54 protein-coding genes (2 of these 54 running past the window's edge) are annotated in these 57671 nt (G+C 44.6%); 49 read left to right on the top strand and 5 right to left on the bottom strand.

Features of this window, described 5'->3' with window-relative positions; all coding sequences use genetic code 11:
- From speE to N8M93_RS08975, 8 genes are all read left to right on the top strand, one after another.
- Positions 1–279 carry the end of a polyamine aminopropyltransferase gene (gene speE, locus N8M93_RS09010; protein ID WP_261131144.1) on the top strand. The gene continues 549 nt to the left of window position 1, outside the view, so the window shows 279 of its 828 coding nt (coding positions 550–828); its start codon lies beyond the left edge, outside the window; its stop codon occupies positions 277–279.
- A gap of 9 nt (positions 280–288) precedes the next feature.
- Complete coding sequence (gene speB / locus N8M93_RS09005) at positions 289–1161, top strand: agmatinase (RefSeq protein ID WP_261131142.1); 873 nt, start codon at positions 289–291, stop codon at positions 1159–1161.
- A gap of 496 nt (positions 1162–1657) precedes the next feature.
- Entirely contained in the window at positions 1658–3826 is a 2169-nt protein-coding gene (locus tag N8M93_RS09000; RefSeq protein WP_261131140.1) for a PAS domain S-box protein, read from the top strand.
- A 215-nt stretch (positions 3827–4041) separates the two neighbouring features.
- Positions 4042–4476 (top strand): DUF1934 domain-containing protein, encoded by a 435-nt coding sequence (locus tag N8M93_RS08995; protein WP_261131138.1) that lies wholly within the window; start codon positions 4042–4044, stop codon positions 4474–4476.
- Complete coding sequence (gene argS / locus N8M93_RS08990) at positions 4473–6143, top strand: arginine--tRNA ligase (protein WP_261131137.1); 1671 nt, start codon at positions 4473–4475, stop codon at positions 6141–6143. The genes N8M93_RS08995 and argS overlap by 4 nt, the downstream gene beginning before the upstream one ends.
- Positions 6144–6461: 318 nt before the next feature.
- Positions 6462–6635 carry a XapX domain-containing protein gene (locus N8M93_RS08985; protein ID WP_261131135.1) on the top strand — a complete coding sequence of 58 codons (174 nt, stop codon included), beginning with the start codon at positions 6462–6464 and terminating at the stop codon, positions 6633–6635.
- A gap of 82 nt (positions 6636–6717) precedes the next feature.
- Positions 6718–7482 (top strand): alpha/beta fold hydrolase, encoded by a 765-nt coding sequence (locus N8M93_RS08980; protein ID WP_261131134.1) that lies wholly within the window; start codon positions 6718–6720, stop codon positions 7480–7482.
- A gap of 65 nt (positions 7483–7547) precedes the next feature.
- On the top strand, positions 7548–8018 hold the full coding sequence (locus tag N8M93_RS08975) for an RDD family protein (protein ID WP_261131132.1): 471 nt from the start codon (positions 7548–7550) through the stop codon (positions 8016–8018).
- Here N8M93_RS08975 and N8M93_RS08970 read toward each other — a convergent pair whose 3' ends face one another.
- Together N8M93_RS08970 and cls are read right to left on the bottom strand one after the other, a co-directional pair.
- Positions 8019–8747, bottom strand: a complete 729-nt coding sequence (locus N8M93_RS08970; RefSeq protein ID WP_261131130.1) for a ZIP family metal transporter — start codon at positions 8745–8747, stop codon at positions 8019–8021.
- A gap of 213 nt (positions 8748–8960) precedes the next feature.
- Positions 8961–10151, bottom strand: a complete 1191-nt coding sequence (gene cls / locus N8M93_RS08965; protein ID WP_261131128.1) for a cardiolipin synthase — start codon at positions 10149–10151, stop codon at positions 8961–8963.
- 254 nt (positions 10152–10405) lie between these two features.
- Here cls and N8M93_RS08960 point away from each other — a divergent pair, with 254 nt between their 5' ends.
- The 10 genes from N8M93_RS08960 (at position 10406) to N8M93_RS08915 (ending at position 25311) form a co-directional block, all read left to right on the top strand.
- The gene (locus N8M93_RS08960) at positions 10406–12544 is read left to right on the top strand and encodes a (Fe-S)-binding protein (RefSeq protein ID WP_261131127.1); all 2139 of its coding nucleotides are present in this window, start codon (positions 10406–10408) and stop codon (positions 12542–12544) included.
- A gap of 219 nt (positions 12545–12763) precedes the next feature.
- A complete protein-coding gene (locus N8M93_RS08955) occupies positions 12764–13951 on the top strand; it encodes an acetyl-CoA C-acetyltransferase (protein WP_261131126.1) in 1188 nt (395 codons plus the stop codon).
- A 15-nt stretch (positions 13952–13966) separates the two neighbouring features.
- A complete protein-coding gene (locus tag N8M93_RS08950) occupies positions 13967–14818 on the top strand; it encodes a 3-hydroxybutyryl-CoA dehydrogenase (RefSeq protein ID WP_261131124.1) in 852 nt (283 codons plus the stop codon).
- A 27-nt stretch (positions 14819–14845) separates the two neighbouring features.
- Positions 14846–15988, top strand: a complete 1143-nt coding sequence (locus tag N8M93_RS08945) for an acyl-CoA dehydrogenase (protein ID WP_261131122.1) — start codon at positions 14846–14848, stop codon at positions 15986–15988.
- A gap of 154 nt (positions 15989–16142) precedes the next feature.
- On the top strand, positions 16143–17285 hold the full coding sequence (locus tag N8M93_RS08940; RefSeq protein WP_261131120.1) for an acyl-CoA dehydrogenase: 1143 nt from the start codon (positions 16143–16145) through the stop codon (positions 17283–17285).
- Between the two features lie 30 nt (positions 17286–17315).
- The gene (meaB, locus tag N8M93_RS08935) at positions 17316–18260 is read left to right on the top strand and encodes a methylmalonyl Co-A mutase-associated GTPase MeaB (RefSeq protein WP_261131118.1); all 945 of its coding nucleotides are present in this window, start codon (positions 17316–17318) and stop codon (positions 18258–18260) included.
- A 72-nt stretch (positions 18261–18332) separates the two neighbouring features.
- A complete protein-coding gene (locus N8M93_RS08930; protein ID WP_261131116.1) occupies positions 18333–18974 on the top strand; it encodes a TetR/AcrR family transcriptional regulator in 642 nt (213 codons plus the stop codon).
- Between the two features lie 44 nt (positions 18975–19018).
- On the top strand, positions 19019–22279 hold the full coding sequence (gene icmF, locus N8M93_RS08925) for a fused isobutyryl-CoA mutase/GTPase IcmF (RefSeq protein WP_261131114.1): 3261 nt from the start codon (positions 19019–19021) through the stop codon (positions 22277–22279).
- Positions 22280–22807: 528 nt separating this feature from the next.
- Positions 22808–23338 carry a DNA-directed RNA polymerase subunit delta gene (gene rpoE / locus N8M93_RS08920; protein ID WP_261131112.1) on the top strand — a complete coding sequence of 177 codons (531 nt, stop codon included), beginning with the start codon at positions 22808–22810 and terminating at the stop codon, positions 23336–23338.
- A gap of 368 nt (positions 23339–23706) precedes the next feature.
- Positions 23707–25311: a CTP synthase gene (locus N8M93_RS08915; protein WP_261131110.1), complete on the top strand. Its 1605-nt coding sequence runs from the start codon at positions 23707–23709 to the stop codon at positions 25309–25311.
- A 403-nt stretch (positions 25312–25714) separates the two neighbouring features.
- Here N8M93_RS08915 and N8M93_RS08910 read toward each other — a convergent pair whose 3' ends face one another.
- Positions 25715–26236 carry a DUF2529 domain-containing protein gene (locus tag N8M93_RS08910; protein ID WP_261131108.1) on the bottom strand — a complete coding sequence of 174 codons (522 nt, stop codon included), beginning with the start codon at positions 26234–26236 and terminating at the stop codon, positions 25715–25717.
- A gap of 373 nt (positions 26237–26609) precedes the next feature.
- Here N8M93_RS08910 and N8M93_RS08905 point away from each other — a divergent pair, with 373 nt between their 5' ends.
- The 10 genes from N8M93_RS08905 (at position 26610) to N8M93_RS08860 (ending at position 35220) form a co-directional block, all read left to right on the top strand.
- Positions 26610–26978 carry a response regulator gene (locus N8M93_RS08905; RefSeq protein WP_261131107.1) on the top strand — a complete coding sequence of 123 codons (369 nt, stop codon included), beginning with the start codon at positions 26610–26612 and terminating at the stop codon, positions 26976–26978.
- A 314-nt stretch (positions 26979–27292) separates the two neighbouring features.
- Entirely contained in the window at positions 27293–28156 is an 864-nt protein-coding gene (gene fba, locus N8M93_RS08900) for a class II fructose-1,6-bisphosphate aldolase (protein ID WP_261131104.1), read from the top strand.
- Positions 28157–28456: 300 nt separating this feature from the next.
- Positions 28457–29107, top strand: a complete 651-nt coding sequence (gene fsa, locus N8M93_RS08895) for a fructose-6-phosphate aldolase (protein WP_261131102.1) — start codon at positions 28457–28459, stop codon at positions 29105–29107.
- Positions 29108–29235: 128 nt separating this feature from the next.
- Positions 29236–30522, top strand: a complete 1287-nt coding sequence (locus N8M93_RS08890; protein ID WP_261131099.1) for a UDP-N-acetylglucosamine 1-carboxyvinyltransferase — start codon at positions 29236–29238, stop codon at positions 30520–30522.
- A 203-nt stretch (positions 30523–30725) separates the two neighbouring features.
- Positions 30726–31694 (top strand): class II fructose-bisphosphatase, encoded by a 969-nt coding sequence (gene glpX / locus N8M93_RS08885; RefSeq protein WP_261131097.1) that lies wholly within the window; start codon positions 30726–30728, stop codon positions 31692–31694.
- Between the two features lie 252 nt (positions 31695–31946).
- On the top strand, positions 31947–33227 hold the full coding sequence (rho, locus tag N8M93_RS08880) for a transcription termination factor Rho (RefSeq protein WP_261131095.1): 1281 nt from the start codon (positions 31947–31949) through the stop codon (positions 33225–33227).
- 93 nt (positions 33228–33320) lie between these two features.
- Positions 33321–33521 (top strand): 50S ribosomal protein L31, encoded by a 201-nt coding sequence (gene rpmE / locus N8M93_RS08875; protein WP_261131093.1) that lies wholly within the window; start codon positions 33321–33323, stop codon positions 33519–33521.
- Positions 33487–33714: a hypothetical protein gene (locus tag N8M93_RS08870; protein WP_261131092.1), complete on the top strand. Its 228-nt coding sequence runs from the start codon at positions 33487–33489 to the stop codon at positions 33712–33714. The genes rpmE and N8M93_RS08870 overlap by 35 nt, the downstream gene beginning before the upstream one ends.
- A gap of 50 nt (positions 33715–33764) precedes the next feature.
- Complete coding sequence (locus tag N8M93_RS08865; protein WP_261131090.1) at positions 33765–34385, top strand: thymidine kinase; 621 nt, start codon at positions 33765–33767, stop codon at positions 34383–34385.
- A gap of 178 nt (positions 34386–34563) precedes the next feature.
- Positions 34564–35220, top strand: a complete 657-nt coding sequence (locus tag N8M93_RS08860; RefSeq protein WP_261131088.1) for a hypothetical protein — start codon at positions 34564–34566, stop codon at positions 35218–35220.
- 442 nt (positions 35221–35662) lie between these two features.
- Here N8M93_RS08860 and N8M93_RS08855 read toward each other — a convergent pair whose 3' ends face one another.
- On the bottom strand, positions 35663–36994 hold the full coding sequence (locus N8M93_RS08855) for a CoA-disulfide reductase (RefSeq protein ID WP_261131086.1): 1332 nt from the start codon (positions 36992–36994) through the stop codon (positions 35663–35665).
- Between the two features lie 126 nt (positions 36995–37120).
- Here N8M93_RS08855 and N8M93_RS08850 point away from each other — a divergent pair, with 126 nt between their 5' ends.
- The 6 genes from N8M93_RS08850 (at position 37121) to N8M93_RS08825 (ending at position 42840) form a co-directional block, all read left to right on the top strand.
- Positions 37121–37450, top strand: a complete 330-nt coding sequence (locus N8M93_RS08850; RefSeq protein ID WP_261131085.1) for a hypothetical protein — start codon at positions 37121–37123, stop codon at positions 37448–37450.
- A 266-nt stretch (positions 37451–37716) separates the two neighbouring features.
- On the top strand, positions 37717–38787 hold the full coding sequence (gene prfA / locus N8M93_RS08845; protein WP_261131082.1) for a peptide chain release factor 1: 1071 nt from the start codon (positions 37717–37719) through the stop codon (positions 38785–38787).
- A gap of 8 nt (positions 38788–38795) precedes the next feature.
- On the top strand, positions 38796–39653 hold the full coding sequence (gene prmC / locus N8M93_RS08840; protein ID WP_261131456.1) for a peptide chain release factor N(5)-glutamine methyltransferase: 858 nt from the start codon (positions 38796–38798) through the stop codon (positions 39651–39653).
- 741 nt (positions 39654–40394) lie between these two features.
- A complete protein-coding gene (gene spoIIR, locus N8M93_RS08835; protein ID WP_261131079.1) occupies positions 40395–41039 on the top strand; it encodes a stage II sporulation protein R in 645 nt (214 codons plus the stop codon).
- Positions 41040–41242: 203 nt separating this feature from the next.
- A complete protein-coding gene (locus N8M93_RS08830; RefSeq protein WP_261131077.1) occupies positions 41243–41686 on the top strand; it encodes a GNAT family N-acetyltransferase in 444 nt (147 codons plus the stop codon).
- Positions 41687–41787: 101 nt separating this feature from the next.
- On the top strand, positions 41788–42840 hold the full coding sequence (locus tag N8M93_RS08825; RefSeq protein ID WP_261131454.1) for an L-threonylcarbamoyladenylate synthase: 1053 nt from the start codon (positions 41788–41790) through the stop codon (positions 42838–42840).
- A gap of 113 nt (positions 42841–42953) precedes the next feature.
- On the opposite strand, the gene N8M93_RS08820 is transcribed toward N8M93_RS08825, so the two are convergent.
- Positions 42954–45164 (bottom strand): PAS domain-containing sensor histidine kinase, encoded by a 2211-nt coding sequence (locus N8M93_RS08820; protein WP_261131075.1) that lies wholly within the window; start codon positions 45162–45164, stop codon positions 42954–42956.
- A gap of 190 nt (positions 45165–45354) precedes the next feature.
- Between N8M93_RS08820 and N8M93_RS08815 the strand changes: the two genes are divergently transcribed.
- From N8M93_RS08815 to atpD, 15 genes are all read left to right on the top strand, one after another.
- Complete coding sequence (locus tag N8M93_RS08815) at positions 45355–45945, top strand: manganese efflux pump MntP family protein (protein ID WP_261131073.1); 591 nt, start codon at positions 45355–45357, stop codon at positions 45943–45945.
- 379 nt (positions 45946–46324) lie between these two features.
- Positions 46325–46915 (top strand): low molecular weight protein arginine phosphatase, encoded by a 591-nt coding sequence (locus tag N8M93_RS08810; RefSeq protein ID WP_261131071.1) that lies wholly within the window; start codon positions 46325–46327, stop codon positions 46913–46915.
- Positions 46916–47029: 114 nt separating this feature from the next.
- Entirely contained in the window at positions 47030–47473 is a 444-nt protein-coding gene (gene rpiB / locus N8M93_RS08805; RefSeq protein ID WP_261131069.1) for a ribose 5-phosphate isomerase B, read from the top strand.
- Between the two features lie 49 nt (positions 47474–47522).
- On the top strand, positions 47523–48095 hold the full coding sequence (locus N8M93_RS08800; RefSeq protein WP_261131067.1) for a TIGR01440 family protein: 573 nt from the start codon (positions 47523–47525) through the stop codon (positions 48093–48095).
- Between the two features lie 526 nt (positions 48096–48621).
- A complete protein-coding gene (gene glyA, locus N8M93_RS08795) occupies positions 48622–49857 on the top strand; it encodes a serine hydroxymethyltransferase (RefSeq protein WP_261131065.1) in 1236 nt (411 codons plus the stop codon).
- Positions 49858–50282: 425 nt separating this feature from the next.
- Positions 50283–50912 carry a uracil phosphoribosyltransferase gene (gene upp, locus N8M93_RS08790; protein ID WP_261131063.1) on the top strand — a complete coding sequence of 210 codons (630 nt, stop codon included), beginning with the start codon at positions 50283–50285 and terminating at the stop codon, positions 50910–50912.
- 259 nt (positions 50913–51171) lie between these two features.
- A complete protein-coding gene (locus tag N8M93_RS08785; protein ID WP_221567304.1) occupies positions 51172–51399 on the top strand; it encodes an AtpZ/AtpI family protein in 228 nt (75 codons plus the stop codon).
- On the top strand, positions 51396–51770 hold the full coding sequence (locus tag N8M93_RS08780) for an ATP synthase subunit I (protein WP_221567303.1): 375 nt from the start codon (positions 51396–51398) through the stop codon (positions 51768–51770). The genes N8M93_RS08785 and N8M93_RS08780 overlap by 4 nt, the downstream gene beginning before the upstream one ends.
- A 25-nt stretch (positions 51771–51795) precedes the next feature.
- Complete coding sequence (gene atpB / locus N8M93_RS08775) at positions 51796–52506, top strand: F0F1 ATP synthase subunit A (protein ID WP_261131059.1); 711 nt, start codon at positions 51796–51798, stop codon at positions 52504–52506.
- 311 nt (positions 52507–52817) lie between these two features.
- On the top strand, positions 52818–53030 hold the full coding sequence (gene atpE, locus N8M93_RS08770; RefSeq protein ID WP_226547468.1) for a F0F1 ATP synthase subunit C: 213 nt from the start codon (positions 52818–52820) through the stop codon (positions 53028–53030).
- 112 nt (positions 53031–53142) lie between these two features.
- Entirely contained in the window at positions 53143–53658 is a 516-nt protein-coding gene (atpF, locus tag N8M93_RS08765; RefSeq protein WP_261131452.1) for a F0F1 ATP synthase subunit B, read from the top strand.
- Positions 53655–54203: a F0F1 ATP synthase subunit delta gene (locus tag N8M93_RS08760; RefSeq protein WP_261131054.1), complete on the top strand. Its 549-nt coding sequence runs from the start codon at positions 53655–53657 to the stop codon at positions 54201–54203. Before atpF ends, N8M93_RS08760 begins: the two co-directional genes overlap by 4 nt.
- A gap of 25 nt (positions 54204–54228) precedes the next feature.
- Entirely contained in the window at positions 54229–55737 is a 1509-nt protein-coding gene (gene atpA / locus N8M93_RS08755) for a F0F1 ATP synthase subunit alpha (protein WP_261131052.1), read from the top strand.
- An 81-nt stretch (positions 55738–55818) separates the two neighbouring features.
- On the top strand, positions 55819–56679 hold the full coding sequence (locus N8M93_RS08750; RefSeq protein WP_225064840.1) for a F0F1 ATP synthase subunit gamma: 861 nt from the start codon (positions 55819–55821) through the stop codon (positions 56677–56679).
- A 62-nt stretch (positions 56680–56741) separates the two neighbouring features.
- On the top strand, positions 56742–57671 hold the 5' portion of the coding sequence (gene atpD, locus N8M93_RS08745) for a F0F1 ATP synthase subunit beta (protein ID WP_261131048.1). Its footprint extends 474 nt past the window's final position; 930 of the gene's 1404 nt are visible here — the first part of the coding sequence; its start codon is at positions 56742–56744; its stop codon lies beyond the right edge, outside the window.

Genomic DNA, 57671 nt, shown 5'->3' with positions numbered 1-57671 from the left:
GTATTCGTTGCGCAGACCGACAACCCTTGGTTTAAAGCGGATCTCATTTCTCAAGTGCACCGTGATGTGAAAGAGATTTTCCCTGTAACGCGGCTTTATACAGCGAACATCCCGACTTATCCAAGTGGTTTATGGACGTTCACGATCGGATCGAAAAAACAGGATCCTTTGAAAGTGGAGGAAGAACGTTTTCATGAAATCGACACGAAGTACTATACAAAAGAACTGCATACTGCATCATTCGCACTCCCTAAATTCGTCCGGGATTTAGTCGAGTAGGAGGAAGCCATGAGATTTGAAGAAGCTTATTCAGGAAATGTGTTCATAAAGAGTCATCCTAGTTTCGAGGATAGTGAAGCGGTCATCTACGGGATGCCGATGGACTGGACGGTCAGTTTCCGCCCTGGTTCAAGATTTGGCCCTGCTAAAATCCGTGAAGTCTCACTCGGCCTCGAAGAATATAGCCCGTACATGGATCGTGAGCTAGAGGATGTCCGGTTTTATGATGCAGGGGACATTCCGCTGCCGTTTGGAAATCCGCAGCGTAGTATCGATATGATCGAGGAATATGTAGGGAAAATTTTAGACGCGGGGAAGTTTCCGCTTGGAATCGGCGGAGAGCACCTTGTTTCATGGCCGGTCTTTAAAGCGCTTCATAAAAAGTACGACGATTTTGCAATCATCCATATCGATGCCCATACCGATCTGCGTGAAGACTATGAAGGGGAGCCTTTATCCCATTCGACACCGATCCGAAAAGCGTGTGAGCTCATCGGACCGGAGAATGTCTATTCGTTTGGAATCCGATCTGGGATGAAAGAGGAATTCCAGTATGCGAAAGAGTCAGGCATGCATCTGTCGAAGTTCGAGGTTGCGGAACCGTTGAAGACCGTACTACCGGAGCTTGCCGGCCGCAATGTTTATGTGACGATCGATATCGATGTGCTTGACCCTGCCCATGCTCCAGGAACAGGAACAGCAGAAGCAGGCGGCATCACTTCGAAAGAACTTCTGGAAGCGATCGTGCTGATTGCGAAGTCAGATGTGACCGTTATCGGTGCAGACATTGTCGAAGTCGCACCTGTTTATGACCATTCCGAACAAACACCAATTGCCGCAAGCAAATTCATTAGAGAAATGCTGCTCGGCTGGGTGAAATAAGTGAGCTTGAAATTAAAACCCTTTTAGAAAGATGAACGCTTTCTGAAAGGGTTTTTACTCGTTTGAAAATCCTAAACAAGTAGGGTAGCCGAAAAAATAGAGGACACGCGAGACCTTATTTACCTCAAAAGCTTCTGGTTTGGAAAAATAGAGGACACCAGAGACCTTATTCGGCTGAAATCATCAGAAAATGGTCGGTAATTTCACGAATAGCGGAACAGTTGTCCTCTAATTTTTGGAATCCCCTCTATTTGCCACGAATAGCGGAACAGTTGTCTTCTAATTATTTTTTATGACAAAGGCAAACAAGTGCCAGATACCGTGGATATTGCTATAAAAATTATCGCTTGATGACAAATGGGAAGCGGGAGAAGGAGATTACTTGCAAAAGTCTAATTAGTTAGGTAGGAAAAATAATCGGTGGCTTGTACTATGCCACGATTATATTTACATAAGTTTGTATACATGACTTAAGTGAGATAAAGGAGCAAGTACCGTGCAAAGGACACCTTCCGCATTAATGGAGCTCAACCAAACAATCATCGATCAACTGTCGGACGGCTTTTTACAGATCAATCCAGATGGTTCAATTCAATATGCCAACCAAACGATCATAAGCTGGATAGGCATAGAAAACGAAGGACTTATCGGGAGAAATATCCTTCAATTCTTTCCGAGCCTGGAATTCAGCAGTCGTTATGAAGATGGCTGGTTCGAGACGGAGGCAGTGGGGCTCGATCGACAAGGATGCTCTGCTGAAATCTACATTTCAAAAAATATGAACGGTTGTATCGATCTGCTTGTGCGAAAAATAGAGCCCCTGACGGCGGAGCCGGAAGATGAACGCCCGCCTCCTCATCATGAAAGCGGATTGCGATCGTTGAATCAAGAAACATATGAGTCCCTTTTTCATCAGAACATTGTGCCGATCTTTTCAATAGATTTGGAGGGGCGGATCACTAATGCTAATCCTGCTGTCCAAAATGTCCTTGGATTCAAAAAAGAGGAGCTTGTCGGAAAGGATGTCTTTAACGCACTCATCACCAGCTATGATGTGGATATGGACACATGTCTTAAAAATGTCCTGAAAGGAAAACGTATTACAACGGACTTATCGCTTAAAACAAGCAATGGGGAGGTAGTCGATTTCCAATTCTCCCATCTGCCTATATATACTGAACATAAGGTTTCTGGCGCTTTTTGCTTTGCGATGAATAATTCGGCACTGCATCAAGCGCAACAAGCATTGCTTGAATCTGAACATCGTTACAGACAACTTGTCGAACACTCCCCTGATCCGGTGTGTCTTCATGATTCGGAAAGAGTTTTGTATGTAAATGATGTGGCTGTCGAGATGCTCGGAATCGAGGACAAATCCGAGATCATCGGGAAACTCCCTTCCCAATTCATTCATCCGGATTATCGGGAAGAGTCACAAGAGCGCGTTCGAAACGTGATGCAAGGAAAACGATATACGCAATTATTTCCGATCAAATTCGTACGGCCGGATGGACAGATTCTAGAAGCTGAAGGGAAATCAATCCCGATTAAAGAGAATGGGAACACTTATGTTCTCGCTGTGTTCAGGGACGTCACCGAAAAAAATTCAGCTAAAAAATCGCTTCTCCATAGTGAAAGACGTTACCGATCCCTCTTTCAACATAATCCAGACGGCATCTATTCTATCAATCTCAACGGTGAATTGACATCCGTCAACCCAGCGATCGTTACTATCACAGGATTTACGGAAGAAGAACAGATTGGAAGGCAATATACCGATTTCCTGCTGGTGGATGAAAAAGAGAAAGTCGTCGCTAATTACGAAAAGATCTTTCAAGGCGAAACAGTGAAGTTCGAGAAACATATGACGCGTAAGGATGGTGAAACGATCACTGTACGGGTTGTCGGATTCCCGATGATCGTCGACGATGAAATCATCGGTATGTATGGGATTCTACGGGATATTTCTGATGAGAAAAAGTCACAGGAGTTGCTCCGGCGATCAGAAAAACTGACCGTCGTGGGGGAGCTGGCAGCAGCAATCGCCCATGAAATCAGAAATCCGTTGACTTCAATCAAAGGGTTTGTCCAGATGATGGAGAACGGGCTTGAGGAGGAGGAGCTTTATTATCAGATCGTCCTGTCCGAGCTGGACCGGATCGAACAGATCATCAGTGAACTGCTTTTGCTGGCGAAACCACAAAGCATCTGCTTCGAGAAAAAGAGGGCAGGCAACCTTATTCGTCATGTTTTGAAGCTATTAGAAGGACAGGCAAACCTTTATAATATCCAATTCATCACTGATCTGGAGGCGGATGCTGCAAAGATAGATTGCGAAGAGAATCAATTAAAGCAAGTTTTCATCAATTTGATCAAAAATGCGATCGAAGTCATGCCGGATGGAGGAAAGATTTTCATCTCGTCAAGAATGAGAAAGGATGGGAAACTTCTTGTCAGAATCAAAGACCAGGGTCCTGGCATTCCAAAGGACCGCATGTCGAGACTAGGGGAACCTTTTTACACGACAAAAGAAAAGGGCACAGGTTTGGGATTGATGGTCAGCTTCAAGATCATCAAAGATCATAAAGGAACGATCCATTTTTCCAGCAGTGAAGAGGAAGGTACCACAGTCGAGGTAGTTCTGCCGCTATCCGTTGATGGTTAACGGATATCCTGTGTATCGCTGCCCGATACGAGGCCGATACAGAGACGATTTCACGCGTATCGCTACCCGATACGGAGCAAGAATCACCCAATAAGAAGAATCGAACTTCATTTATAGTAAAATTTTCCGATGAAACGTCTTAGCGCTGAACCTTGAAAGAGGAGGAGCTTTTTTATTATAATGGGTAAGTTAATGAAGAGAAGGGTGTGGACAGTATGAATATGACGATCCCTATCGAAGTCGAGCTACATACGAAAATCACTGAGTCAGGTACAACAGAAGATTCTTCATTATCTTCGAGTGGAACGTTATACAGGAAAAATGATGCTGTCTACCTTCGCTATGAAGAAGTAATCAATGAAGCGGACAAAGTGAATACGACGATAAAAATTCAAAACGATGAGATCACCATCATCCGCCAGGGAGCAGTTTCTATGCGACAGCGTTTTATTCCTGGAGCCGAAAAGGAAGGGACCTATGGCAGTCCTTATGGTCCGATCCAGATCGCGACCCGGACGGAAAAGGTGGATTTCGATTGGAACGAAGCAGAACTGAAGGGTCATTTATCAATGGAATATCAGGTGCTCTTCCAGGGTGAAGAGGCTGGCTACCACCAAATGCTTATCAAGCTGAGAGGGGAAGAAAGATGACGATTGTAGAACAGGTGAAGGAACAACTGAAAAACGAAATTGCCGATTCGGTCGTAAAAGCTGGTTTGGCAACAGAAGATCAGCTCCCAGAAGTTGTTCTTGAGCTTCCGAAGAACAAAGACCATGGAGATTTCGCGACGAACATGGCGATGCAGCTCGCGCGTATTGCAAAAAAAGCACCTCGTCAAATTGCTGAAGAAATGGTTGCGAACTTCGATCAAACGAAAGCCTCGATTGAAAAAATCGAAATCGCAGGACCTGGTTTCATTAATTTTTATCTGGACAACCATTACTTGACCAACCTGATCCCTGCGATCATCGAAGCAGGCGATAAATACGGGGATACTGAAACAGGACAGAAAAAGAAGGTCCAGATCGAATTCGTTTCCGCCAACCCGACAGGAAGCCTGCATCTTGGCCATGCTCGCGGAGCAGCCGTAGGAGATACACTTTGTAACATTCTCGATAAAGCAGGTTATGATGTTTCTCGGGAATATTATATCAATGATGCCGGGAATCAAATTCACAACCTGGCGTTATCTCTTGAAACCCGTTATCTACAGACTCTAGGCCATGAAGCTGAAATGCCGGAAGACGGGTATTACGGCAAAGATATCATCAAGTTCGCGGAAGAGGTAGCAGAAAAGGATGGCGACAAATATGTCACCTTGAACCAGGAAGAACGCTTACGATTTTTCAGGGAATTTGGCCTTGAAAAACAACTGGATAAAATCAAGGAAGATCTGGCAGCATTCCGTGTCCTCTTTGATGAATGGTATTCCGAAACATCTCTTTATACATCCGGCAAAATAGATGAAACACTTGAATTACTGAAAGAAAAAGGCGTCACCTATGAGAAAGATGGTGCGACATGGTTCAGGACTACCGATTATGGAGACGACAAAGATCGGGTACTGATCAAGAATGACGGAACTTATACCTATTTGACACCTGACATGGCGTATCACTTCGATAAGTTCAAGCGAGGCTTTGAAACAGTCATCAACATCTGGGGTGCAGACCATCACGGTTATATCCCGCGTATGAAGGCTGCAGTTGAGGCTCTTGGCTATGAGCGTGATCAGCTCGAAGTCCAGATCATCCAGCTCGTCAGTCTTTTCCAGAACGGTGAAAAAGTGAAGATGAGTAAACGGACTGGTAAGGCTGTTACATTGCGGGAACTGATGGATGAAGTCGGCATCGATGCCATGCGGTATTTCTTCGCAATGCGCAGCTCCGATTCCCATCTCGATTTCGATATGGATCTTGCTGTATCCCGTTCCAACGAAAATCCGGTCTATTACATTCAATACGCGCATGCCCGCGTCTGCAGCATGCTTCGTCAAGGAAAAGAAAAAGGCTATTCATTCGAGGAACAAGTGGACTTTTCCACGATTCGTTCAGAAAAAGAATATGATCTGTTGAAAAAGCTAGGGGAGTTCCCTGAAGCGGTAGAAGAGGCTGCATTGTCCTTGTCGACGCAACGGATGACGAACTACTTGTTTGAGCTTGCCTCGACACTCCACAGCTTCTATAACGCAGAACGAGTTCTTGATGATGAAAACCCTGAACAAAGTAAAGCAAGATATGCGTTGATGAAAGCCGTTCAGCAAACAATCAAGAACGGAACAGAATTGATTGGGGTTTCTGCACCAGAAAAAATGTAAGGACATATTTCACAATGCTCTCTGTCATACTATATAGCAGAGAGCATTATCTTTTTAAAAGAAGGTTGTTTTTCAAATGACAGGTTTTTAGAATTCGGGAATATCTTCGTTTTCCGCGGGCAATCTGCAAGCCTTCAGCTCAGGACTGGTGGTATTTAGTCGAAGATCCTTAATTCGTTTGCGGGGTCTGGCTTAGCTTTTCCTGTAGGAGTCTCGTACATTTCCACTCCAATAGGTTTTCATCTCATTTTATCAGTACACAATTCGAGTAAACGACTTTCTTTAGACGGCAAGGAAATACACTGGAGGATTTTTCATATGAAAATTGCATTATTATCAATATTGTGCGGCTTCATCGTTGGGGTCGTATTCGCTGCCTTCAAGCTACCGATCCCTGCTCCGCCAGCACTTGCAGGCATCCTTGGGATTGTTGGAATCTATCTCGGCTATAAGTTCGTCATCACGGTAATGCCTCTGCTATTAAATGGATAGCCACTGTCATCAACGTCGCGGTTTTTAATTGATATTCAACCAAAACGTTGTGGCAGAGCCAGATGAAAAGGGGATTACCTAGATGTCTGTTCAATTGGTATTAGGCCGTAAAATAAGTATAGAGGGTAAGGGAGAAGGGATTCCGATCGTTTTCCTTCATCCTCCTGGGCTTGGGAAAAGTGTATTCATGCATCAGTTACATTTATCCTCCTCTTATCGGATCATCACTTATGATATGTGTGGGCACGGATTCAGTGACGCGACAAATGGAAAAGTCACCATCGAAAGTCTGACTGAGGAATTGCTTTTATTGCTGGATCAATTAAATGTGGAAAAAGCGATCATTTGCGGATATTCTGCAGGTGGGTCGGTCGCGCAGCATTTTGCAATCACCCATCCTGACCGGGTTCTCGGTCTCATTTTAAGCGGGGGTTTTCCTTATGTGAGATCATTCTTGAAAGCTGAATTCCTTGCGGGGATGAAGCTATTGGAATTTTCACCTGTTCTTCTTTCGAAAATTCTAGTGATAAGTCATGGGAAAAAGAAGGAAGAACAAGAGCTCCTGTGGAAAACAGTGAGTAAGACAAATCAGAAAAATTGGTACGACTTCTATCAAGCCTCATACACCTATTCCTGCCTGAATCAATTATCGCACATTTCAGTTCCGGTACTCGTGATTTATGGAGATCGTGTTGTGCATATCAAAATCTTCGAAGAAGTGTACAGACACCATTTGCAGCAGCCGCACATCGCTATTGTCAAGAATGCATTCCACGAAGTACCGATCCGTAAGTGGAACATCTTCAACCATCTAGTCCATGAATTCATCAGTTCAGAAATAAGATGACGATATATTATCCAGTCAATCGCATACAGTAGTTAAACAAGCTGTACTTCGAGGAGGAGAAGCGGATGGACGAAGTGAAGAGACATCGGCGTCCAAGTGTCCAAGTATATGCATCTTTAACGCAGCGGGCATTGGCTATGATTGTAGATCTGGTTATCGTAACGGCTCCTTTGAGTGTTATCAGTTTTCTCGTTTTTGGAACTTGGAGAGGGGATTGGATCACGGTTGCTGTAGAAATCTTTTATTGGTTGATCATTCCGGTTTTGACCGGTGGATACACGATTGGAAAATGGATGGCTGGGATCCGTATCGAAATGCGAAAAGGAACCGATCCCGGAATTTTATGTATGATCCTCCGATATGGAGTAGTTCCACTCTTTTACGTGATTTCATTTGGGTTGCTGCTTCTCGTCAGTATAGGAATGATGATGATACGACCTGATCGGAAATCATTACATGACGTCATTGCGAATACAGTCGTGGTGAAGGACTCTGTTCCGAAATATGCACAACAGCACTCGAAGGTATCCGCATGATCATTGGAGCTGAATGAGAACAAGCGAGATCAGAAGACCAAGTGAAGTGATGAAACCGACGAGCGGGCCGCCTTTCTTGAATGCCTCAGGCACCATCGTATCAACGACCATCGCAGTGATTCCGCCAGCTGCAAAGGCATTGATGACTGAAATCGTTTCAGGCATCGCATTCTTTAGAAATAAATAGCCGGCAAGAGCACTTAATCCTGTCAACACAAAGACGGTGGCCCACATACTGAGTATCTTCGTGTGTGAGTAACCGTTCTTTTTTAATCCGACGGTACTGGAAAGGCCTTCAGGAAAATTGCTGATGAAAACAGCAATGAAAAACAACCAGCCGATTTTACCCTGTTGTAAAATATTGACCCCGATGATGATTGATTCCGGTATTGCATCCAACAACGTTCCGAAAAAGATCGCCAACCCTGAATGGTCCTGTGGGTTACGATCAGAGCTTTTCCGCTTGTGTCCACCTTTTTTGTATAAATAGAGGTTGAAGCTTGTGAACACGATACTTCCGCATAAAAATCCAATTGTCGTAGCTATGATTCCCCCTCTTTCAACAGATTCGGCCAGAAGCTCAAAGGCGGCAGCACCAAGTAAGATTCCTGCACCGAAAGCCATGATCATCGCAATATATTTTTCGCGGAATTTGACATTGAGGCCGGTCAATGCACCAAGGAAAACTGACGAACCAGCAATCGCTCCCACAATTAAGGCGAGCCACATCACACTTCATCCTTTTTGTTTAAATTTCATGGTTATTTCTTTGTGGACCATTTAATTTTTGTAAGCTTTTGTTGATGAACGAATTTACGATATTCCTGTGGAAAAAGCGATCCCAGAAGAGAACCCGCAGTATACGTGCAAGTGAGCATGTCGGCCCCGGGCTTGCTCTCGGAAGTGAATTTCGCAAAGTCGACATCATGATTTAAGCCTTATCTAAAGAAAGCGGGAAATCGAAAGCGCCAGGAACCCTTTGCCTTTTTCCAAAATTGAGCGTTTACGGAGATCCGGCAGCGTCAATCGTTCGGATTGCTGCAGATCAAACTCAAGTACCTTTTCGATCTTTTGGATGAGTGAAGTTGACGTGAAGAGACAGTTCACTTCATTGTTCAAATAAAAACTCCGTTTATCGAAATTCGCTGTTCCGAGATCACAGAACTTCCGATCGATCAAGAAGACTTTGGAATGGTAGAAGCCAGGGTAATAGCGGTACACTTCAACGCCAGCTGCAAGAAGCGGAAGCAGATAGGGAATCGCTGCTTCTTTCACGAAAGCGTGATCGGATCGCATTGGAATCAAAATCGTCACTCTGACCCCCTTTTTACTTGCTTTTTTCAATGCCTGAACAAGTCTCTTTCCAGGTATAAAATAAGGTGAACCGATGAAAATCGATTTTTCGGCTTCCTCGATTTTGTTCAAAAAGAACTGTTCCATATGTTCACCGTTGGTCGCAAGCAATGCGAACGCTTCATCGCCAGTATTCTCACTGGTGAGAGGTGTTATTTCGAGAGATTCCCCCGTCGATTCCTTCCAATCCCATTGAATCAATTTGACGAATTGCTCGACAACCTTTCCGGTCAATCTCAAATGATAGTCCCGCCAATGGCCAAGCTTTGGATTTTTTCCGATGTATTCTTCGCCGATGTTATACCCACCAATATAAGCAATCGTTCCATCGACCACGGTGATTTTCCGATGGTTCCGCCGGTTGAAGGTGTAAAAAAGAAAAGGGAAACGAGGAGGTTCAGTCTGCAATATCCTGATCCCGCAGGTTTTGAGATTCTCAAGTGTTTTTTTAGGCAACTGATAACTTCCGATTGCATCAAACACTAAATAAACAGCCACACCATCAGAAGCTTTCTTTTTCAAGATTTGGAACAATTCTTGCCCGAGCGGATCATTTCGGATGATATAAAACTGAACATAAATGAAAGACTCTGCTTCCTTCAAGTCAGAAAATAATTTGGAAAAGAAAGGGACACCTTCAGAAATCAGCTCGGCTTTTCCTCTTTCAGGTGGGAGGTAGAGCTGATTCGTTTCTTTTGAGTGTTTTTTCCATCCTAGATAAAAGTCGATCGAACCCCAAAGAATGAGCAATGCGATAATAACGACGATAGTCATGAACATTTTCTCAGCACACCTCGAATGACAGACGATTTGTGCTCTTACTATTCCCAATCCAGGCCTTATCTATCAAAAAATGAGGGTGAAGGGATCCCAAAGAAAATTGAAATTTTTCGGAAAAATTTCGTCGACTGAATGCTCATTCATTAAAATTTGTGCTATAATAATGTCAGAAAATTAGTTTCATTCTGAATTGAAGTCCTAATATTCTTTGCTATTGTAACCACATGAGAAACTGAAGGGGGCTAATCGAAGTCATGGATACATTATTGATCATCAACTGGCTTGCATTCCTTTTTGTAACCGCTTACGGAATTTATTTGTTCACTTATGTTGTGAAAACGCGGTACGAGTATATCAAACTAGGAAAGAAAGCTGAATTCGACCACACGATGAAAGAACGTTTTCAATCGATTTTAGTGAACGTATTCGGTCAAAAAAAGCTATTGAAGGATAAGAAAAGCGGCATCATCCATGTCATGATGTTCTACGGGTTCATCATGGTACAGTTCGGTGCTATTGATATGATCTGGAAGGGTCTGAAGCCGGAGTCACACCTGCCATTCGGTCCGATATATCCAGCGTTCACGTTGTTCCAGGAGTTTGTGACGCTGATGATCCTTGTGGCAGTTATTTGGGCATTTTACCGCCGTTATATTGAAAAGCTCGTTCGTTTGAAGCGGGGATTTAAAGCTGGACTAGTCCTGTTGTTCATCGGAGGGTTGATGCTTTCCGTCCTATTCGGAAACGGTATGGAGATCATCTGGCATGACCTTGAACTCTCTTGGACAGCCCCAGTGGCGAGTGTGATCGCCTTTTTATTCGGATGGGTTGGAAAGACCGGTGCAGTCGTCTTGTTCTATGTGTCCTGGTGGGTCCATCTGTTGATTTTGCTCACCTTCTTAGTTTACGTACCGCAATCGAAGCATGCTCATTTGATTGCTGGACCGATCAACGTATTCCTCGGTCGTACACATAAGGTGGGAAGACTGGCGGCAATTGACTTTGAAGATGAATCACAAGAAACATTCGGTGTCGGTAAGGTTGAGGAATTCAACCAGAAACAGCTCGTGGACTTGTATGCATGTGTCGAATGTGGACGCTGTACGAATGTCTGTCCTGCGACAGGTACCGGAAAAATGCTTTCACCGATGGATCTCATCATCAAGATCCGTGACCATCTAACAGAAAAGGGTGCAGCGGTCACTTCACGTACACCGTGGGTTCCAGCTGTCGCATTCAGTAATACGACTGGTAACCAGCTCGCGATCGCCGCACAAGGGAAAGGAAGTCAAGAAACAGCTGCAACCGTAGAGGAAGGCAGCCGTGGGTTTGAATATACGATCGACTTGATCGGCGATGTCATCACAGAAGAAGAAATCTGGGCTTGTACGACTTGCCGTAACTGTGAAGACCAGTGCCCTGTCATGAATGAACACGTCGACAAGATCATCGACATGAGACGTTACCTCGTATTGACAGAAGGGAAGATGGATGCGGATGGGCAGCGTGCAATCCAGAACATCGAGCGTCAAGGGAACCCTTGGGGACTCAGCCGTAAGGAACGTGAAGATTGGCGTGACGGACATGAAGATGTCCATATCCCGACAGTAAAAGAAGTTGAAAAAGCAGGAGAAGAGTTCGAGTACCTCTTCTGGGTCAGCTCAATGGGCTCTTATGACAACCGCAGTCAAAAAATAGCGCTGTCACTTGCTCGCATGATGAACTCGGCCGGCATCAAGTTCGCGATCCTCGGTAACAAAGAGAAGAACTCTGGTGACACACCACGCCGTATCGGAAACGAGTTCTTGTTCCAGGAAATCGCGACGAAAAATATCGAGCTATTCAAAAAGCATGATGTGAAGAAGATCATCACGATCGATCCGCATGCCTATAACACGTTTAAAAATGAATACCCTGACTTCGGTCTTGAAGACGTCGAAGTTTATCACCATACAGAGTTGTTGGCAGATTGGATTCGAGAAGGTCGCTTGAAGCCAACTCATGAAGTCGATGAAACGATCACGTATCACGATTCTTGCTACCTCGGACGTTACAACGAGGTTTATGAACCACCACGTGACATTTTGAAAGCGATTCCGGGTGTCAAAGTCGTCGAGATGAACCGCAGCCGCCAAAACGGAATGTGCTGTGGTGCTGGTGGCGGTATGATGTGGATGGAAGAGGACGCTGGCCACCGTGTCAATGTGGCACGTACAGAGCAAGCGCTTGAAGTCAATCCGACCATGATCGGAAGCGGCTGTCCTTACTGCTTGACGATGTTGAGTGATGGAACGAAAGCGAAAGAAGTCGAAGATAACGTCCAGACGCTAGACGTCGTGGAAATTTTAGAGAAATCCGTACTAGGTAGCGAAAAACAGCGTATCGCGCAATGACTGGATTAGGAAAAGGATCAGAGACGGTGTGAATCGTCTCCTGATCTCTTTCTATGACAGAGGTCCGATTGAGCGTTCGCTCGAAGGGAAAGGTCGCAGTTTTTTCTGACTTTTTCGTGATTTTATCCGTTTTTGTCGCGATAATTCTGATTCTTGTTGTGATAATTTGTTGTCGTGATTCGATATTATGCAGTTCACTTTTACAGAGGAGGAATGAAAATGGGGAAGACAGTAATCGTTAGTGGCGTTAGGACACCATTCGGCAAATTCGGCGGCGCACTCAGTTCACTCACCGCTTCACAACTTGGAGGAGTTGCAATCAAGGAAGCACTCGTACGCGCTGGCATTTCACCAAAGGATGTCGATGAGGTGATCATGGGGTCCGTCCTGCAGGCCGGACAGGGGCAGATCCCATCTCGTCAAGCGGCGAACTACGCGGATATCCCATGGGAAGTCAAAACCGAAACGATCAACAAAGTGTGCGCTTCTGGTATACGCAGCGTGACGCTTGCAGACCAGATCATTCGTGCCGGTGATGAAGAAGTGATCGTTGCAGGCGGTATGGAGTCGATGAGTAATGCTCCGTATATGATGCCGAAAGCACGTTGGGGATTACGGATGGGCGATGCGAAAGTCGTCGATTCCATGGTATCTGATGGCCTGACTTGTGCTTTTAAAGGTGTGCACATGGGGAATTACGGCAACTCGACTGCCAACGAATTCGGCCTGACGAGAGAAAAGCAGGATGAGTGGGCTTACCGCAGCCATCAACGTGCTGTAACAGCAATTGAGGAAGGAAAGCTCTCGGAGGAGATCGTTTCAGTGGAAGTGCCGCAGCGTAAAGGTGATCCGCTTGTTGTTGAGCAAGATGAAGCACCGCGAAAAGACACGACAGTCGAACGACTTGGGAGCCTGAAGCCGGTTTTTGATCCACAGGGCTCGATCACAGCAGGTAATGCACCTGGCGTCAACGATGGTGCAGGAGCGCTCGTCCTCATGTCTGAAGAACGTGCGAAGAAAGAAGACAAACAAGCAATGGGGACGATTCTGGGTCATACAGCGATCGCGCTGGAACCTGAAAACTTCCCGCAAACACCTGGGGTCGTAATCAACGAACTTTTAAAAAAGACTGGAAAATCATTAGATGACATCGATTTGTTCGAAGTGAACGAAGCATTTGCCGCAGTAGCCCTGGTCAGCTCGCAAATCGCAGAGCTTGATGCGGAAAAAGTGAACGTCAACGGCGGTGCAGTCGCACTCGGACACCCGATTGGGGCAAGCGGAGCAAGAATCATCATCACGTTGATCCACGAATTGAAGCGTCGCGGTGGTGGAATCGGAATCGCAGCCATTTGCAGCGGCGGTGGTCAAGGCGATGCTGTCATGGTCGAAGTAGAGAAGCAATAAACGAGGAGGATCCAAATGCAAATCAAAAAAGTAATGGTAGTCGGAGCAGGACAGATGGGAGCAGGGATCGCACAGGTTTTTGCTCAAGCTGGTTTCAACGTGGTTTTACATGACTTGAAAGATGATATTGTACAAAAAGGAATGGCTTATATCACGAAGAACATGAACCGCCAAGTGGAAAAAGAGCGGATGACGAGAGAAGCGGCGGATGCGGTTCTAAGTCGTTTGAACCTTTCAACTGATCTGAATAACGCGTCAGACGTCGACCTTGTTGTCGAAGCGGTTGTCGAAAACATTGATATCAAAAACAAGCTTTTCACGCACCTTGATGAAATCGCTCCCGAACATGCAATACTGGCAACGAATACATCATCTTTACCGATTACAGAAATCGCAGCGGCGACAAATCGTCCTGAAAAAGTGATTGGAATGCACTTCATGAACCCGGTACCGGTCATGAAGCTTGTTGAAATCATCCGCGGGCTCGCTACAACGGATGAAACATATAAAATGATTGAAGATACGACGAAAGCACTCAATAAAGTACCCGTTGAGGTGAATGACTTCCCTGGATTCGTCTCAAACCGTGTCCTGATGCCGATGATCAACGAAGCGATCTATACAGTGTATGAAGGTGTGGCTGAGCCTGAAGCGATTGATGAAGTGATGAAACTCGGTATGAATCACCCGATGGGACCATTGACACTCGCTGATTTCATCGGTCTGGATACATGTCTGTATATTATGGAAACGCTTCACGAAGGATTTGGTGACGATAAATATCGCCCATGTCCATTGTTGCGTAAATATGTGAAAGCAGGCTGGCTAGGTAAGAAAACCGGCAAAGGATTTTATGAGTACAACTAACCGTTGTGCATCGAAAGGGGGAGGACGATGAATCTTCGTTTTACAGAAGAACAAGAAATGATGCGTAAGATGGTCCGCGATTTTGCTGAATCGGAAATCCGCCCGATTTTAGAGGATATGGATGAAAAGGATGAATTCCCCAGAGCGGTCATTGATAAAATGGGCGAGCTCGGGTTGATGGGTATTCCTGTTCCTGAAGAATTCGGTGGAGCCGGGATGGATTTCACCTCCTATATCATTGCGATCAACGAACTTTCAAGGGTCAGTGCAACAGTCGGCGTCATTTTATCGGTGCATACATCTGTAGGGACGAATCCAATCTATTACTTCGGAACTGAAGAACAGAAGAAAAAATATGTACCGAAACTCGCGAGCGGTCAATATCTCGGGGCATTCGGACTGACAGAACCGAGCGCTGGGTCCGATGCAGGCGGATTGAAGACAAGGGCTGTCCGTAAAGGGGATCATTACATTCTGAACGGATCGAAAGTTTTCATCACGAACGCTGGAGAAGCAGATGTCTATATCGTTTTCGCTTCTACGGATCCAGGTGAAGGAAGCCGTGGCATTACAGCTTTTATCGTTGAAAAGGATACACCAGGCTTTGTAGTCGGTAAAAAAGAGAAAAAGATGGGGTTGAACGGTTCGAACACAAGCCAGCTTATTTTCGAAGATTGCCGGGTACCGGTGGAAAACCGACTCGGTGAAGAAGGAATGGGCTTTAAAATTGCAATGGCAAACTTAGATGTCGGTCGGATCGGAATCGCGGCCCAGGCCCTGGGGATCGCTGAAGCGGCTCTTGAGTATTCCACCTCCTATGCGAAAGAACGTCAGCAGTTTGGAAAGCCGATCGGCTTGCAACAGGGTGTCGGATTCAAACTTGCTGACATGGCAACACAGGTTGAAGGTGCGAAGTTACTTACCTATAAAGCTGCGAATCTGAAATCACTCGGAAAACCTTGTGGAAAGGATGCTTCGATGGCGAAGCTCTTCGCTTCGACCATAGCGACCAAAGCGGCGATTGAAGCAGTCCAGGTACACGGCGGTTATGGCTATACGAAGGAATATCCTGTCGAACGGCTTTTCCGAGATGCTAAAGTCTGTGAAATCTATGAAGGTACGAGCGAGATACAGCGGTTGGTGATCAGCAAGCATTTGATGAACAGCTGACTCAGCGAATGATAAACGGCGAAGATGATCTCCGAGATGAGAACTGAACAGATTATCTGGAGAAGTGAACAGATTATCTCGGGAACTGAACAGTATAACCCAGAAAGTGATCAAATAAATCGAGAAAAACTTAGTGGATAAGGGAGAGGGAAGCATGCAATTTCAACTTTCAGAAGAACATGAAATGCTTAGGAAGATGGTCCGTGATTTTGCGAAGAACGAGGTGGAACCGACAGCTGCAGAACGTGATGAGGAAGAACGCTTCGATCGCAGCTTGTTCGATCAAATGGCAGAGCTGGGTCTCACCGGTATTCCTTGGCCGGAAGAGTACGGCGGAATCGGTTCAGATTACTTGAGCTACGTCATTGCGGTGGAAGAATTGTCACGTGTCTGTGCGTCAACAGGGGTGACCCTATCTGCACATACGTCGCTTGCAGGCTGGCCGGTCTATAAATTCGGTACGGAAGAGCAGAAGCAGAAGTTCCTTCGCCCAATGGCTGAAGGGAAGAAGCTTGGTGCATATGGTCTGACTGAACCAGGTTCCGGATCAGACGCAGCAAAAATGAAAACGACAGCCCGCCTTGACGGCGATGAGTACGTGTTGAACGGATCGAAAATTTTCATCACGAATGGTGGAGACGCTGAAATCTATGTCGTGTTCGCAGTAACCGACGCTGAGAAGAAGCATAAAGGAATCTCTGCATTCATTGTAGAAAAAGGAACGCCTGGATTCTCATTCGGTAAGAAGGAAAAGAAACTCGGCATCCGTTCCTCCCCGACACTCGAAATCATTTTTGAAGATTGCCGTGTTCCAGTTGAAAACCGCCTGGGTGAAGAAGGCGAAGGTTTTAAAATCGCGATGCAGACACTGGACGGCGGTCGTAACGGGATCGCAGCACAAGCAGTCGGAATCGCACAAGGTGCACTGGATGCGTCAACCAGCTACGCGAAAGAGCGCCAGCAATTCGGTAAGCCGATTGGTCTGCAGCAGGGAATCGGTTTTAAACTAGCGGACATGGCGACGAAGGTTGAAGCTGCAAGACTTCTAACCTATCAAGCGGCTTGGAGAGAGAGCGAAGGCATGCCATATGGTAAAGAGTCCGCGATGTCGAAGCTGTTCGCCGGTGATATCGCAATGGAAGTGACGACAGAAGCGGTACAAGTATATGGCGGTTACGGCTATACGAAGGACTATCCGGTAGAACGCTACATGCGTGATGCTAAAATCACTCAAATCTACGAAGGAACGAACGAAATCCAGCGACTTGTCATTTCGAGGATGCTTTTAACAGATTGATAGCAGATTGACGAACGAGGAGGACCACCCATGCATGACCTCGCCAAGAAAATAGTTGAAAAAGACGTGAGAGCGTTAGCGAGAGGAATCAGCTTCCTTGAGAACGATCATCCAGATAAGCTTACGATTTTAAAAGAACTGCATGACCAGGGCAAAGGCGCTCATATCATCGGAATCACAGGCTCTCCGGGCGCTGGGAAAAGCTCGCTCGTCAATCGCTTCATCCAGTTCTTACGATCGAAGAAACTGACTGTTGGAATCGTCGCGGTTGACCCGACAAGCCCCTTCAGCGGAGGAGCATTGCTCGGGGACAGGGTACGAATGGCAGAGCATTTTACAGATCCAGGGGTATATATCCGTAGTATGGGGACCCGTGGAAGCCTTGGCGGACTTGCGCGGACCACGAAAGAAACGGTCCGGGTGATGGATGCCTATGGCTTTGACGTCATCCTCGTGGAAACGGTCGGAGTCGGTCAATCGGAGCTGGATATCATGAAAGTGGCTGACACGACAGCAGTGGTCCTGAACCCTGGAAGTGGAGATGTGGTGCAGGTTTTCAAGGCTGGAATCATGGAAATTGCGGACCTGTTCATCATTAATAAAGCTGACCTCCCGGGGGTATCGAAATTGATGACGGAAATCGAAGGGTTGCTCGATCTCGTCAAGCATGACGCGGATTACCGTCCTCCGATCACCAAAACGGTTTCAACACAGAACAAAGGTCTCCAGGTTGTCTGGGACCTGGTCCGAAAGCATTTGCAGTACCTTGAGGAAAGTGGAGAAGGCGAACGTAAAAAGACGCGGATTTTACAAGATGAAGTGCTGGAAGTCGTTCATTATGAACTCATGAAAAAGATTGAGCAGGATCAACAGGATGGAGACTGGAGAGGACAGATCGAACGGAGAGAAATCGATCCTTACACCGCTGCAGCGAACATATTGGAGGAGCTTGACTTAGATAAGAAAGAACGCTAGACGATCCACCAGATGTGAGATTACAATTCGTATGCAGTTATAAACGATATCGACTAAGAGAGAGGGATGACGTTGGGGAAAAAGAAAGTACCTTCACTAGTCAAAGACGAGAAACTCATACAAAAGCGTCGTGAAGAAATGGTGAAAGCAGCCGTAACGCTTTTCAAGGATAAGGGATTCCATCGGACGACCACAAGAGAAATCGCAAAAGCAGCTGGGTTCAGCATCGGCACCCTTTACGAGTACATCCGCTCGAAGGAAGATGTACTGTATCTGGTCTGTGATTCCATCTATGATGAGGTACGGACTCGCCTGCAAAGTGAGATCGTCATGGATCAACCTGGGATAAACAGGCTCAAGGAAGCGATCGCTGCGTATTTTAAAGTAATGGATGAAATGCAGGATGAGGTCCTTGTCATGTATCAGGAAGCGAAATCCTTATCTGATGAGGCCCTGCCGTACGTCTTACGGAAAGAAATCGAGATGACAGCAATATTCGAAAGGCTGATACAACGCTCGGTCGATGCAGGTAACCTCTTTTTATCGGAACAGGAAGTGAGCCTGCTGGCACATACCATCCTGATTCAGGGACAAATGTGGACGTTCAGACGATGGGCGCTGCAGAAGAACTATGATTTGGAAGCGTACACACAATTCCAAATCCAGCTTTTGTTGAACGGAATCGAAATGGGCAGGCCGGCAAGTAAGGTTTAGAGCTGGCAAGCGATGAACCAACTGAAGAAAGGAGCAAGCCTAAAATGGAAAAAGAAGTATACAAACCGAAGAACCATGTTCGTTTTGTTACAGCCGCGAGTCTTTTCGATGGCCATGACGCTTCGATCAACATCATGCGTCGAATCATACAGGCTAGTGGAGCGGAAGTCATTCATCTAGGACATAACCGTTCCGTCGATGAAGTCGTGCAGGCTGCCATCCAGGAGGATGTCCAGGGCATCGCCGTCTCCTCCTACCAGGGCGGACATGTTGAATATTTCAAATATATGATCGATCTTCTAAAGGAAAATGGAGCTTCCCATATTCGTGTATACGGAGGTGGCGGAGGCGTCATCATCCCGAAGGAAATCAAGGAACTGCATGAGTACGGCGTTGCCCGTATCTTCTCACCTGAAGACGGCCGGACGCTCGGTCTGCAGGGTATGATCAACCAGATGGTCAAGGATTGTGATTTCCCAACTTTCTCCGATCTGACCGATGAAATGGAGCTTCTCCAGGCGAAGGATCCGAGAGCAGTTGCGCGATTGATCACGGTTGCCGAGAACTTTGGAAAAACACAGAAAGAAATGGCTGCGACCGCAGAAAAGGCAATCACGCAAATGAAAGAAATGGGGCATGAAGTCCCTATCCTCGGGATCACAGGAACAGGTGGAGCGGGTAAAAGTTCTTTGACAGATGAACTTGTCCGCCGTTATTTGAATGAATTCGAGGATAAGACAGTTGCGATCCTGTCCGTTGATCCGACGAAACAAAAAACAGGAGGAGCCCTGCTTGGAGACCGGATCCGCATGAATGCGATCCATTCACCTCGCGTTTATATGAGAAGCCTTGCGACGCGTGGTTCGAAAACGGAGCTGTCTGAAGCGATCACCGACGCACTTTCGGTCGTAAAAGCTGCAGGCTATGACCTGATCATCGTTGAAACGAGCGGAATCGGGCAAGGGAATGCTGAAATCGTTGAAATCTCGGACGTATCCATGTACGTGATGACAAGCGAATTCGGAGCCCCTTCCCAGCTTGAAAAAATCGATATGATCGACTATGCAGACTTGATCGCGATCAACAAATTCGATCGCAAAGGATCAGAGGATGCATTACGCGACGTGAAAAAGCAATACCAGCGGAGCCGTATGCTTTTCGATAAAGATCTGGATGACATGCCAGTGTTCGGAACGATCGCGAGCCAATTCAATGACCTTGGCACGAACATCCTTTTCAGCGCACTTGTAAATGTTTTGAATGAAAAGTTCAATCTCGGGTGGGAAACGTCTTTCGATACAAAAGGAAAAGTCGAAAAACAGAACATGATCATCCCGCCGGACCGTGTCGGCTATATGAATGAAATCGTGCAAACCGTTCGCGGCTATCATGAATATGTGCAGGAACAATCCGAAACAGCTCGTAAAATGTTCCAGATTGAAGGAACGCTTGAAGCGATCGAAGAAACGAATGCGGACGGCGAAGTGACGATCCGTACGTTGACAGATGTGAAAAAAGATTACGAGAAGAAGCTCCATCCTGAAGCGAAGGAAATTCTAGATGGTTGGGATACGCTGAAAGAACAATACAGCAAAGATGAGTTCGTGACGAAGATCCGTGATAAGGAAATCGTGACAGAGCTTAGGACACGAAGCCTTTCGGGACTTGATATTCCTAAAGTCGCCCTTCCGAAATACAAGGACTGGGGCGAAATCATCCGCTGGTCAATGCTGGAAAACCTTCCCGGACGCTATCCATTCACAGCTGGCGTATTTCCTTTTAAACGAAAAGGGGAAGATCCAAAGCGCCAATTTGCCGGTGAGGGGACTCCTGAGCGCACGAACCGCAGATTCCACTATCTATCGAAGGATGACGAAGCGAAGCGTCTAAGTACGGCTTTCGACTCCGTCACATTGTATGGTGAGGATCCTGATTACCGTCCGGATATTTACGGAAAAGTCGGAGAAAGCGGCGTCAGCATTTGTACACTCGAAGACATGAAAAAGCTTTATGCAGGTTTCGATCTGACTGCACCGTCAACGTCTGTTTCTATGACGATCAATGGACCAGCGCCGATCATCCTGGCGATGTATATGAATACAGCGGTCGATCAACAGCTTGCTCGTTTTGAAGAGGAAAATGGCCGGAAGCCAACGGGTGAAGAATCTGAAGAAATCAAAGCGAAGACATTGTCGGTTGTGCGTGGGACCGTCCAGGCGGATATCCTGAAGGAAGACCAGGGACAGAACACATGTATCTTCTCGACGGAATTCGCGCTCCGCTTGATGGGGGACATCCAGGAATATTTCATCGACAACAAAGTACGTAACTACTATTCCGTTTCGATCTCTGGATACCATATCGCTGAAGCAGGGGCGAATCCGATCACGCAGCTTGCGCTTACGCTCGCAAATGGATTCACGTATGTGGAGTACTATTTGAGCCGTGGGATGGATATCGATACATTTGCACCGAACCTGTCCTTCTTCTTCAGCAACGGACTCGATCCGGAATATACGGTCATCGGCCGCGTAGCGAGAAGAATCTGGGCGACGGTCATGAAAAATAAATATAAAGGCAATGAACGAAGCCAGAAGCTGAAGTACCACATCCAAACATCAGGACGTTCTCTTCACGCTCAGGAAATCGACTTCAATGATATCCGTACGACATTGCAAGCATTGATGGCGATCTATGATAACTGTAATTCGCTTCATACGAATTCCTATGATGAAGCGATCACGACACCGACCGAAGAATCGGTACGACGCGCAATGGCGATCCAAATGATCATCACAAAGGAACTTGGCCTGGCGAAAAATGAAAACTCACTGCAAGGATCATTCATCATCGAAGAGTTGACGGATCTCGTCGAGGAAGCAGTGCTTCAGGAATTCGAACGCATCAATTCCCGAGGCGGCGTACTCGGTGCAATGGAGACGCAATACCAGCGCGGTAAGATTCAGGAAGAGTCTATGTATTATGAGATGAAGAAGCACGATGGATCATTGCCGATCATCGGAGTGAATACGTACCTGAATCCGAACCCACCATCGGAGGACGATTTCAACCTTCAATTGGCACGGGCTACGAAAGAGGAAAAGGAACAGCAAATCGCTAGTTTACGTTCCTTCCAGGAAAGGCATGCGGATAAAACGACTGAGGCACTACATCGCTTGAAGCAGACAGCACTTTCAGGCGGAAACCTGTTTGAAGAGCTGATGACGACAGTCCGTCATGCAAGCCTTGGACAGATTACACGCGCACTTTATGAAGTCGGTGGAAAATACCGACGGAATATGTAAGCCGTTGACGAAAAATAAATAGTAAGGAACCATCTCGAACGAATCTTCTTCGAGGTGGTTCTTTTTCTATGATGTTGTTTTTCATACTTAAAGAAAGCATAATATACTTTCTTCGGTATAAGCGCAACTAAGGCTCAGCCTACACCAAGGCTTGGCTTTGCCAAGTTTTCTTTATTTTTGTAGTTAATCCACTGGTTTTTGTCGTTATTTCCTCACTTTTGTAGTTATTTTAAAATTTTTGAAGAAATCTTCATTTTTTTGTAGTTCGGGATGATTGCTACCCGCAAAATAGGAAAATCCACCTGAATAATTTGAAAAAATTGTGCAGAGCTATAGCATATCTTTAAAGAATTTGTTTATAATGGATGGTATGATTACGTTAGTTGTGGCTAGGTGAGCTTCAATGAATCGGAAAGTAAATTTCACGAAAACCAACGAGCAAAGATATAAAGCCGATTTCGTGAAGTGAGCCTTGTTTATAGATTAGTCTCTAACGACTGATTAACGAGAGAAAGGACGTGCCTGTAGATGCTGGATACGTATTCTAAGGAAGAACTAAAGGAAGTTTCAATGCTTGAAATCGCATTTCATATTTTAAAAGATAACAAGAAACCGACTCCTTTTACTGATTTGATGGAGCAAGTTTCTAAAATGCGGGATTTGAGCCCAGAAGAGCAAAAACAACGGGTTGCTCAATTCTACACGGACATCAATATCGATGGTCGTTTCGTTTGTGTCGGGGATAACCAATGGGGATTGAAGGTATGGTACCCAGTTGAAAGCAGCGATGAAGAGCTGGCAACAACGATCAAACCTAAGAAACGTAAAAAAGCGAAAGCGAAATTGGATGAAGAAGACGAGGATTTCGAAGACTTTGAAGAGGATTTAGAAGAAGACTTCGACGATCTTGACGACGATTTTGATGACGATGAAGACGAAGAAGACGAAGAAGAATATGTGGACTTCGATGATGAAGAAATTTCTGATGATGACGATGAGACAGATGAAGACATTGCAGATGAGGAAGAGGAAGAAGAAGCAGAAGAGGAAGAAGAATAAATCATCTTGACAATTGACAAGAAAGTAGATAGAATCATTTTTGGGCTTTACTTATAGTCTAAAATTAATGACGAATTTAATATTTTATTTCATGAATCTTAAACAAAAGCGCCCCCCATACAGGGCAGGTGTCGCTTTTGTTTTTTTATTTATTTACACTAAGACTTTGTTAACTGTTAATGTTGGTTTTCTTGGTTGGTTTCCGTAATCAACACCCAACACATCGATTTGAAGCTGTTAAGTTTTACATGGATGAGAATACTACCTAACAGAGTTGGACAGATAAAGCACTCCCGTTTTCATTACAGGTACATTGTGAATAGGCAACAGAACCAATCAAACATATTGATCTCAAAGGGGGAACCAACATGACGAAAAAGTATATCTTTGTAACAGGTGGGGTAGTTTCATCTCTAGGAAAAGGCATTACGGCAGCCTCGCTGGGACGTCTTCTGAAAAACCGTGGAGTGAATGTAACGATTCAAAAGTTCGATCCATACATCAACGTCGATCCGGGAACGATGAGTCCATATCAGCATGGGGAAGTATTCGTTACGGATGATGGAGCTGAAACAGACCTTGATTTAGGTCACTATGAGCGTTTCATCGATATCAATCTCAATAAATACAGCAACGTTACGACTGGGAAAATTTATTCGACTGTCTTGAAAAAAGAACGCCGCGGGGATTACCTTGGCGGAACAGTCCAAGTCATCCCACACATCACGAACGAAATCAAAGAACGTGTTTTCCGTGCTGGACGTGAAACAAATGCCGATGTGGTAATCACAGAAATCGGTGGTACAGTCGGTGATATTGAAAGTCTTCCATACCTGGAGGCGATCCGTCAGATCAAGAGTGATATCGGTGTTGAAAACGTCATGTACATCCACTGTACGCTTGTTCCTTATATAAAAGCTGCAGGTGAAATGAAGACGAAGCCGACTCAGCACAGTGTAAAAGAACTTCGCAGTCTAGGTATCCAGCCGAATGTAATCGTTGTTCGGAACGAAATGCCGCTTCCGCAGGAGATGAAAGATAAGATCGCATTATTCTGCGACATCAACCCTAACGCGGTTATTGAAGCGATGGATGCCGATACGTTGTATGAAGTTCCTCTTGCCCTACAAGCACAAAGACTTGACCAAATCACATGTGACCATTTAAAGCTGAACTGTAAAGAAGCGGATATGGACGATTGGAAAGAGCTTGTCAACCGCGTTACGAACTTGAAAAACAAGACGAAAATCGCGATCGTCGGAAAATATGTCGCATTACCGGATGCATATATTTCTGTTGTAGAATCCCTTCGTCATGCGGGTTACGAGTTTGATACAGACATTGATATCCATTGGGTCAATTCAGAAGAAGTGACAGATGAAAACGTGAAGGAATTCCTGGAAGACGCTGACGGAATCCTTGTGCCAGGAGGGTTTGGAGACCGTGGAATCGAAGGGAAAATTTCAGCGATCCGCTATGCTCGTGAAAACAATGTACCAATGTTCGGAATCTGTCTTGGTATGCAGCTCGCATCCGTAGAGTTCGCACGTAATGTTTTAGGATATGAAGATGCGCATTCTGCTGAAATCGATCCAGCATCAACACACCCAGTGATCGACTTACTGCCTGAGCAGAAGGATATTGAAGATCTAGGTGGAACATTACGTTTAGGCCTATATCCTTGTAAGCTGAAAAAAGGAACCAATGCGTTTGCGGCTTACAACGATGAAGTCGTCTATGAACGTCACCGCCATCGTTTTGAGTTCAATAATGAATACCGTGAACAAATGGAGAAGGCTGGTTTCTTATTCTCAGGGACAAGCCCGGACGGCCGTCTGGTCGAAATCATCGAGTTGAAGGATCATCCATGGTTCGTAGCTTCACAGTTCCATCCTGAATTCATTTCAAGACCGACCAAACCACAGCCGTTATTCAGAGAATTCGTGAATGCAGCTACCAATTTGAAAAAGTAAAGATCCGAAAGCTGATCAGAGTCTATTTATAACTTTGGTCAGCTTTTTTTATGTTACGCGCTTTTCGTAATGATTGTTGTGAACAAAGCCAAACCAAAACAAGCCACGATCATTTCGCCGCTGGTTTCCGAAATGAACGTAACTTGAATGGTCCTTACTATCCACTTTTATGTATGTGGCCCGATCTACAGCCTTAGGTGAAGTATCAAAACGGGTCATTTTTGTCTTATTCATAGCTTTGGGGAGTAGGGTGGGGACTATGAAAGACGAGGGGATTAAGATTAGGCTGTAGGAAAGGAGAAGGCTGAAAAGCGTGACTTTTGTCATGCTTTAACATATATTTCTCCATCATTTTACAAAATTCCTTCTAACATATTAAAAAAAATAAAAAAATTTAATAATATTAAAATTCTCTGTCGTATTCCGTAAGCATTTCATTCGTATTGAAGTAAAGTGCATAGAAGACAAATAAGGCCAACATAAAGACAGGATAGCCGATCCGTTCTCCATCTTCACCGGGGACTAATGGCATCGATAATTTTGTATCAATATGAAATTCTTCATTTGGAATCGGTTCATCTCCTTTTTCGACTGCAGCGACACTCACCACAGATATACCTTCTGATTCCGCTTGCGTGATCAATTTTTCCAGCTCTATGTTCCGTGTATTATTGGCAAACGCCAAAATACAATCCCCAGATTCGACTACACTTTCACCATATGGCGCACACGCGGGAATGCTTTCGTTGCTATCCATAATAGCAGAGGGGATGCCCTCGAGTTCGCCGATACCTTTTATGTGAATCGTGCCATTTCCGGTGATAGTCTGGGCTAACAACCGGGAGCAGTCTTCAATTGCTTCGTCTTCTTGTTCTTCTATTTTTTTAAAAACACCGGACAGCTGTGTCGTGAATATTTTCAGCATCCAAATCACCTCTCTGAACGTTAGTATTCATACCCTCAGTATAACGAATTCATTCTTTTAAAATAGGCTTTGCTCTTGTTAAATCTAATTTTTTCGAAATTCCCTCCCTTTAACGTGGCCAATCCGGAAGCCTTCTGACTCGTACTTCGAGCCGGGTTCCGCATGGATCCCACTTCCCGAATGAGTGTCGTTCATTCACTGAAAAATTTTCTTGTAATAACTACAAAAATAAAATATAAAATTAAATTAAGATAATAAATTAAATGGTAGATTTTGACGAGGGAGAAGGAATTTTAAAATATTAATCGAAATATGTTAAGAGATAGTGGTGTGGGAAATTTACAACAACATGGAAACTAGGGTGGGATAAGGTATGAAAGGCAAAATACTTATTGTTGACGACCAGTATGGAATCCGAATCCTGTTAAATGAGATTTTCAAAAAAGAAGGATATCAGACCTTTCAAGCGGCAAATGGTGTTCAAGCACTGTCCATCGTTGAAAATGAAAAGCCTGATCTCTTGATCCTTGATATGAAAATCCCGGGTATGGATGGACTGGAAATCTTACGTCGTGTAAAGAAGGTCGACCAGAGTGTAGGTGTCATCATCATGACAGCCTATGGCGAACTCGATATGATTCATGAAGCTATGGATTTAGGAGCTATCACTCATTTCGCGAAACCATTCGACATCGACGAAATCCGCGAAGTCGTTAAGAAACATTTACCAATACGTTCATAATCGTTAAAACATAAGCAAATAATAAGGGTTGTCTTTGAAAGGTATAACCTCCAGCACAGCATTCGTACATAAAGCCACCATCGGGGATGGTATGTATTTTTGCCGGAGAAAAAGAACTTTCGGACAACCCTATTTGCTTTATCGATTGCGGATTCTGTTCAAAATTGATATGCTATAATTGTTTTTATTGTGGTTATATGTATTGCGCAAGCGGCTTTATTTAAATGAAGTTCAAAGGGCATTCAGCCTGCTGTTTGAACGAATACTTATACTGAAAATTATGGTGCTCGATGCCTACAAGGAGGAAATTATCTATGCCTTTAGTTTCAATGAAGGAAATGCTCGAAAAAGCAAAAGCAGAAGGATATGCAGTAGGACAATACAACCTGAACAACCTGGAGTTTACCCAAGCAATTCTTCAGGCTGCTGAAGAGGAAAAATCTCCTCTTATCTGTGGTGTTTCAGAAGGTGCTGCCCGTTACATGGGTGGATTCAAGACGGTTGTCAATCTCGTTGAATCCTTGATGGAAGAATATAATGTAACTGTTCCTGTAGCGATCCATCTTGACCACGGTTCAAGCTTCGAAAAATGTGTTGAAGCAATTCATGCAGGATTCACTTCTGTCATGATCGACGGATCTCACCATCCGCTTGAAGAAAACATCGCTCTAACGAAAAAAGTCGTTGAGGTTGCCCATGCTGTTGGTGTTTCTGTAGAAGCAGAACTTGGACGTATCGGTGGACAGGAAGATGACTTGATCGTTGACGATGCTGAAGCAGCATACGCTATCCCAGCTGAATGTGACCAGCTTATCCGTGAAACAGGAGTCGATTGTTTCGCACCAGCATTAGGATCTGTTCACGGCCCTTATAAAGGAGAGCCGAACCTTGGATTCGATCGTATGAAGGAAATCAGTGAATTGACAGGTGTACCACTTGTTCTTCACGGAGGAACAGGTATTCCGACAGCTGATGTCAAGAAGGCGATCTCTTTCGGACACGCAAAGATCAACGTCAACACTGAAAGCCAACTCTCAGCTTCAAAAGCAGTACGTGAAGTATTGGCTGAAAAACCAGAATTGTATGACCCTCGTAAATACCTGGGACCTGCACGCGATGCAATCAAGGAAACGGTAAAAGGTAAAATGCGTGAATTCGGTTCTTCAAACAAAGCATAAATTGAAATGACGATAGACTGATGACTAAGGGGTTGACTCACGTAACAATTGTCAGACACCTCCAGCCCAACGGCTTCACAAATAGTCAGAAACCTCCAAAACCAACATCTTAAAACAAATTGATGTTAAAATAGAGGAGTCTGATTCATTGAAGCTCGGTTGTAAAGGGATGGCGGTGTCAGACATCCATGGGTCAACCTCTTAAAACATTGGTTGGACCTTCCCTCACTAGAAAACAAAACCCACTAATTTTCAGATGCATGAACGAAAGTTTTATAGACATAAGGAGTGATACATCCTATGAAATTCTTTATTGATTCTGCGAATATTGATGAAATTCGCGAAGTACATGAGCTTGGAATCCTGGGTGGAGTGACGACGAATCCATCATTAATCGCTAAAGAAGGTGCCGATTTTCACGATCGCTTGAGGGAAATCACATCGCTCGTATCAGAATCTGTCAGTGCAGAAGTAATCGGATTGACTTATGATGAAATGGTTGAAGAGGGGAAAGAGCTAGCAGCGATCGCACCTAACATCACAGTCAAAGTACCAATGACAAAAGATGGATTGAAAGCGGTTAAAACGTTCACTGAGTTAGGCATCAAAACGAACGTCACGTTGATTTTCTCTGCGAACCAGGCACTACTGGCTGCACGTGCTGGAGCTACTTATGTGTCTCCATTTTTAGGTAGATTAGATGACATAGGACAGGATGGTTTATCGCTGATCTCGGAAATCGCGGAAATCTTCAATGTCCATAAAATCGAATCACAAATCATAGCAGCGTCTATCCGTAATCCGATCCATGTGACGGAAGCGGCACTCAGAGGCGCTCATATCGCAACCATCCCATCAAAGGTCTTATCCCAATTGATGAATCATCCATTGACGGACCAGGGAATAGAAAAGTTTTTGTCAGATTGGAACAACAGTCAAAATAAAAGCTGAATTTTAACAATTCGGACATAAACCAATACGGAAAATATTGGATAAAAATAGATTTTTTGCTTACACTAACGATAACAGTTTCTGACTTCTTGATTTTATTTTTCAGAAGGCGAAGAAGGGAGAAAGCAATGGAGAAATTAATGATCGAGGGAGGACATCCCCTAGAAGGTACGGTTCAGATCAGCGGCGCGAAGAACAGTGCGGTTGCATTGATACCTGCTGCTATTCTAGCTGATTCGACTGTTACGATCGACCATCTCCCAAGCATCTCGGATGTGGGCATCTTACGCGACTTATTAGAAGACATCGGTGGGGAAGTGCACTTAGAAGATAACACCCTTACTGTACATCCTGAAAACATGATTTCCATGCCACTTCCGAATGGGAAAGTGAAAAAGCTGAGAGCATCCTATTATTTGATGGGTGCGATGCTTGGACGATTCAAAAAAGCAGTCATCGGACTCCCTGGTGGGTGTAACCTGGGCCCTCGTCCGATTGATCAACATATAAAAGGTTTTCAAGCACTCGGCGCAAGAGTAACAAATGAACAGGGTGCGATTTATTTGCGTGCAGATGAACTCGTCGGCGCCCGCATCTATCTGGATGTTGTAAGTGTTGGTGCGACGATTAACATCATGCTTGCTGCTGTTCGTGCGAAAGGCAGGACAATCATTGAAAATGCGGCTAAAGAACCTGAAATCATTGATGTCGCTACACTACTTTCCAGCATGGGTGCAAAAATCAAAGGTGCCGGAACGGATGTCATCCGGATCGATGGTGTTGATTCCTTGCACGGCTGTCGCCATTCGATCATCCCTGACAGAATAGAAGCTGGGACTTACATGATCATGGCAGCTGCGATGGGGAACGGAGTCACGATTGATAACGTCATCCCGCTTCACCTGGAGTCATTGATTGCGAAGTTGCGGGAGATGGGTGTCCATATCGAACAAGCTGATGACACGGTTTTCGTACGCCGCGGCAGCACACTGAACAGCGTAGATATCAAGACGCTTGTCTATCCGGGCTTTGCTACCGATTTGCAACAGCCTTTCACTGCATTATTAACAAGCACTGAAGGAACGAGTATAGTAACCGATACAATATATAGCTCACGTTTTAAACATATCGACGAGCTGAGACGGATGGGCGCCAACGTAAAAGTTGAAGGCCGGTCGGCGATCATAAACGGACCGACATCGCTCGAAGGCGCAAAAGTGAAAGCTTCTGACCTGCGCGCTGGGGCATCGCTCATTGTAGCTGGTTTGATGGCAAAAGGTGTTACAGAAATCTCGAATCTCGAGCATGTGGATCGAGGGTATGAGAATCTGGTCGAAAAGCTCAAAGGGCTAGGTGCAAAAGTATGGCGTGAGAATTTTGATATTGAAGAGTTGGATGAGGTCAATCAATCGTAGTCGGTCAACGAATGATAAACGTCGGATTTTCGACGAACAGGACGTTCTAGTACTGCCGTTGTCACACGACGTGACGGTTTTAGGCAGTCGTTACTCATCAACTTAAGATTGAACTGTTTATTCAAAGGCTTTGACTTTTGTAAAAAACTATTTTCAAGTATGATAGAGCCTTTTCAAATAGCTTTTATAGGGGGAGAAAGGTTATGGAGAGAAGTTTATCCATGGAACTTGTCCGTGTGACGGAAGCAGCTGCACTTGCATCTGCCCGTTGGATGGGAAGAGGTCGGAAAGAAGAAGCGGACGATGCTGCGACTTCGGCAATGCGTGATGTGTTCGATACGGTTCCAATGAAAGGTACGGTCGTCATTGGAGAGGGAGAAATGGACGAAGCGCCTATGCTTTATATCGGAGAGAAGCTGGGTACGGGTTACGGACCGCGTGTCGATGTGGCAGTTGACCCCCTGGAAGGCACGAATATTGTTGCGAATGGAACCTGGAATGCACTAGCAGTCCTTGCGATTGCTGATCATGGGAATCTGCTGCATGCACCAGATATGTATATGGATAAAATCGCTGTAGGCCCTGAAGCGGTGGGTATGGTTGATATCGACGCTTCGGTGGCGGACAATCTTCAAGCAGTTGCCAAGGCTAAAAATAAAGACATCGAAGATATCGTTGCAGTCATTTTGAATCGGGAACGCCACGAAAAGCTGATTCAAGAAGTCCGTGATGCGGGAGCCCGGATCAAGCTTATCCAGGATGGAGATGTTGCTGCAGCGATCAATACCGCTTTTGATGATACAGGTGTGGATATTTTGCTGGGCAGCGGGGGTGCGCCAGAAGGTGTGCTGGCAGCTGTCGCGCTTAAATGCCTTGGAGGAGAGCTTCAAGGGAAACTTCTTCCACATACAGATGAAGAGCTTGCCCGTTGCAAAAAGATGGGGATTGAAGACATCCACCGAGTTCTCCGTATGGATGATATCGTAAAAGGTGATGATGCGATTTTTGCTGCAACAGGTGTGACAGACGGTGAATTGCTGAAAGGTGTCCGGTTCAAGGGCACTGTTGGTACGACACAGTCTGTGGTCATGAGAGCGAAGTCTGGAACAGTCCGTTTTATCGATGGAAAGCACAGCTTGAAAAAGAAGCCGAATCTAGTGATCAAGCCCTGATTATTTCAAGACACAATGCTGTTTGAACTGACAGCATTGTGATTCTCTTGATTATTGGGGTCATATTTGGGTAGAATATATGTATCTATTGATTTTTTGCTTCATCAACATACTTCTTTTACAACACTTCTGTAAAACCTTCCATGTCATTAGAGAATGTTCCAAAACAACTCAAATTAATTTACTATCTTTCACAGGTCTTATTCCTGCCTAAATCTATATCATTTAAATAAGTGTGAAGAGTGGTGTACTATGTCGTTAAATTTAGCACAATTAGAAAATATGAAACTCAAGGATTTGTATGAACGAGCCAAAGAGCTGAAGATTTCATACTATAGCAAGTTGACCAAAAGGGAATTGATTTTTGCGATTTTGAAAGCGCAAGCTGAAAAAGAGGATCTTTCGTTCATGGAAGGTATTTTGGAAGTCATACCAACAGAAGGTTTTGGGTTTTTACGACCGATCAATTACTCTCCAAGCTCTGAAGATATCTACATTTCAGCATCTCAAATCCGCCGGTTCGATTTAAGAAATGGGGACAAGGTTTCTGGTAAGGTACGTCCTCCAAAAGAAAACGAGCGTTATTACGGGCTGTTACACGTTGCTGCTGTAAATGGTGAAGATCCAGATACAGCGAAGGAACGTGTCCATTTTCCTGCTTTGACGCCTTTGTATCCTGAAGATAAGATGACGCTGGAAACCTCAGCAAGAAATATCTCGACACGGGTCATGGATATGATTTCTCCAGTCGGTTTTGGTCAGCGTGGTTTGATTGTCGCACCACCTAAAGCTGGTAAGACGACCCTTTTAAAAGAGATTGCACATAGCGTTACAACGAATCATCCTGATGCTGAATTGATCGTACTATTGATTGATGAACGTCCGGAAGAAGTGACGGACATTGAACGCTCCGTCCAAGGAGATGTCGTCAGTTCGACGTTTGACGAAGTCCCTGAAAACCATATCAAGGTTGCTGAGCTTGTTCTCGAACGGGCGATGAGACTTGTTGAACATAAGAAGGATGTCGTCATTTTGATGGACAGTATCACTCGCCTGGCGCGAGCTTACAACCTTGTCATCCCGCCAAGCGGAAGGACATTGTCCGGTGGTATCGATCCAGCCGCTTTCCATAAGCCGAAGCGATTTTTTGGTGCCGCGCGTAACATCGAGGACGGCGGAAGCCTGACAATTTTGGCAACTGCACTTGTCGAAACAGGTTCTCGTATGGACGACGTCATTTATGAAGAATTCAAAGGGACTGGTAACATGGAGCTTCATCTCGATCGGAAACTTGCAGAACGCAGGATTTTCCCTGCAATCGATATCCGCCGTTCCGGTACACGGAAAGAAGAAATGCTTATTGCCAAAGAGCATCTTGAGCACCTTTGGGCGATCCGGAAGACGATGGACGATTCCTATGATTTCGTCGAACACTTCATGAGACGTATCAAGAAAACGAAGACGAACGAGGAGTTTTTCCACATGTTCGAGAAAGAGCGGTCCGGCCAAGGTAAGAAAATGACCGTCAAATAGATTGTTGAAATCTGTTTGAAAAATTGGTATACTACCTCATGTGTGCAAATAACTCTGTTCCTCAAGGGTTCAGGGCAGAAGGAGATGAATAGGATGAAACAAGCAATCCATCCAAATTACAAAACAGCGAAAGTTACTTGTGCTTGTGGAAATGAATTTGAAACAGGTTCAGTAAAAGAAGATATTCGCGTTGAAATTTGTTCTGAATGTCATCCGTTCTACACAGGCCGTCAGAAGTTTGCTGACGCAGGTGGACGTGTTGATCGCTTTAAGAAAAAATACAACCTTAAATAAGGTCTTAAAACAGGCAGGGGAACGCCCTTCTGCCTGTTTTTTACTTCTTTTTGAAAAAATAAATCTTTTTATTCTAACAGGGTATTATGGCTTAAGGGCTACGCCAAGACTTGGTTTTGGCTTTTATCGAGGGTCGGAAAATAAATTCGTCCATCATGCTTATGATTTGTTATCATTAGAAAAGAATACATAATAGAAATCATAAATCGTGTTTTTAATAAGGATTAAAAGGGAGAGACGGGCATGTATGTAATGAAGAAGGATGGTTGGGTCGAACTGATCTGCGGAAGTATGTTTTCAGGAAAATCAGAGGAATTGATTCGACGCGTTCGACGTGCCACGTTCGGTAAACAAAAAGTTCAGGTTTTCAAGCCTTTACTGGATGATCGTTACAGCAAAGATGAAGTCGTTTCCCATAACGGCACATCTGTGATGGCTGTACCAGTCAAGAGATCTGAGGATATTTCGAATCTTGTTTCGTATGATACAGAAGTCGTGGCAATCGATGAAGTACAGTTCTTTGATGAAAAAATCGTCGAAGTCATCCAGCTCCTTGCCAACAATGGAAAACGAGTGATCGTCGCTGGTCTTGATCAGGATTTCAGAGCAGAACCGTTCGGACAGGTTCCCGAAATCATGGCATTGGCTGAGAGTGTGACGAAACTCCATGCGGTTTGCCTGGTATGCGGAAGTCCAGCAAGCCGTACTCAACGACTGATTGACGGGAAACCAGCATCCTATAACGATCCAATCATATTAGTCGGTGCTTCAGAATCGTACGAGCCTCGATGCAGGCATTGCCATGAAGTACCAGAACATCCCAGGATGAAATCACAATATCAACCACAACCGACAAAAGCATAATCATAAAAAGGTAACCTGAGTGGAAAAATAAATCCACTCAGGTTTTCTATTTATTTTGTTACCTTATATTGCGTGCCTTTATTGTGTGCCTGGCACCCAATCAGAAGCCTTGCTATGACTGCATTTCTGATCGGTGCCAGGCACACTTCCAGAACCCTTGGGAGAGAAGGGATTCAAAATGGTGCCAGGCACACTTCAGAACCCTTGGGAGAGAAGGGATTTAAAATGGTGCCAGGTACACTTCCAAAAGCCTTGGGGAGAAGGGATTCAAAATGGTGCCAGGCACCGAATATTGGCATGGATTCCCACCGATTCCCACTTTATTCGTGTTGGATTTGGTTATGCTAAGGTTACGGGGGTGTTTATTTTGAAAAAAGCGATCTTTCTTAGTGCGACGGTCCTTTTAGGTGCTTGTTCACCTATGCAGCCTCCAACCTCTGAGCAAATTGCAAACAAAGAGCCGTCTGCGTACGAAACGAAAGAAAATAAAAATCCTCTCGTAGGTCACGGGATCATCAATTATCACGCGACCAATAGGAAACCGAATCGTAGCTATAATTTCGAGTCAAACCAGAATCCGAACAGCTATCGTAACTTGACTTCCAAGCGTTTTACGATCAGTGATGATCAGGACAAAATCCGCCAAGCCGTCAAGGATGCATCTGGACGAAACGCTCAGTTCGTTTCGATCAACGGAAACGATGCCTGGGTCCATGTCAATGTTCCTCGGGATTTATCAAAAAAAGAGCGTAAAGCGTTGAAAGATAAACTCGAAGATGCCATTCAGATATCAGTCCCTCGGTATCACCTTCACCTTCGTTTGGACTCGAAATAGTAAGGCAAAGATGGTTTGAGTATGCCCATCTTTTTATAGAAGGTCGACCATTTTGTGGTCGACCCTTCATTTATCGGAAAAGGGAAAGTGGTATCATCATTACAAAAACGAAGAAGATGCAAACGGACATCACTGCTCTTATTTGTGACAAAAAAGGTCGTTTCGAAAAGTTAACGGACACCAGCGCTCTTATTTGGCTAAAATTCACTGGATTCGTAATGATTTTTTGAAAATAAGGTCTCTTGTGTCCGCTATTTTTAAAATTCATGCTATTTTCGTATAAATAACGTCTCTGATGTCCGCTAAGGTTTTTGGGATAAGGGTTTTCAGCAGTCCACCCCAATACTGTTCACTTCCAGGCTAGTTAGCAATAAAAACACTACCATATATAAAAAAAGAACTGACTGCAGCCAGTTCTCTTCACTTCAAAAACTTAACCCATTTACTTCGCTCTTCTTGCGGCTTGTTGGATCGGATCCCAAACCCCGTTGTACGGTGGGGCATAGCTTAGGTCCAAATCTTCGAGATCATGTAGGGACATATTATGGAACAGTGACATCGCCAGGACATCAACTCGTTTATCGACACCATGCTTCCCGATGAACTGGCCGCCGATGATCCGTTGATTCTCTGTATTGTATAACAATTTTACGTGGAGTTTTTCAACTCCTGGATAATACCCCGCGATATCTTTCGCCTCTGTCACGACTGTATCATAAGGCATGTTCAAAGTCTTTGCTTCCCGTTCGGAAACGCCTGTCCTGCCTAGAGTCAGATCCATGAACTTGATAACGGACGTGCCGAGGATCCCTTCGAATGCCTTCGGTTTATCAATCATGTTCAATCCAGCAATCCGGCCTTGTTTATTAGCGGTCGTCCCGAGTGGAATATGATCATTCAAACGTTTGATACGATGATAATGGGTCGCGCAATCGCCTGCAGAATAAACATCCTCTACGTTCGTCTTCATATAAGCATCTACAATGACCGCGCCTTTTTCATTCAAATGGACCGGTGTATCCTCCAGAAAATCGGTATTCGGTTTTACACCCACCGCCACCAGTACTAAATCCGAAGCATATTCATTTTTATCCGTAACGACAGACTTCACATGTCCCTCGCCTTGAAAACCTTCTACCTGTTCACTGAAACAAAGCTCAATGCTATGCTTTTCAGCTTCTTCATGAATATGCTTCGCCATATCCTCATCGAAAATTTTCGCCAATTGTTCATTCCTCTCAATCATCCGGACCTTTTTACCAAGATGGGCAAAGCTCTCAGCCATTTCAAGACCGATGTAGCCTCCTCCGATGATGGTCACCTGTTTTACATCATGATCAAGATCTGCCATGATTTTTTTCGCATCCGGAATGGTTTTGAGAGTATGGACACCGTTCAAGTCCTTCCCATACCAATCAGGAATAATCGGACGTACTCCAGTCGCGACAAGCAAGCGATCATACGTATATGTAAAAGATTCACCCGATTCTGTGTGCCGGCCGCTCACCGTTTTTTCATCCGTATCGACCTTTGTCACTTCATGATTGATTTTCGCGTCTATCCCATACTTTTCGCGGAATGTCTTCACATCTCGCGCAATCAAATCCTCCGCTTCGGGGATCTGGCCGCTGATTACATAGGGAAGACCGCACTGTCCGTATGAATAGATATCACCTTTTTCAAGTGTGATCACTTCTGGATTCGAAGCATTGCGGACAATCTGCATCGCGGCACTCATACCGGCAGCATCTCCTCCGATAATAACGTATTTCATTTAAAACCGACTCCTTTTTTGAAAAAATTCCTACTCCTAGTATGTCTATTACAATCTTCTTTCACTATAACACTCATGAAAGCGCATAAGCTGTCGAATCTTACAGGATGAAAGGGGTTTTTGTACATGTTATACATAGATTCTAATGGGCCGGAATGGGGCGGTGGTGAACCGGAGAACATACAGGCATTACTAAAGCGTTTGAGCTCGGAACCGCTTGATCCGATTTATGAAAGTATGGGGAATTTCATCGTATCTTATCAACCAGGCAGATCGACAAGTGAGAACAAACGTTTTGAAGGATGCACACACTTTTTCGGACATTTTGCCACCTCATCCCACGTTTTCAGTATCATTACAGATGAAAAGGTTGTCATCGAATCACTTACCGCCGCAATCCGGATGAACCAATGCAGATCCGATTATGAACGACTTAAATACAACGCAAAAATTTGATTCTGATAAACACATTCATTCCCTCTACATACATGTTTTAATCTGATAAACCAGATTTGATTCCTTCTAAACTGTTCTTTGACCTCCTATGAGACGTATACTATAATGTTAATGTTAAGCAACTTTTTGCAACTGGATTATCCCCTTGCATAAAGTCAGTACGGTAAAAAAAGACGTTGACTTCGTTCATACGGGTTCGACCGTTCGGATTTTACCAACCTGATGCAAATCGGGAACGTAATACGATGATTGGGATGGTGAGCAGTATGTTAGAACGATTGAGATCAATCGAAGAACGATACGAAAAATTGAATGAGTTATTGAGTGACCCGGAAGTCATCAGTGATTCGAAAAAACTCCGCGAATACTCGAAAGAACAATCCGATCTTGAAGATACAGTGACAGCTTATCGTGAATATAAAGAAGTGTCTGAAGAGCTTGAAGGTGCCGAACAGATGCTTGATGAAAAGCTTGATGCCGAAATGCGTGAAATGGTCAAAATGGAGCTTTCCGAGCTAAAAGAGCGTCATGAAGAACTTGAACAGGAGCTGAAGGTTCTCTTACTGCCAAAAGACCCGAACGATGACAAGAACGTAATCATTGAAGTCCGTGGAGCAGCTGGTGGAGATGAAGCGGCATTATTCGCTGCTGACCTTTACCGGATGTACAGCCGTTATGCTGAGGTGCAGGGCTGGAAGACTGAAATCATTGAAGCGAGCTATACTGAACTCGGCGGTTTTAAAGAGGTCATCTTCATGGTGAACGGGGCAGGTGCTTACTCCAAGCTGAAATACGAGAATGGTGCACACCGTGTCCAACGTGTCCCATCCACAGAGTCAGGCGGACGGATCCATACTTCTACAGCGACAGTAGCCGTTTTACCTGAAGCAGAGGAAGTCGAAGTTGATATCCATGAGAAAGACATCCGTGTCGATACGTTCGCATCAAGCGGACCAGGCGGGCAGAGTGTCAATACGACCATGTCAGCGGTACGTTTGACACATGAACCGACTGGAATCGTCGTTTCATGTCAGGACGAGAAATCTCAGATCAAAAACAAAGAAAAAGCGATGAAAGTATTGCGCGCACGTATTTATGATAAATTCCAACAAGAAGCGATGGATGAATACGCGGCGAACCGTAAATCCGCAGTCGGAACGGGCGATCGCTCTGAACGGATCCGCACATACAATTTCCCGCAAAACCGTGTGACAGACCATCGGATCGGATTGACCATCCAAAAGCTCGATCAGATTTTGCAAGGGAAAGTGGATGAATTCATCGAAGCGCTGATCCTTGAAGATCAGACGAATGCTATGAAACAGGCGGAAGCATAATGAGCAGAATGAATGTCATCGAGGCCCTCAAATGGGCTTCTTCTTTTTTAAACGAAAATGGCAGGGAGCCTAATGCAGCGGAATGGCTCCTCTGTCACGTACTCGGTGCGCGTCGAAGTGAAATGCTCTCTTCATTGGAACGAGTTTTGACTGAAGAGGAGGAGCAACAATTTTCTATTTATGTAAAAACCCATGCGGAAGGGACTCCGGTCCAATACATCACAAAAACGGAAGAGTTTTACGGGAGGCCTTTTACGGTCAGCCCTGAGGTGTTGATTCCAAGACCTGAAACCGAAGAGCTTGTACTCGCAGTTCTTGAGCGAATTCAAAAGCGCTTTCCAGAGCGGGACAAGCTCAATGTTGTAGATATCGGCACAGGGAGCGGGATCATTGCGATCACCTTGAAGCTCGAACGTCCGGATCTCAACGTGACGGGCGTGGATATCGCAGAAGAATCATTACAGGTTGCCCGTGAGAATGCCCATAATCTTGGAGCGGATGTCCGTTGGATGCGAGGAGACCTGTTCCAACCGTTTTTATCGTCTGGTGAGCGTTTTGACCTCATCGTTTCGAACCCGCCATATATACCGGAGGCCGATATCGAGACGCTTTCCTCAATCGTGAAAGATTATGAACCGATCCGTGCGCTGGTCGGAGGGGAAGATGGTTATCAGTTTTATAAAAAAATGATCGATACGCTGCCCGATGTCCTTGAAAAACGGGGACTGGTCGCATTCGAGGTCGGCTATGACCAAGGGACCACGGTCGCCTCATTGTTACGTGAAAAGCTCGGAGATCAGGTCGAGACGGAAATCCTCACAGATATCAATGGAAAAGAGCGGATCGTCATCGGCTTGGTAAACTGAGCAAGAGTTATGGTTTTGGCTTCTATTGTGATGATTAAGTGTTGTTGAAGACTGGGAAAAAGTTTAACGGACACCAGAGACCTTATTCTTGGGTGAAGTCCTATATTTTGTGATTTAACGGACACTAGGGACCTTATTTTGAATAAAGTAACACGAATCCAGTATATTTTAGTTAAATAAGAGCGCTGATGTCCGTTAATTTTTCAAAACCACCCTTTTTGTCACAGATAAGGGCTCTCATGTCCGTTAAGAATTTATATCGTTATTACTCATCACGGTAACCCGAGGCAAGGGAGTCAATATGCTTGCTTTTTCATCATATTTTAAAACTCACCTAGTACAAGTTGATTGGAGAACAAGGTGAGAGACTCCTCGAAAATGAAAATCGCATTTTCTTCGTGCGATGTAACGCTGCCGAAGCTTTCCTTTCCTGCTGGATCAGCGTGCCTACTACCTGAATAATCTTCTCGCAAGGCATGCGACGAGGAAACTCGCTTCGACAGGACTTTCTTGTAGACGCAGTAGCACAAATGCTTCCTTGATAAGGAGACTCCTGAGGTCGCAAGGCGACGAGTGGGCTTACCGCACGCCCCGTCGTGGAAAGCGAGCATCCTGGAGCGGAAATGCAACAAAGTTTGCGCAAACAGCCTTACGAAAAGGGTAAAAAAAAATAAATAGATTACTAGTATAAATCATCCGTTTGTCGTCCACACTGTCTACCAGAAAGGGTGTGGGTGAGAAATGAAACGGAAATCAATTGTTATCATACTATTATCTTTAATTTTATTGGTTGTATTCTATGAAACTCAAATTAAGGTGGCAAATGCGTCATTCAATAATGTACCTGAGCAAGTGATTCCAGACGAGTCGATTCGTTTACGGATTCTCGCCAACAGTGACTCGCAAGCCGATCAAGAATTGAAGAGAACCATACGTGACAGGGTGAACGAGGAAATCACGGACTGGGTTTTCGGCATCGAATCGATTGATGAAGCAAGAAAGATCATCAAAAACGAGTTGCCATCCATCACGCAAATCGTTCAACAGTCACTTGCAAATAAAGGGATCGATGAAACGTTTTCTGTAAAATTCGGAACTGTACCATTCCCGACCAAGCTTTATGGAGATTTCGTCTATCCAGCTGGGGATTATGAAGCGGTCTTGATATCAATCGGAGAGGCGACAGGTGCAAACTGGTGGTGTGTATTGTTCCCGCCCTTATGCTTCCTCGACTTCGACAATGGGGATGCCGTCCAAAGTGATGAAAATTCGCAAGAGTCTGCAGAGACAGTCCAAACCCCTGCTGAAGAAGAACCTGAAGTGAAATTCTTCGTTTTTGAACTCGTTGAAAATCTATTTGGAGCAGTCGGGAATCTATTCACATAGAATGATAGATTCCCTCTTTCCTTTTATGAAGTTAAGTTGTTTTTCCATTCTATAAAAGCTTCATATTGAAATGGCTCAGCCAGCGCCTAAGGCTTCCCTTTGACAGGTTTTCTTTAAAAAGATAACAAGTCTTATAAAAGATGGGATATTCTCTTCACTCCGCTCATAGAATAGATTAGAATTGCTAGAAAGGAGAGGGTGAGATGTTATCGTTTCGTCCAGCTGAAACGAATGATACCCCATCTATAAAGAAGTTTGTTGCACAGGCCGGACTATCGAATGAGGGAATCGAAGAATGTATCCAAACGTTCATCATTCTTGAAACCGACAAAAAGAAAATGGCAGGTACGGTAGGACTAGAACGATTCGGGGAAAGCGGTTTGATCCGTTCGCTTGTTTTGGACAAGGAGTATTCTTCAGAAGAACTGCTGCTTCGTCTGTTGACAGCGATCATCAGGCTCGCCGATCACCAAGGTATAAAAACCGTATATTTGCTCACAAAAGTGACCTCGATTTTCTATACGTTAGGATTCATGGAGGTACCGTATGACAAGGTGCCGAAAAGTCTCCTGGAAAGTGCCCATTTGCAACAGTACGATAAAGACCAGATTGCAATAATGAAACACAGTCTTACGGATACACAATAGTTATCCACAGCATTGTCCACAGATTCGGATTGGTTGTGGGTAGATTGTGGAAAGCCAAGTATAATCTACAGTTTAAAGGAGTACTTACCCACATGGAACAGTTGATAACTACAAAGTGGAATGTGGAAAATGTGGATAACATAAAAGAACATCCAGCAATAAAGGAAGCGGCGATGTGGATAAGGGAAGGAGAGGTTATCGCCTTTCCAACTGAAACTGTTTACGGTCTTGGAGCGGATGCTTGTTCTAACAAAGCCATTGAAAAAATCTTCGATGCCAAGGGTCGTCCAAGCGACAATCCATTGATCGTCCACATCGCGAATAAAGATCAGTTGGCGCAGGCTGCTTCTTCATGGAATGAAACGGCAGAGCGGCTGATGGACCGGTTTTGGCCAGGTCCCCTCACGATCATTTTACCGAAGAATGAACGAATCGCTGAACGGACGACTGCTGGTTTAGCAAGTGTCGGCGTGCGGATGCCAGACCATCCAGTGGCACTTGCCTTGATTGAAGCGAGTGGACTGCCTCTTGCAGCACCTAGCGCGAACCGATCGGGCAAACCAAGTCCGACGATAGGGGAGCATGTTTATCAGGATTTAAATGGACGCATCAAAGGGATCATTGATGGAGGTGCGACCGGTGTTGGGTTGGAGTCGACTGTCGTGGAAGTGACGGGGGAGACAGTGACGATCCTGCGACCAGGCGGCATTACGAAAGCGCAGCTCGAAACAGTTGTCAGCGAGGTGGAATGGGACCGCGCCCTTTTGGAAACGGAACAGGCTCCAAAATCTCCTGGGATGAAATATACCCATTACGCACCTGATGCCCCGTTATACTTGGTAGAAGGAAGCGCAGCCTTTTTCCAGTCTCAAATTGACGATTTTAAACGGGAAGGAAAGAAGGTCGGGATGCTTGTCAGTGAAGAATTGGCGAGTCAGCTTCAAGCGGATGAAGTGAAAAGCTTAGGGTCCTCCCTGCAGGTAGAAGGGGTCGCGCAAAGGCTGTATCACCAGCTCCGGGCGTTCGACGAAACGGAAGTCGACGTGATTTTAGGAGAAACGTATCCGATTGACGGCATGGGAGAAGCCCTTATGAATCGCCTTTTAAAAGCAGCCGGTAATCGGGTGATTACTGAAAACAACGGACGGGACTGACCTGATGAAGGTCAATCCCGTTTTCTTTACGGCCAAAAACTCCAATCTATCGTCTGAACGACAGCTCTCTACAAAATTTCGCGCCCACTCTGCCCCCTCAGAAAAACAAAACCTCAATCCCGGGGCAAGGTGACACTCACTTTTGTCCCTTTATCCAACTCGCTTTCGATCGCGATCGAACCGTTATGATTTTCAATGATCTTATTGCAAATCATCATGCCGAGTCCGGTTCCCTTTTCCTTCGTCGTATAAAAGGGTTCGCCGATGCTCGCAAGTTTTTCCGTTGGAATTCCGCATCCTTCATCTATGAATGAGATTGTGACGGTATCCTCATTACAGATTGCTTTGATTACCAGTAGGCCACCACTCGATTCCATCGACTCAATCGCGTTTTTCATAAGATTGATGAAGACCTGTTTCATCTGATCGGCTTCGCATTTCACCTTCAAAACTGAATCGAGGTCCAGCAGGAATTGGATGTTGTAAAGATTCGCTTGAGCTTCCAACAATGAAGTCGATTCTTTTAATATTTTTGAGAGGTCATTCGGTTTAACATTGCGAGGTTGTGGTTTCGCAAGCATCATGAACTCCCCGACGATCGTGTTGATACGCTCAAGCTCAGACAGCATGATGTCATAGTATTCGAGATTTTCATCACCGGAATTCGCCTTCAGCAGATGGGTGAACCCTTTTAAAGAAGTGAGCGGATTCCTGATTTCGTGGGCGATGCCTGCTGCAAGTTCTCCAAGGACGGCCAGTTTTTCCGACTTCCTGAGAAAGTCCTCCGTTTTTTTCCGTTCTGTGATATCCCGTGAAATCGTTACGAATGATTCGACTTCATTCTGACAATTGAGGACGACTGTCCCATAACATTCCAGTACGACCCAACTCTCGTCTGCATTTTTTACGCGGAATTCGATTTTTGAAGAATCCTTCGTCTCCTTCATATTGACGATCGCTTGTATGACAGAAGACAAATCGTCCGGATGGATGACATTCGTCCACTCCATATTTTTGAACCGGCCGGCTTCATAACCAAGAATCGTAGCATGTGAGGGAGAGGAATACAGAATTTGCCCATTCGGATGGAACACATTGATGAGATCCATCGTATGTTCCGTGATGATCCGGTAATGTTCATTCTGTTTCCGTAAAGCATCTTGAGCCATTCTCTGCTTGTTGATATCCCTTGAAATTGCGGAATACCCGATGATATTTCCTTCTTCATCTTCTAATGGAGAAAGCGTCACACTAGCGTAAAAATCAATCCCATCCTTAGTGACCCGTGTGGTTTCGACCCCAGAATAGTTTTTACCTTTTTTCACTTCATCAAGGATTTTGGCATACTCGTTCTTGTAATCATCAGGAATATAAGGGACCTTTTTCCCGATCAATTCTTCAGCTTTCCAGCCATAAAATTTTTCGAAGGTCGGATTCGCATTGACGAGACAATCATCCATATCAAAAATCGCGATCGAATCGGCAGAATGGTAGATCATTGATGACAGCCGGTCCTTCAATAGATGGATTTCTTTTTCACGTTTCTTTTGTCCTGTTATATCATGAACAATTCCATAGATGCTATGGACTTTATCATCCATGACGATCGGGATGTTGGTCACTTGAACGTTGACACGGTGGCCATCTTTGTGAAATATGACCGTCTCAAAATCCAGAACTTCACCACTGCTTGCTCTTCGGAAATACTCGGCAGCGTTATCCCTTTCTTCTGGAGCGATGAGCGGCATGAAGTGTGCATTGATCATCTCATTCTCTTCATAGCCGCAAATGTAGAGGACCGCTGGATTGACAAAAAGAAACTTCCCGTCCTTGTCAAGGGTGAAAATGCCGTCTGGATGATATTTGAAAAGCGTACGGAAGTAGTATTCACGTTCCCTCAATCGACGTTCAATCTGCTTTTTCTTACTGATATCAAAACAGAAACCCTGTAATTGTTTGACTTTCCCCTCACTGTCGTAGATTGGAGAAACTGCGCCTATGTATGGTACCCCGTTCAATCGATCTTCGTATGTAACAGCATTGCCTTCCCAGGCGCGGTCATATGAAATGATTCTTTTAAGTGTATGATCAGTTGGGAAGCACTCATCCAGTTCCTTTCCTTTTATATCAGAAACCTCGAATCCAAACTTCCTCAACAAATTTCCCTGGCAATTGACAAACTTGTAGGTTGATTGTGATTTTTCGACGATGAACATCATGCTGTCCTGTACCTGATCCTTAAACTCCATTTCCTCAGCTCTTGTTAAGATAGAATCACTTTTACCATTATGATCATTAGAGATATTAGGATAAAAAGAGTTCATGCTGATCCTCCGCCTTTTTATTTAATCTGGGAGAGTGAATACAAAACAACAATCCCCATCCATCAACAAATCGGAACATTAAAACCGAAATATTTCGTCCTTCGTATAAATTCACTATTAATTCCAATTCTCCTTCGTCAAAACTCGATTTTCCCTTATCCATGTAAGAAATGTCTAATTCGAAGTAGACATGCATAAGGTGAAGTATGGACAAAGGGGGAGGGCGACTGTGACTACTGGACTCTTGGATGAATTGATCACACTTGTCATCATGGCGGTAGCCTTAGGTATGGATGCGTTTTCGATGGGACTAGGGATGGGAATGATCACACTCCGAATTCGCCAGATTTGCAAGCTCGGCTTTTTGATCGGACTATTTCATATGATCATGCCTCTATTAGGGATGACAATAGGAAAACAGCTTACCCTGCATTTTGGTAATCTTGCCACATGGATCGGCGGGGGTCTATTGATTCTCCTGGGCATTCAGATGATCATTTCCTCTTTACGTACGTCGGATGAACCGTTCATCACTCCTAAAGGATTCGGTATATGGCTTTTTTCGTTAAGTGTGAGTTTAGATAGTTTTTCAGTCGGGCTCAGCCTTGGTATATTTGGGGCAAAAGTGATCTTGACGATCATTTTGTTCGGAATCATCAGCATGGGCTTGACCTGGCTCGGCTTGCTGATCGGCCGGAAAACACAAAAATGGTTCGGTTCATACAGTGAGGCTTTAGGTGGATGCATTCTGCTGTCCTTCGGGTTGAAGCTGATCTTTTAAATAGATAAAGGCTGTTCTCGCAAACTTTGTTGCTCTTGAAAGTCGTTGATTTCCGCTCCAGGATGCTCGCTTTCCGCGGGGCGTGCGGTGAGCCCATTCGTCGCCTTGCGACATTGAATGGTCTCACCTGTCCCGCTGATCCCGCAGGAGTCTCGCACCTTGCTCTCCAATCAACTTGCACAAGGTGGTTCATTACCAAAATGACCACCTAAGCAACAATCTTTTATAAAAGAGCTTAAATAAAAAATGCGGTTCTTTTTCATAGAAATTGCTTTTGGTTATACGGAACCGAAAGCATTGAACCTGCTCCAACCATTCTATAAAATAGAAGTTATAAACATGGTGAAGAATTGCCAAGCTAGCAATAGGAGGCATTTGGATGAATATATTATTCGTATGTACTGGAAACACCTGCCGCAGTCCGATGGCAGAAGCGTTGTTGCGGCATTATTCCAAAGGGGAAATCGAAGTCCAGTCCGCAGGGATCTACGCAGCTTACGGAAGTCCCGCAAGTGCAAAATCCATAGAGGTTTTAAAAGATGAAGGCATTCCATGCAATCATAAATCTCAACCTCTGACAGGAGATCTGGTAGAATGGTCGGACTTGATTTTGACGATGACCACACAGCATAAACAAGCGATCATTTCTCAATTCCCCTCTAAATTGAAGAACGTGCATACGATTAAAGAACACGTCTCCGATCATAAAGAAACCCTCGACAAATTGGATGAGGTTTACGACAAAATCGAACAATTGAGAGTACGAATCTATGAAACAGATGATGGAGATGTCGAAAAACAGGTGCTTTTCACAAAAATGCAAGATCTGATCGCTGAAGCTGAAAGACTGGAACAGTCCATGCCAGTCATGGATGTTTCCGATCCGTTCGGTGGTCCAAAGGAAGTATATTGTCAAACGTTTAAAGAATTGGACGAACTTGTACAGAAATTGACTGAAAAATATAGTTGAAAAAGCATTCAAAACCTGAGATAAACAAGATAGGGGAAAACAGTCCTGTTGAAACAGAACACACATCCCCTTACAATGAACACAAACATCATTATAATGGAGGACCATAATACAATGAAAGTTGCAATTGGGAGTGACCATGCTGGTTACAAAATCAAAGAAGATATAAAAGAGGTCATGGATGAATTGAACATCCAGTACGAGGATGTAGGCTGTAATTGTGAGGATTCGGTCGATTACCCGGATTACGCAGTACCGGTAGCTGAAATGGTGGCAAATGGAGAAGTCGACAGAGGCATCTTGATCTGCGGGACAGGAATCGGTATGTCAATCACAGCGAACAAAGTGGATGGCGTGCGTTGTGCGCTTGTGCATGACCTGTTCAGTGCAAAAGTTACAAGACTTCATAACGACTCGAATGTACTTGCGATGGGCGAACGGATCATTGGTCCAGGGTTAGCGAAGGAAATTGCAAAAGTCTGGCTCCAAACAGAATTTGAAGGTGGCCGCCACGAACGCCGCGTCAATAAAATGATGGAAGTTGAAACGAAGGCTTAAGGCTTGCAACGCTTTTAACCATAATCGGGGAACAGAAAGGAAGATTGGAATGGACGAATCACTGTATGATGTTCAACCCCAAGTTGTCGAAGCCCTGGAGGAACTGGACAGAGCGATCCCGCTTTCTTCAAATCAACTATTGGTCGTAGGAGCAAGTACGAGTGAAGTGGTGGGAGAAGCGATAGGAACGTCCGGGACGATGGATGTGGCACATCAGCTTTTTGAAGGAGTCATCGAATTTCAAAAAAGGACGAATGTCAATATCGCGTTCCAATGCTGTGAACATCTGAACCGGGCATTAGTGATGGAACGTCAAGCAGCGTTAGAACGAGGATATGAACCTGTGACGGTTGTTCCAGTCCGGTCTGCTGGTGGTGCATTGCCGACCTACGCCTTCCATCACTTGAAAGATCCCGTTATCGTCGAGCATATTAAAGCGGATGCCGGAATTGATATAGGTGACACCTTTATCGGGATGCACTTGAAGCATGTTGCAGTTCCAGTTCGATCTTCCGTAAAATCCATTGGCCATGCCCACGTGACGCTCGCCCGAACCCGTCCGAAACTGATTGGCGGAGAACGGGCAGTATATCCAGCCAAAGAAGAAATTTCGTATAAATAGGAATGTAAAAAAGAAATGATAGATTATTGAGGTTGACCGTCGCAGCTTGCTGCGGTCAGCCTTTTTTACGTTTTTGAAAAAAATCTTTTCTTTTAATCGAATAACTCATTCTTAAATGAGTTTAATTCGACTTTTTCTCACTTAAAGAAAGTATAAAATACTTTCTTCAGTATAAGCGCAACTAAGGCTAAGCCTGCGCCAAAGGCTTGGCTTCGCTAAGTTTTCTTTAAGTCAAAAGCTACTGAGTTGCCCGGAATTGTTGCAAATTCTTCGCTTTGGCAGAATTATCTCTACAACTCGGGGCAAAACGCTACAAAATTGAAATTATCTCTACAATTCGGAAATTATCTCTACTACTTGAAAATTATCTCTAAAAAACCACATTCAAAAATGAAAACCCTTTCAATTACAATCGGATGAAATTTAAGAGAAATAACCCGTTTAGCGTTACGATACGTTAGCAATAATGATAAAATGTAATCATTGTTTTTAAAAATAGTGTAGAGGTCAGTAAAGGAGTGGAACCATGGATCAACTTAAGAGTCAAGATGTAGCTGTATTCGATGCCATCCAGGATGAATTGGGTCGTCAACGCAATAAAATCGAATTGATTGCATCTGAAAACTTTGTCAGCAAAGCTGTAATGGAAGCTCAAGGATCTGTTCTTACTAACAAATACGCAGAGGGATATCCGGGCCGCAGGTACTACGGTGGCTGTGAGCATGTCGATGTCGTGGAAAACCTTGCAAGAGACCGTGCGAAGGAACTTTTCGGTGCGGAACATGTCAATGTCCAGCCGCATTCAGGAGCGCAAGCGAACATGGCGGTTTATTTCACTATCCTCGAGCAAGGCGACACAGTCCTTGGGATGAACCTATCTCACGGAGGACATCTGACACACGGAAGTCCGGTCAACTTCAGCGGTATCCAATACAATTTCGTCGAGTACGGTGTAGATGAAGAAACACATACAATCCAGTACGACAAGGTGCTGGAATTGGCCAGGGAACATAAGCCGAAGCTGATCGTTGCCGGTGCTAGTGCTTATCCGCGTGAAATCGATTTTAAAAAGTTCAGAGAGATCGCAGATGAAGTCGGTGCATACTTGATGGTGGACATGGCTCATATTGCTGGCCTCGTAGCAACAGGTCATCACCAAAATCCAGTTCCGCATTCACACTTCGTGACGACTACCACACATAAGACTTTACGTGGACCACGTGGCGGGATGATTTTATGTAAAGAAGAATTTGCGAAGAAAATCGATAAATCGATCTTCCCAGGAATCCAGGGCGGTCCGCTCATGCACGTTATCGCTGCAAAAGCGGTTGCTTTCGGGGAAGCACTTAAAGACGATTTCAAAACATATTCGAAAAATGTGATCGATAATGCACGCGTGCTTGGAGAAGCATTGAAAGAAGAAGGCCTATCCCTTGTTTCAGGAGGAACGGATAATCACTTGTTGCTTGTCGATGTCCGCAATATGGACGTGACTGGGAAGGTAGCAGAACGAGCGCTTGATGACATCGGAATCACTGCTAATAAAAACACGATTCCATTTGATCCGGAAAGTCCGTTCGTGACAAGTGGTCTTCGAATCGGAACAGCGGCAGTCACATCAAGAGGCTTCGGTGCAGAAGATATGAAGGAGATCGCGTCCATCATCGCTCTTGTCCTTCGCAACCCAGAAGATGAAGAAACCAAAACGGCAGCGAAAGAACGTGTCGAGCAACTTTCTTCTAAATACGCGTTATACGAATAAAAATGATTCAATAGGAGGGCGCCAGCATGATGGCGACCCTCCTTTTTGTAGTTTATGACTCTGTTTTTGTAGTTAATATTTGATTTGTGTAGTTAAAATCTTGTTTTTGTCGTTTTTTTCAAATTTTTGTAGTTCGCCATTCAATTTTTGTAGTTCCGGCTGGTCCTTTGCCGTGTGAATCCTATTCAACCGTATTGACCTCATAATTTTATCGTTTCCACCTTCATAAAATCCCCATTTCAATTCAGAATTCTAATCAAATGGTACTGTTTTTGTCTCAGGTATGATTTTCCTGACGAATCGTGTTGAACTTGCCATCTTTTTTCTGTACAATTTGCGAGAGGCAAAAAACCTTGAGAAGAGTTGCATAGACCAAGTTTTGAGACAACTCTAATTTTACATAAACTGATAAGGAGAGATGATGAATGAGTAAAGTACACGTTCTTGAACATCCGTTGATCCAACACAAGATCACGTATATTCGTGATGAATCAACCGGAACGAAAGAATTCCGTGAGCTTGTAGATGAAGTTGCTGCCCTCATGGCATTCGAAATCACCAGGGAACTTCCACTGCAAGAGGTAACGGTGAAAACTCCGGTTTCTGAAGCGAAAGCATACACGATTGCAGGTAAAAAGCTGGGCTTAGTGCCGATTCTTCGTGCAGGTCTAGGGATGGTTGACGGAATTCTGAAATTGATCCCTGCCGCAAAAGTCGGGCATGTCGGATTATATCGTGATCCGGAAACGTTACAGCCTGTGGAGTATTATGTGAAGCTCCCTAGCGATATTGAAGAACGTGAACTCATCGTAATCGATCCGATGCTTGCAACTGGAGGTTCTGCTGTTGCAGCGATCAACTCCTTGAAAAAGCGTGGTGCACAGAACATCAAGCTGATGTGTCTGATTGCTGCGCCTGAAGGTGTAAAAATGGTTCAAGAAGCCCATCCAGATGTCGATATCTACCTTGGGGCAATGGATGAATACTTGAATGAAAAAGGATATATCGTTCCAGGACTAGGAGATGCAGGAGACCGATTGTTCGGTACAAAATAAGTGGAAAATCATCAGGTGAAAAAAGGTTCAAAAAGTTTTCAAATCTTACCATGATTTTCGCTTGTAACACAATTGACATGTACTAGTGGCTATAGTATTCTTACAAAGGATGTATGATAAGGTTTTCATACCTATTATCTCTACATTCTGGCAACTTTTAATTCTCGTCTATTACTCCGGCTTATGCCCAAAATTTTTTTGCGTATAAGTACTCATCCTAAACCTCAAAACCAAGCCATTTTACAAAGGATGCGATAAAATGCGCACTGGTAAACGTTCACCTCTCCACTCGATGGCATTGATGTCCGGTATTCTCTCCCAATTAGTAGGGTCGATACTTGTCGGCATTTTCGGTGGCATGTGGTTGGATCGTAGTTTGGATACAGCTCCGTTCTTGATGATCATCGGACTGTTCATTGGTTTAGCAGCAGGAGTATACGGGATGATCAAGTTAATTCAGCGCTATTTTGGAGAAGAGGACCAATGACAGAGAACCTCTCGACGTATAACAACGCGTTCCGGCGATACATAAAATACAGTCTCTATCTGCTATCAATCTGTGTATTAGGCTGGGGTTTTACGAGCTACAAGCAAGTATTCCTCGGATTGGTGCTTGGGATAGCCGTGAGTATGTACAATGTATGGTCGATGCATCGAAGGATCGATCGCGTTGGACAAGCTGTGACCGAAGGAACAAAGGTAAAAACGATGGGATCTCTTTCAAGATTGATGACAGCTGGACTGGCTGTACTGATCGCCACTCGTTTTCCTGAATACTTCAACTTGATTGCAGTAGTAGTGGGTTTACTCATGATATACCTGATCATGTTGATAGATTTTTATTTTGCTTCTAAATGAATTTTTGGGAAGAGAGGTGAAAGAATTGAATCATGGAGCGCCTACGTTTGACTTATTTGGATTAACCTTCAACACTTCCAATGTAATGATGATTACAATTGCATCCGTAATTGTGTTCATAATCGCAGTACTCGGTTCACGTAGCTTACAGATGCGGCCAACTGGAATGCAGAACTTCATGGAATGGCTCATCGATTTCGTAAAAGGAATCATCAACAGCACGATGGACTGGAAAACAGGTGGACGCTTCCTGACGCTAGGATTGACGATTATCATGTACATATTCGTCTCCAATATGCTCGGACTTCCATTTGCAATCGCAATCGGCGATGATCTCTGGTGGAAATCACCAACAGCTGATCCAACAATCACGTTGACACTTGCCATTATGGTTGTGGTACTCACGCACTTCTACGCTATCAAGGTAAAAGGAGCAAAATCATACGGCAGTGATTTCTTCAAGCCGATGAAATTCATGTTCCCGCTTAAAATCATAGAAGAATTCGCAAACACGTTGACGCTCGGTCTTCGTCTTTACGGAAACATCTATGCAGGGGAAGTATTGCTGGGATTACTTGCAGCAGCAGGTACTGCCGGGATCCTTTCAGGAGTCTTGTCCTTTGTGCCGATGCTCGTATGGCAAGGATTCAGTGTCTTTGTCGGAACCATCCAGGCATTCATCTTTACGATGTTGACTATGGTTTATATGGCTCACAAAGTCAGCGACGAACACTAATGTAGTTTAAAATATTGCGAATGATAAACGGCGTATTTCTTTGTTGCTCGGTTTTACCGGTCCTCACGTATTACCTAATACGCTCCGGTCCTCAAAACCATCGCGCCGCGAACTACTTGTTTCTAATTCGCCACATTTTAAACACTGATTTAAAATGAAGTTTCACACACTCACGAGCGATGTCGAAATGTATCATAGTATGGCATCACAAGTGATGTATTGAACAAACAAGCAAGACTTTGACTTAGGAATAAGCCCATTTATGGGAAGAAATTATAAACTAATCTATATTTCTCAAGGAGGAAATTTAAATGAATTTAATCGCAGCTGCAATTGCAGTAGGTCTAGCGGCAATTGGTGCCGGTGTAGGTAACGGTCTTATCGTAGGACGTACAGTGGAAGGGATCGCTCGTCAACCAGAATTACGCGGAACTCTTCAAACAACAATGTTTATCGGTATCGCATTAGTTGAGGCACTTCCAATCATCGGTGTCGTTATCGCGTTCATCGTACTTGGTGGCTAATCGTCACAACTATTTGTAGCGTTACCATGCAGTTTTCATAATGGCGAAGTTCTATGTGGACCTCGCCATTCCTTATGTATGACCTATGAAGGGAGGAACCGCTGTGCAATTCTTGAATCCAGACAGTCTAATTTTGGGTGCGGGTGGTTTTTTTGCCGGCGACATATTATTTCAGTTACTAGCGTTTATCGTACTATTATTCTTACTGCGTAAATATGCTTGGGGTCCATTGATGGGCATCATGAAACAGCGTGAAAAGCATATCGCCAGTGAAATAAATGAAGCTGAAATAAGCCGTAAGGAAGCTCAAGCTTACCTGAAGGAACAAACGGAGGCTTTGAAAGAAGCACGTAAAGAAGCACAAGCACTGATCGAATCAGCTAAAAAGCAAGGTGAACAACAGGGTGAGAGCATTCTTCAAGCTGCACGTGAAGAAGCTGTTCGCATGAAGGAATCTGCTCTATCTGAAATCGAACGTGAAAAAGAACAAGCCGTACAAACGTTGCGTGATGAAGTGGCAACATTGTCCGTTCAAATCGCGTCTAAGGTGATCGCCAAGGAACTGGATGAGAAGTCCCAGGAAAAACTTGTCGACGATTATCTTAAAGAGGTAGGCGAAGGTCGATGAGTAAGGATAAAGAAGTCGTAGCGAAACGTTACGCCGCTGCTCTTTTCGAAGTCGTACGGGAGCGTAATGCACTCGACCAGGTCGAAAAAGAGCTGATCAGCGTAAAAACCGTCATCCAAGAGAATGAACAATTACTTACGATTTTGAACCATCCTAAGATTTCGATTGATGACAAGAAAGCCTTATTATCAAAACTATTTGGTAATCAAGTTTCTGAAGTTGTGCATAATACACTTTTATTGATGGTCGACCGTAAACGTGAAGCAATGATTCCGAACATGGTCGGACAATATATCCAATTGGCAAATGAAGAACGCGGTGTGGCAGATGCTACTGTCTATTCCGTTCGCATTTTGACTGATGAAGAACAACAAGCGATTTCCAAAACGTTCGCTGAGCGTCTTAACGTAAAAGAGCTTCGTGTTGAAAATGTAATCGACCAGGATCTTGTCGGCGGAATCAAAGTCAAGATCGGCAATCGTATTTTCGACGGAAGTGTCAATGGTAAGTTGAACCGAATTCAACGTCAATTAGTCTCCAAGTGAGACGAGTACGATAGGGGTGAAATTCATGAGCATTAAAGCGGAAGAAATTAGTTCGCTGATCAAACAACAAATTGAAAACTATTCTTCTGAAATAGAAGTAAGTGATGTAGGTACCGTTATTCAAGTTGGGGACGGTATCGCACGTGTCCATGGATTAGACAATGTCATGGCTGGTGAGCTCGTTGAATTCTCCAATGGTGTAATGGGTATGGCCCAAAACCTTGAGGAAAACAACGTCGGTATAATCATCCTTGGACCATACGTCGATATCCGTGAAGGAGACGAAGTCAAGCGTACAGGCCGTATCATGGAGGTTCCTGTAGGTGAAGAACTTCTCGGTCGTGTCGTAAACTCTCTTGGTCAACCAGTTGATGGAAAAGGTGCGATCGAAACATCAAAAACTCGTCCAATCGAGAGCGGTGCACCAGGTGTAATGGATCGTAAATCTGTACACGAACCGCTTCAAACAGGAATCAAAGCGATCGACTCATTGATTCCAATCGGACGTGGCCAACGTGAATTGATCATCGGTGACCGTCAAACAGGTAAAACGGCGATCGCAATCGATACGATCATCAACCAAAAAGACGAAGATATGATTTGTATCTACGTTGCTATTGGACAAAAAGAATCGACAGTTGCAGGTGTAGTTGAAACACTTCGTGAGCACGGAGCACTTGATTACACGATCGTCGTTACTGCGAGTGCATCACAACCAGCTCCACTTCTTTACCTTGCTCCATATGCTGGGGTAACGATGGGTGAAGAATTCATGTACAACGGTAAGCATGTACTTGTCATTTATGATGACCTTTCGAAGCAAGCTGCTGCATACCGTGAACTGTCACTACTACTTCGTCGTCCTCCAGGTCGTGAAGCATTCCCAGGGGATGTATTCTACCTTCACTCTCGTTTACTAGAGCGTGCAGCGAAGTTGAGTGATGCTAAAGGCGGCGGTTCATTGACTGCACTTCCATTCATTGAAACGCAAGCAGGGGACGTCTCGGCTTATATTCCGACAAACGTTATCTCCATCACTGACGGACAGATCTTCTTACAATCAGATCTATTCTTCTCTGGAGTACGTCCAGCGGTTAACGCAGGTCTCTCCGTATCCCGTGTTGGTGGATCCGCACAAATCAAAGCGATGAAAAAGGTTTCTGGTACGCTTCGTCTTGACCTTGCGTCTTACCGTGAGCTTGAAGCATTTGCCCAATTCGGATCTGATCTTGATAAAGCAACTCAGGCGAAGTTGAACCGTGGTGCTCGTACTGTTGAAGTATTGAAGCAAGGGTTACACAAGCCGCTTGCTGTTGAAAAGCAGGTTGCCAGCCTTTATGCGCTTACAAAAGGTTTCTTGGATGATATTCCAGTGGAAGATGTCCAACGCTTCGAGGAAGAATACCATACTTGGTTGGATCATAACCGTAAGGAATTGCTTGCTGGAATCCGCGAAACTGGAAATCTTCCTAAAGATGAAGATATGACCGGCGCGATCAACGAATTCAAGAAAACATTCGTTGTATCTGAGTAACATTTAACGACATAGTTTTCTTTCGGATCATAATGGGACGGAACACAAGTCTTCGTCCCTTTAATAAAGGTGGTGAAACGAGTGGCATCGTTACGTGATATTCAAACGAGAATCAACTCTACGAAAAAGACCAAACAAATCACGAAGGCAATGGAGATGGTTTCAGCAGCGAAATTGAACCGTGCTGAAAACAATGCAAAATCCTTCGTAACTTATATGGATAAGATCCAAGAGGTCGTCTCAAGTATTGCGAGTGGCAGTTCGAATGCACGTCATCCAATGCTCCAAAGTCGACCTGTCAAAAAGACTGGTTACCTTGTAATCACTGCTGATAAAGGGCTCGCAGGTCCATATAACAGCAGCGTCCTACGTCATGTCTACCGTACGATTCAGGAACGACATAATTCGAAGGACGAATATACTGTCATCGTTGTCGGAAAAGTCGGTTTGAGTTTCTTCAAGAACCGGAACATGCCAGTTGAAGACAGCATCGTAGGTCTTGCCGATCAACCAGAATTTGCTGATATCAAAGAGATCGCGAGTCAAGCTGTACAGAAATTCGCTGACGAAGTGTACGATGAATTGTATATGTATTACAACCACTTTGTGAGTGCGATCCAGCAGGATCTCACAGAAAAGAAGTTGTTGCCACTTACGGATATCGGCGGAGAAGAGAAAGCGAAAAGCTCCTATGAATATGAGCCATCTGAAGAAGAAATCCTTGAAGACCTTCTTCCTCAGTATGCAGAAAGCTTGATTTATGGTGCTTTACTAGATGCGAAAGCTAGTGAACATGCTTCTCGTATGACTGCAATGAAGAGTGCGACTGATAATGCAGATGAAATTATCGGAAGTCTTTCACTTTCATACAACCGAGCCCGTCAGGCCGCAATCACTCAGGAAATCACTGAGATTGTCGGTGGAGCAGCAGCACTTGAATAGACGAATCGACCTTAGGGTCAGAAACATATAGCATCCTCAAAAGGACGTTAGGAGGGAAAAACATGAACAAAGGACGTATCACTCAAGTCATGGGTCCGGTCGTCGACGTACAGTTCGAGAGCGGGAACCTGCCTGAGATATACAATGCACTTAAAGTTCAAAGCACTGAGGGAGAAAAGTCAATCGATTTGACTCTAGAAGTTTCACTTCACCTTGGTGATGATACTGTTCGTACCGTCGCGATGGCTTCCACCGACGGACTCGTTAGAGGAACGGAAGCGGTAGATACTGGATCACCGATCGCGGTACCAGTCGGTGACGTAACATTAGGTCGTGTTTTCAACGTACTAGGTGAAAAGATCGACCTTGATGAGGAGCTTCAACCAGGCATCCAACGTGACCCGATTCACCGTGAAGCACCTAAATTCGATCAACTTACAACAAAAACGGAGATTCTTGAAACAGGAATCAAAGTCGTTGACCTTCTTGCACCATACGTAAAAGGTGGTAAGATCGGATTGTTCGGAGGAGCAGGAGTTGGTAAGACCGTATTGATCCAGGAGCTTATCAACAACATCGCTCAAGAACACGGTGGTATTTCCGTTTTCGCCGGTGTTGGTGAACGTACTCGTGAAGGAAACGACCTTTACTACGAAATGAAAGACTCCGGAGTAATCAACAAGACAGCGATGGTATTCGGTCAGATGAACGAACCACCAGGAGCTCGTCAACGTGTTGCATTGACTGGATTGACAATGGCGGAATACTTCCGTGATGAGCAGGGACAAGACGTATTGTTCTTCATCGATAACATTTTCCGTTTCACACAAGCAGGTTCTGAGGTTTCTGCCCTATTAGGACGTATGCCTTCAGCGGTTGGTTACCAGCCGACACTTGCTACTGAAATGGGTCAATTGCAAGAACGTATCACATCGACGAAGAAAGGTTCCGTAACGTCTATCCAGGCGATCTACGTACCTGCCGATGACTAC

Origin of the sequence: Bacillus sp. Marseille-Q3570 (assembly GCF_946151055.1) — a bacterium.
Taxonomy (GTDB): Bacteria; Bacillota; Bacilli; order Bacillales; family Fictibacillaceae; genus Pseudalkalibacillus.
Note: the sequence above shows the minus strand (reverse complement) of the source record. Positions and strands in the feature narration are given on the sequence as shown.

Excerpts from the sequence above, each read along its gene's own strand:
- speB (WP_261131142.1), top strand. The coding sequence starts at position 289 with ATGAGATTTGAAGAAGCTTATTCAGGAAATGTGTTCATAAAGAGTCAT.
- N8M93_RS08995 (WP_261131138.1), top strand. The coding sequence starts at position 4,042 with ATGAATATGACGATCCCTATCGAAGTCGAGCTACATACGAAAATCACT.
- argS (WP_261131137.1), top strand. The coding sequence starts at position 4,473 with ATGACGATTGTAGAACAGGTGAAGGAACAACTGAAAAACGAAATTGCC.
- N8M93_RS08985 (WP_261131135.1), top strand. The coding sequence starts at position 6,462 with ATGAAAATTGCATTATTATCAATATTGTGCGGCTTCATCGTTGGGGTC.
- N8M93_RS08980 (WP_261131134.1), top strand. The coding sequence starts at position 6,718 with ATGTCTGTTCAATTGGTATTAGGCCGTAAAATAAGTATAGAGGGTAAG.
- N8M93_RS08975 (WP_261131132.1), top strand. The coding sequence starts at position 7,548 with ATGGACGAAGTGAAGAGACATCGGCGTCCAAGTGTCCAAGTATATGCA.
- N8M93_RS08970 (WP_261131130.1), bottom strand. The coding sequence starts at position 8,747 with ATGTGGCTCGCCTTAATTGTGGGAGCGATTGCTGGTTCGTCAGTTTTC.
- cls (WP_261131128.1), bottom strand. The coding sequence starts at position 10,151 with ATGTTCATGACTATCGTCGTTATTATCGCATTGCTCATTCTTTGGGGT.
- N8M93_RS08960 (WP_261131127.1), top strand. The coding sequence starts at position 10,406 with ATGGATACATTATTGATCATCAACTGGCTTGCATTCCTTTTTGTAACC.
- N8M93_RS08955 (WP_261131126.1), top strand. The coding sequence starts at position 12,764 with ATGGGGAAGACAGTAATCGTTAGTGGCGTTAGGACACCATTCGGCAAA.
- N8M93_RS08950 (WP_261131124.1), top strand. The coding sequence starts at position 13,967 with ATGCAAATCAAAAAAGTAATGGTAGTCGGAGCAGGACAGATGGGAGCA.
- N8M93_RS08945 (WP_261131122.1), top strand. The coding sequence starts at position 14,846 with ATGAATCTTCGTTTTACAGAAGAACAAGAAATGATGCGTAAGATGGTC.
- N8M93_RS08940 (WP_261131120.1), top strand. The coding sequence starts at position 16,143 with ATGCAATTTCAACTTTCAGAAGAACATGAAATGCTTAGGAAGATGGTC.
- meaB (WP_261131118.1), top strand. The coding sequence starts at position 17,316 with ATGCATGACCTCGCCAAGAAAATAGTTGAAAAAGACGTGAGAGCGTTA.
- icmF (WP_261131114.1), top strand. The coding sequence starts at position 19,019 with ATGGAAAAAGAAGTATACAAACCGAAGAACCATGTTCGTTTTGTTACA.
- rpoE (WP_261131112.1), top strand. The coding sequence starts at position 22,808 with ATGCTGGATACGTATTCTAAGGAAGAACTAAAGGAAGTTTCAATGCTT.
- N8M93_RS08915 (WP_261131110.1), top strand. The coding sequence starts at position 23,707 with ATGACGAAAAAGTATATCTTTGTAACAGGTGGGGTAGTTTCATCTCTA.
- N8M93_RS08910 (WP_261131108.1), bottom strand. The coding sequence starts at position 26,236 with ATGCTGAAAATATTCACGACACAGCTGTCCGGTGTTTTTAAAAAAATA.
- N8M93_RS08905 (WP_261131107.1), top strand. The coding sequence starts at position 26,610 with ATGAAAGGCAAAATACTTATTGTTGACGACCAGTATGGAATCCGAATC.
- fba (WP_261131104.1), top strand. The coding sequence starts at position 27,293 with ATGCCTTTAGTTTCAATGAAGGAAATGCTCGAAAAAGCAAAAGCAGAA.
- fsa (WP_261131102.1), top strand. The coding sequence starts at position 28,457 with ATGAAATTCTTTATTGATTCTGCGAATATTGATGAAATTCGCGAAGTA.
- N8M93_RS08890 (WP_261131099.1), top strand. The coding sequence starts at position 29,236 with ATGGAGAAATTAATGATCGAGGGAGGACATCCCCTAGAAGGTACGGTT.
- glpX (WP_261131097.1), top strand. The coding sequence starts at position 30,726 with ATGGAGAGAAGTTTATCCATGGAACTTGTCCGTGTGACGGAAGCAGCT.
- rho (WP_261131095.1), top strand. The coding sequence starts at position 31,947 with ATGTCGTTAAATTTAGCACAATTAGAAAATATGAAACTCAAGGATTTG.
- rpmE (WP_261131093.1), top strand. The coding sequence starts at position 33,321 with ATGAAACAAGCAATCCATCCAAATTACAAAACAGCGAAAGTTACTTGT.
- N8M93_RS08865 (WP_261131090.1), top strand. The coding sequence starts at position 33,765 with ATGTATGTAATGAAGAAGGATGGTTGGGTCGAACTGATCTGCGGAAGT.
- N8M93_RS08860 (WP_261131088.1), top strand. The coding sequence starts at position 34,564 with ATGGTGCCAGGCACACTTCAGAACCCTTGGGAGAGAAGGGATTTAAAA.
- N8M93_RS08855 (WP_261131086.1), bottom strand. The coding sequence starts at position 36,994 with ATGAAATACGTTATTATCGGAGGAGATGCTGCCGGTATGAGTGCCGCG.
- N8M93_RS08850 (WP_261131085.1), top strand. The coding sequence starts at position 37,121 with ATGTTATACATAGATTCTAATGGGCCGGAATGGGGCGGTGGTGAACCG.
- prfA (WP_261131082.1), top strand. The coding sequence starts at position 37,717 with ATGTTAGAACGATTGAGATCAATCGAAGAACGATACGAAAAATTGAAT.
- prmC (WP_261131456.1), top strand. The coding sequence starts at position 38,796 with ATGAATGTCATCGAGGCCCTCAAATGGGCTTCTTCTTTTTTAAACGAA.
- spoIIR (WP_261131079.1), top strand. The coding sequence starts at position 40,395 with ATGAAACGGAAATCAATTGTTATCATACTATTATCTTTAATTTTATTG.
- N8M93_RS08830 (WP_261131077.1), top strand. The coding sequence starts at position 41,243 with ATGTTATCGTTTCGTCCAGCTGAAACGAATGATACCCCATCTATAAAG.
- N8M93_RS08820 (WP_261131075.1), bottom strand. The coding sequence starts at position 45,164 with ATGAACTCTTTTTATCCTAATATCTCTAATGATCATAATGGTAAAAGT.
- N8M93_RS08815 (WP_261131073.1), top strand. The coding sequence starts at position 45,355 with ATGCATAAGGTGAAGTATGGACAAAGGGGGAGGGCGACTGTGACTACT.
- N8M93_RS08810 (WP_261131071.1), top strand. The coding sequence starts at position 46,325 with ATGAATATATTATTCGTATGTACTGGAAACACCTGCCGCAGTCCGATG.
- rpiB (WP_261131069.1), top strand. The coding sequence starts at position 47,030 with ATGAAAGTTGCAATTGGGAGTGACCATGCTGGTTACAAAATCAAAGAA.
- N8M93_RS08800 (WP_261131067.1), top strand. The coding sequence starts at position 47,523 with ATGGACGAATCACTGTATGATGTTCAACCCCAAGTTGTCGAAGCCCTG.
- glyA (WP_261131065.1), top strand. The coding sequence starts at position 48,622 with ATGGATCAACTTAAGAGTCAAGATGTAGCTGTATTCGATGCCATCCAG.
- upp (WP_261131063.1), top strand. The coding sequence starts at position 50,283 with ATGAGTAAAGTACACGTTCTTGAACATCCGTTGATCCAACACAAGATC.
- N8M93_RS08785 (WP_221567304.1), top strand. The coding sequence starts at position 51,172 with ATGCGCACTGGTAAACGTTCACCTCTCCACTCGATGGCATTGATGTCC.
- N8M93_RS08780 (WP_221567303.1), top strand. The coding sequence starts at position 51,396 with ATGACAGAGAACCTCTCGACGTATAACAACGCGTTCCGGCGATACATA.
- atpE (WP_226547468.1), top strand. The coding sequence starts at position 52,818 with ATGAATTTAATCGCAGCTGCAATTGCAGTAGGTCTAGCGGCAATTGGT.
- N8M93_RS08760 (WP_261131054.1), top strand. The coding sequence starts at position 53,655 with ATGAGTAAGGATAAAGAAGTCGTAGCGAAACGTTACGCCGCTGCTCTT.
- atpA (WP_261131052.1), top strand. The coding sequence starts at position 54,229 with ATGAGCATTAAAGCGGAAGAAATTAGTTCGCTGATCAAACAACAAATT.